This window comes from Serratia sp. CY71090 (assembly GCF_052166845.1).
Lineage (GTDB): Bacteria > Pseudomonadota > Gammaproteobacteria > Enterobacterales > Enterobacteriaceae > Serratia > Serratia nematodiphila.
Genome location: NZ_JBJNOA010000007.1, coordinates 113311 through 170850, shown reverse-complemented (window position 1 = coordinate 170850; position 57540 = coordinate 113311). Strand labels below are relative to the sequence as shown.

The 57540-nt window shown below is 56.8% G+C and carries 51 protein-coding genes, 1 tRNA gene, 1 other RNA gene and 1 pseudogene (2 of these 54 cut by a window edge); 16 read left to right on the top strand and 38 right to left on the bottom strand.

All coding sequences use genetic code 11. From position 1 onward, the window contains the following. Nucleotides 1–794: the final stretch of a cellulose biosynthesis protein BcsG gene (gene bcsG / locus ACJ8OK_RS14900; protein ID WP_135637701.1), read on the top strand. It extends 862 nt beyond the left edge of the window; the window shows 794 of its 1656 coding nt (coding positions 863–1656); the start codon falls outside the window, past its left edge; it ends in the stop codon at nt 792–794. A 295-nt stretch (nt 795–1089) separates the two neighbouring features. On the opposite strand, the gene dppF is transcribed toward bcsG, so the two are convergent. From dppF to ACJ8OK_RS14830, 14 genes are all read right to left on the bottom strand, one after another. Continuing rightward, nucleotides 1090–2079, bottom strand: coding sequence for a dipeptide ABC transporter ATP-binding subunit DppF (gene dppF / locus ACJ8OK_RS14895; RefSeq protein WP_033631460.1), 990 nt, complete (start codon nt 2077–2079; stop codon nt 1090–1092). Further along, entirely contained in the window at nt 2076–3056 is a 981-nt protein-coding gene (dppD, locus tag ACJ8OK_RS14890) for a dipeptide ABC transporter ATP-binding protein (protein WP_082997375.1), read from the bottom strand. Before dppD ends, dppF begins: the two co-directional genes overlap by 4 nt. A gap of 15 nt (nt 3057–3071) precedes the next feature. Further along, entirely contained in the window at nt 3072–3974 is a 903-nt protein-coding gene (gene dppC / locus ACJ8OK_RS14885) for a dipeptide ABC transporter permease DppC (protein ID WP_004934130.1), read from the bottom strand. An 11-nt stretch (nt 3975–3985) separates the two neighbouring features. After that, nucleotides 3986–5005: a dipeptide ABC transporter permease DppB gene (dppB, locus tag ACJ8OK_RS14880; RefSeq protein ID WP_004934128.1), complete on the bottom strand. Its 1020-nt coding sequence runs from the start codon at nt 5003–5005 to the stop codon at nt 3986–3988. Nucleotides 5006–5175: 170 nt separating this feature from the next. Then, nucleotides 5176–6783, bottom strand: coding sequence for a dipeptide ABC transporter periplasmic-binding protein DppA (dppA, locus tag ACJ8OK_RS14875; RefSeq protein WP_004934126.1), 1608 nt, complete (start codon nt 6781–6783; stop codon nt 5176–5178). Between the two features lie 601 nt (nt 6784–7384). Next, on the bottom strand, nt 7385–9076 hold the full coding sequence (locus ACJ8OK_RS14870) for a glycosyl hydrolase family 18 protein (protein ID WP_437211146.1): 1692 nt from the start codon (nt 9074–9076) through the stop codon (nt 7385–7387). A gap of 424 nt (nt 9077–9500) precedes the next feature. Then, a non-coding RNA gene (locus tag ACJ8OK_RS14865) (RtT sRNA) lies at nt 9501–9629 on the bottom strand. Nucleotides 9630–9665: 36 nt separating this feature from the next. Next, nucleotides 9666–9742: transfer RNA gene (locus tag ACJ8OK_RS14860), tRNA-Pro, on the bottom strand. A gap of 120 nt (nt 9743–9862) precedes the next feature. Continuing rightward, nucleotides 9863–11194 (bottom strand): MFS transporter, encoded by a 1332-nt coding sequence (locus ACJ8OK_RS14855; RefSeq protein WP_004934121.1) that lies wholly within the window; start codon nt 11192–11194, stop codon nt 9863–9865. 96 nt (nt 11195–11290) lie between these two features. Further along, complete coding sequence (gene uhpB, locus ACJ8OK_RS14850; protein ID WP_442530660.1) at nt 11291–12835, bottom strand: signal transduction histidine-protein kinase/phosphatase UhpB; 1545 nt, start codon at nt 12833–12835, stop codon at nt 11291–11293. Then, nucleotides 12832–13422, bottom strand: a complete 591-nt coding sequence (uhpA, locus tag ACJ8OK_RS14845; protein ID WP_004934117.1) for a transcriptional regulator UhpA — start codon at nt 13420–13422, stop codon at nt 12832–12834. The genes uhpB and uhpA overlap by 4 nt, the downstream gene beginning before the upstream one ends. Nucleotides 13423–13545: 123 nt before the next feature. Continuing rightward, nucleotides 13546–15240 (bottom strand): kdo(2)-lipid A phosphoethanolamine 7''-transferase, encoded by a 1695-nt coding sequence (gene eptB / locus ACJ8OK_RS14840; RefSeq protein WP_033631458.1) that lies wholly within the window; start codon nt 15238–15240, stop codon nt 13546–13548. 225 nt (nt 15241–15465) lie between these two features. Then, nucleotides 15466–15891 (bottom strand): organic hydroperoxide resistance protein, encoded by a 426-nt coding sequence (locus ACJ8OK_RS14835; RefSeq protein ID WP_004934114.1) that lies wholly within the window; start codon nt 15889–15891, stop codon nt 15466–15468. Nucleotides 15892–16051: 160 nt separating this feature from the next. Next, the gene (locus tag ACJ8OK_RS14830; protein ID WP_135637700.1) at nt 16052–16516 is read right to left on the bottom strand and encodes a MarR family winged helix-turn-helix transcriptional regulator; all 465 of its coding nucleotides are present in this window, start codon (nt 16514–16516) and stop codon (nt 16052–16054) included. A gap of 97 nt (nt 16517–16613) precedes the next feature. On the opposite strand from ACJ8OK_RS14830, the gene ACJ8OK_RS14825 reads away from it, so the two are divergent. Further along, complete coding sequence (locus tag ACJ8OK_RS14825) at nt 16614–17213, top strand: HD domain-containing protein (protein ID WP_015376230.1); 600 nt, start codon at nt 16614–16616, stop codon at nt 17211–17213. Here ACJ8OK_RS14825 and ACJ8OK_RS14820 read toward each other — a convergent pair whose 3' ends face one another. From ACJ8OK_RS14820 to bglF, 3 genes are all read right to left on the bottom strand, one after another. Next, nucleotides 17214–18584 (bottom strand): carbohydrate porin, encoded by a 1371-nt coding sequence (locus tag ACJ8OK_RS14820; RefSeq protein WP_369803993.1) that lies wholly within the window; start codon nt 18582–18584, stop codon nt 17214–17216. Between the two features lie 151 nt (nt 18585–18735). Further along, nucleotides 18736–20139 (bottom strand): glycoside hydrolase family 1 protein, encoded by a 1404-nt coding sequence (locus ACJ8OK_RS14815; protein ID WP_033631456.1) that lies wholly within the window; start codon nt 20137–20139, stop codon nt 18736–18738. A 14-nt stretch (nt 20140–20153) separates the two neighbouring features. Further along, nucleotides 20154–22019: a PTS beta-glucoside transporter subunit IIABC gene (gene bglF / locus ACJ8OK_RS14810; RefSeq protein WP_442530659.1), complete on the bottom strand. Its 1866-nt coding sequence runs from the start codon at nt 22017–22019 to the stop codon at nt 20154–20156. A 663-nt stretch (nt 22020–22682) separates the two neighbouring features. Here bglF and ACJ8OK_RS14805 point away from each other — a divergent pair. Next, on the top strand, nt 22683–23432 hold the full coding sequence (locus tag ACJ8OK_RS14805; protein ID WP_135637698.1) for an NAD-dependent epimerase/dehydratase family protein: 750 nt from the start codon (nt 22683–22685) through the stop codon (nt 23430–23432). 34 nt (nt 23433–23466) lie between these two features. On the opposite strand, the gene ACJ8OK_RS14800 is transcribed toward ACJ8OK_RS14805, so the two are convergent. Next, nucleotides 23467–24633 carry an MFS transporter gene (locus ACJ8OK_RS14800; protein ID WP_033645072.1) on the bottom strand — a complete coding sequence of 389 codons (1167 nt, stop codon included), beginning with the start codon at nt 24631–24633 and terminating at the stop codon, nt 23467–23469. A 364-nt stretch (nt 24634–24997) separates the two neighbouring features. Between ACJ8OK_RS14800 and ACJ8OK_RS14795 the strand changes: the two genes are divergently transcribed. Then, nucleotides 24998–26098, top strand: a complete 1101-nt coding sequence (locus ACJ8OK_RS14795) for an alkene reductase (protein ID WP_004934091.1) — start codon at nt 24998–25000, stop codon at nt 26096–26098. Nucleotides 26099–26129: 31 nt separating this feature from the next. Here ACJ8OK_RS14795 and ACJ8OK_RS14790 read toward each other — a convergent pair whose 3' ends face one another. The 7 genes from ACJ8OK_RS14790 to ACJ8OK_RS14760 all read right to left on the bottom strand — a co-directional run bounded on the left by ACJ8OK_RS14790 (nt 26130) and on the right by ACJ8OK_RS14760 (nt 32740). Continuing rightward, nucleotides 26130–26873: a nucleotidyltransferase domain-containing protein gene (locus tag ACJ8OK_RS14790; protein WP_235363069.1), complete on the bottom strand. Its 744-nt coding sequence runs from the start codon at nt 26871–26873 to the stop codon at nt 26130–26132. A 1-nt stretch (nt 26874) separates the two neighbouring features. Beyond that, on the bottom strand, nt 26875–27387 hold the full coding sequence (locus tag ACJ8OK_RS14785; RefSeq protein ID WP_033631450.1) for an Mpo1 family 2-hydroxy fatty acid dioxygenase: 513 nt from the start codon (nt 27385–27387) through the stop codon (nt 26875–26877). Nucleotides 27388–27458: 71 nt separating this feature from the next. After that, complete coding sequence (locus ACJ8OK_RS14780) at nt 27459–27902, bottom strand: universal stress protein (protein ID WP_015376224.1); 444 nt, start codon at nt 27900–27902, stop codon at nt 27459–27461. Nucleotides 27903–27923: 21 nt separating this feature from the next. Beyond that, nucleotides 27924–28697, bottom strand: coding sequence for a siderophore-interacting protein (locus ACJ8OK_RS14775; RefSeq protein ID WP_004934080.1), 774 nt, complete (start codon nt 28695–28697; stop codon nt 27924–27926). Beyond that, nucleotides 28678–30123, bottom strand: a complete 1446-nt coding sequence (locus ACJ8OK_RS14770) for an efflux transporter outer membrane subunit (protein ID WP_442530658.1) — start codon at nt 30121–30123, stop codon at nt 28678–28680. The genes ACJ8OK_RS14775 and ACJ8OK_RS14770 overlap by 20 nt, the downstream gene beginning before the upstream one ends. Continuing rightward, the gene (locus ACJ8OK_RS14765) at nt 30120–31163 is read right to left on the bottom strand and encodes an HlyD family secretion protein (RefSeq protein WP_135637694.1); all 1044 of its coding nucleotides are present in this window, start codon (nt 31161–31163) and stop codon (nt 30120–30122) included. Before ACJ8OK_RS14765 ends, ACJ8OK_RS14770 begins: the two co-directional genes overlap by 4 nt. 41 nt (nt 31164–31204) lie before the next feature. Beyond that, a complete protein-coding gene (locus tag ACJ8OK_RS14760; RefSeq protein WP_135637693.1) occupies nt 31205–32740 on the bottom strand; it encodes an MFS transporter in 1536 nt (511 codons plus the stop codon). 140 nt (nt 32741–32880) lie between these two features. Here ACJ8OK_RS14760 and ACJ8OK_RS14755 point away from each other — a divergent pair, with 140 nt between their 5' ends. After that, on the top strand, nt 32881–33783 hold the full coding sequence (locus ACJ8OK_RS14755; protein WP_031299766.1) for a LysR family transcriptional regulator: 903 nt from the start codon (nt 32881–32883) through the stop codon (nt 33781–33783). A gap of 60 nt (nt 33784–33843) precedes the next feature. On the opposite strand, the gene ACJ8OK_RS14750 is transcribed toward ACJ8OK_RS14755, so the two are convergent. Beyond that, the gene (locus ACJ8OK_RS14750) at nt 33844–35031 is read right to left on the bottom strand and encodes a sensor histidine kinase (protein ID WP_411750433.1); all 1188 of its coding nucleotides are present in this window, start codon (nt 35029–35031) and stop codon (nt 33844–33846) included. After that, nucleotides 35028–35726, bottom strand: coding sequence for a response regulator (locus ACJ8OK_RS14745; protein WP_317522370.1), 699 nt, complete (start codon nt 35724–35726; stop codon nt 35028–35030). Before ACJ8OK_RS14745 ends, ACJ8OK_RS14750 begins: the two co-directional genes overlap by 4 nt. Nucleotides 35727–35856: 130 nt before the next feature. Between ACJ8OK_RS14745 and ACJ8OK_RS14740 the strand changes: the two genes are divergently transcribed. Further along, nucleotides 35857–36645, top strand: coding sequence for a MipA/OmpV family protein (locus ACJ8OK_RS14740; RefSeq protein WP_213929472.1), 789 nt, complete (start codon nt 35857–35859; stop codon nt 36643–36645). A 1359-nt stretch (nt 36646–38004) separates the two neighbouring features. Here ACJ8OK_RS14740 and ACJ8OK_RS14735 read toward each other — a convergent pair. The 11 genes and pseudogenes from ACJ8OK_RS14735 to ACJ8OK_RS14685 form a co-directional block, all read right to left on the bottom strand. Next, a protein-coding gene (locus ACJ8OK_RS14735) for an IS3 family transposase (RefSeq protein ID WP_176326444.1) occupies nt 38005–39116 on the bottom strand; the annotation gives its coding sequence in 2 pieces (ribosomal slippage) (nt 38005–38855 and nt 38855–39116; 1113 coding nt in all). A gap of 91 nt (nt 39117–39207) precedes the next feature. Continuing rightward, nucleotides 39208–40293 (bottom strand): annotated as a pseudogene (locus tag ACJ8OK_RS14730) (DDE-type integrase/transposase/recombinase). A 1054-nt stretch (nt 40294–41347) separates the two neighbouring features. Further along, nucleotides 41348–42295, bottom strand: a complete 948-nt coding sequence (locus tag ACJ8OK_RS14725) for a reverse transcriptase domain-containing protein (protein WP_255201735.1) — start codon at nt 42293–42295, stop codon at nt 41348–41350. A gap of 7 nt (nt 42296–42302) precedes the next feature. Then, on the bottom strand, nt 42303–42836 hold the full coding sequence (locus ACJ8OK_RS14720; protein ID WP_176326446.1) for a fimbrial protein: 534 nt from the start codon (nt 42834–42836) through the stop codon (nt 42303–42305). Further along, on the bottom strand, nt 42833–43318 hold the full coding sequence (locus tag ACJ8OK_RS14715) for a fimbrial protein (RefSeq protein ID WP_176326447.1): 486 nt from the start codon (nt 43316–43318) through the stop codon (nt 42833–42835). The genes ACJ8OK_RS14720 and ACJ8OK_RS14715 overlap by 4 nt, the downstream gene beginning before the upstream one ends. Continuing rightward, on the bottom strand, nt 43315–43830 hold the full coding sequence (locus ACJ8OK_RS14710; RefSeq protein WP_255201736.1) for a fimbrial protein: 516 nt from the start codon (nt 43828–43830) through the stop codon (nt 43315–43317). Before ACJ8OK_RS14710 ends, ACJ8OK_RS14715 begins: the two co-directional genes overlap by 4 nt. Nucleotides 43831–43840: 10 nt before the next feature. After that, complete coding sequence (locus tag ACJ8OK_RS14705) at nt 43841–44491, bottom strand: fimbrial protein (RefSeq protein ID WP_411292231.1); 651 nt, start codon at nt 44489–44491, stop codon at nt 43841–43843. A gap of 27 nt (nt 44492–44518) precedes the next feature. After that, nucleotides 44519–45262, bottom strand: coding sequence for a fimbria/pilus periplasmic chaperone (locus ACJ8OK_RS14700; protein WP_276529439.1), 744 nt, complete (start codon nt 45260–45262; stop codon nt 44519–44521). 106 nt (nt 45263–45368) lie between these two features. Next, on the bottom strand, nt 45369–47900 hold the full coding sequence (locus tag ACJ8OK_RS14695; protein WP_217904332.1) for an outer membrane usher protein: 2532 nt from the start codon (nt 47898–47900) through the stop codon (nt 45369–45371). A 137-nt stretch (nt 47901–48037) separates the two neighbouring features. Further along, nucleotides 48038–48571 carry a fimbrial protein gene (locus ACJ8OK_RS14690; protein WP_147827628.1) on the bottom strand — a complete coding sequence of 178 codons (534 nt, stop codon included), beginning with the start codon at nt 48569–48571 and terminating at the stop codon, nt 48038–48040. Between the two features lie 85 nt (nt 48572–48656). Further along, nucleotides 48657–49184 (bottom strand): fimbrial protein, encoded by a 528-nt coding sequence (locus ACJ8OK_RS14685; protein ID WP_164096045.1) that lies wholly within the window; start codon nt 49182–49184, stop codon nt 48657–48659. 438 nt (nt 49185–49622) lie between these two features. On the opposite strand from ACJ8OK_RS14685, the gene ACJ8OK_RS14680 reads away from it, so the two are divergent. From ACJ8OK_RS14680 to ACJ8OK_RS14635, 10 genes are all read left to right on the top strand, one after another. Beyond that, nucleotides 49623–50420, top strand: coding sequence for a winged helix-turn-helix domain-containing protein (locus ACJ8OK_RS14680; RefSeq protein WP_147827629.1), 798 nt, complete (start codon nt 49623–49625; stop codon nt 50418–50420). Nucleotides 50421–50426: 6 nt separating this feature from the next. Next, nucleotides 50427–50912: a hypothetical protein gene (locus tag ACJ8OK_RS14675; RefSeq protein WP_147827630.1), complete on the top strand. Its 486-nt coding sequence runs from the start codon at nt 50427–50429 to the stop codon at nt 50910–50912. Between the two features lie 330 nt (nt 50913–51242). Continuing rightward, nucleotides 51243–51878: a helix-turn-helix transcriptional regulator gene (locus ACJ8OK_RS14670; RefSeq protein WP_176326449.1), complete on the top strand. Its 636-nt coding sequence runs from the start codon at nt 51243–51245 to the stop codon at nt 51876–51878. Between the two features lie 2 nt (nt 51879–51880). Next, on the top strand, nt 51881–52273 hold the full coding sequence (locus ACJ8OK_RS14665) for a hypothetical protein (protein ID WP_147827632.1): 393 nt from the start codon (nt 51881–51883) through the stop codon (nt 52271–52273). Next, on the top strand, nt 52270–53652 hold the full coding sequence (locus tag ACJ8OK_RS14660) for an FKBP-type peptidyl-prolyl cis-trans isomerase N-terminal domain-containing protein (RefSeq protein WP_442530657.1): 1383 nt from the start codon (nt 52270–52272) through the stop codon (nt 53650–53652). Before ACJ8OK_RS14665 ends, ACJ8OK_RS14660 begins: the two co-directional genes overlap by 4 nt. A 450-nt stretch (nt 53653–54102) precedes the next feature. Then, on the top strand, nt 54103–54387 hold the full coding sequence (locus ACJ8OK_RS14655) for a DUF3892 domain-containing protein (protein ID WP_442530656.1): 285 nt from the start codon (nt 54103–54105) through the stop codon (nt 54385–54387). A gap of 133 nt (nt 54388–54520) precedes the next feature. Continuing rightward, the gene (locus tag ACJ8OK_RS14650; RefSeq protein ID WP_289528288.1) at nt 54521–55744 is read left to right on the top strand and encodes a nucleotidyltransferase domain-containing protein; all 1224 of its coding nucleotides are present in this window, start codon (nt 54521–54523) and stop codon (nt 55742–55744) included. 1 nt (nt 55745) lies between these two features. Further along, nucleotides 55746–56225, top strand: coding sequence for a hypothetical protein (locus ACJ8OK_RS14645; RefSeq protein WP_289528286.1), 480 nt, complete (start codon nt 55746–55748; stop codon nt 56223–56225). After that, complete coding sequence (locus tag ACJ8OK_RS14640; RefSeq protein WP_289528284.1) at nt 56215–56769, top strand: 3'-5' exonuclease; 555 nt, start codon at nt 56215–56217, stop codon at nt 56767–56769. Before ACJ8OK_RS14645 ends, ACJ8OK_RS14640 begins: the two co-directional genes overlap by 11 nt. 1 nt (nt 56770) lies before the next feature. Further along, on the top strand, nt 56771–57540 hold the 5' portion of the coding sequence (locus tag ACJ8OK_RS14635) for an SAVED domain-containing protein (RefSeq protein ID WP_289528283.1). Its footprint extends 337 nt past the window's final position; the window shows 770 of its 1107 coding nt (coding positions 1–770); it begins with the start codon at nt 56771–56773; the stop codon falls past the right edge of the window.

Sequence of the window (57540 nt, the reverse complement as noted above, 5' to 3'; positions counted from 1 at the left end):
ACGATCTGTATCAGCCGGTGAACCAGCAGTGTTACCTGTTCGACAACCTGGCGAAGCTCGGCTTCAAGGAACAGCTGATGCTCGATCACTCCGGGGTGTTCGGCAACTTCCTGAAAGAACTGCGTGAACAGGGCGGCATGCAGGCGCCGCTGATGTCGCAGGCCGGCGTCGGCAACGAGCTGACGTCGTTCGACGGTGAGCCGATTTATAACGATCTGGAATTGCTGACCCGCTGGCTGGATCAGCAGCAAAAAGGCGGTGACGGCCGCACCGCCACCTTCTTCAACGTCATCCCGCTGCACGACGGCAACCGCTTCGTCGGCTCCAACAAAAGCGCCGACTACCAGCCGCGCGCGCAGAAGCTGTTCGATCAGTTGAACACCTTCCTCGATCAGCTGGAGAAATCCGGCCGCAAAGTGGTGGTGGTGATCGTGCCGGAACACGGCGCGGCGTTGGTGGGCGACAAGATGCAGATGTCCGGCCTGCGCGATATTCCCAGCCCGAACATCACCCATACGCCGGTCGGCATCAAACTGGTGGGCATGAAGGCGCCGCATCAGGGCAGCCCGCTGCAGATCAAAACGCCGAGCAGCTATCTGGCGCTGTCTGAACTGGTGTCGCGCCTGGTGGACGGCAAGGTCTTCAGCGAATCCAGCGTCGACTGGCAGGCGCTGACCCAGGGGCTGCCGCAGACCCCGGTCATCTCCGAAAACGACAACGCCATCGTGATGCAATATCAGGGGAAACCTTACATTCGCCTGAACGGCGGCGACTGGGTGCCTTATCCGCAATAAGCGCGGCCTCATCAACCTAAAGCGCGCCGCCGGCGCGTTTTTTTTGGGCTTTTATAATAAAAATGGTGAAGCCGATAGGCCGATATAATGTTGTTAACAACAACCCGTTGAATTCTATAATTCGGTCATTATTCTCGTACGAAGATTCTTAGAAAAATAACTCTTATCAGAATTTAATTAGGGAGATAATTAAAAGGGCGGACTGTGGTAGTTTTCTACTTATTAACCCTTTTATTGAGTAATAAAAAACGCCGGCGTGATGCCGGCGTGAATTTAAGCGATGGCGTTCGACGCTTTACGCCCCCGGATGTTCGTCCTGATCGACCGCAAAGCAGGCCACCATCTGCTCACCGTACTGTTTGAGCTGCGGCTGCAGCTGCACGCAGGTGCCGAAAGCGCGGCGGCAGCGGGCATTGAACGCACAGCCCGGCGGCGGATTCATCGGGCTGGGCAGTTCGCCGGTCAGCTTGATGCGCTCGCGGCGCATATCCGGGTTCAACCGTGGCGTCGCCGACAGCAGCGCCTGGGTGTACGGATGGCGCGGGTTGTTGAAGATCGCCTCTTTGCTGCCCTTTTCCACGCAGCGGCCGAGGTACATCACCATCACCTCGTCGGCGATATGTTCCACCACCGACAGATCGTGCGAGATGAACACATAGGACAGCCCCAGCTCCTGCTGCAGATCCATCATCAGATTCAGCACCTGCGCGCGCACCGACACGTCCAATGCCGACACCGGTTCATCGGCAATCACCACGTCCGGATTCAACATCAGCCCGCGGGCGATAGCGATACGCTGGCGCTGACCGCCGGAGAACATGTGCGGGTAGCGGTCGTAATGCTCGGTCTTCAGGCCGACCTTCGCCATCATCTCCAGCGCTTTTTCCCGCCGTTCGGCGGCGCTGAGCGACGTGTTGATCAACAGCGGCTCCTCAAGGATCTGCCCGACCTTCTTGCGCGGGTTGAGCGATCCGTAAGGATTCTGGAACACGATTTGGATCTTCTGGCGCCGCAGTTTCTCGGCCGAGACGTCCGGCTTCAGCAGATCCTGCCCCTGGTAATACAGCTCGCCGCCGGTCGGCACTTCAATCATCGTCAGCAGGCGGCCGAGCGTTGATTTGCCGCAGCCCGACTCACCGACCACCGCCAGCGTTTTACCGCGCTCCAGGATGAACGACACGCCGTCGAGCGCCTTGACCAGCCGCTCCGGCGCGAACAGGCCCTTTTTCACCGGGTAATGCTTCTTCAGGTCAATCGCCTGCAGTAAAGGTTGATTCTGGCTCATACGGTCGGCCTCCCCGCATCATCCAGCGGTGTGTGACATTTAACCTGACGGCCGGGAATGCTGCGCAGTTCCGGCTCCTCGTTACGGCAGCGTTCGTTGGCGTACGGACAACGCGGGTTGAGCAGGCAACCGGTCGGGCGATCGTATTTGCCCGGCACCACGCCCGGCAGCGAAGCCAGCCGCGCCTTGTCGGCGGCGAACTCCGGCAGCGCGCGCAGCAGCGCCTGGGTGTACGGGTGGCGCGGCGCGCGGAAAATCTCCGCCGCCTTGCCGGATTCCACCACCTGGCCGGCGTACATCACGATGATGTGATGCGCCGCTTCCGCCACCAGCGCCAGATCGTGAGTGATCAGCAGCAGCGCCATGTTTTCGCGCTGCTGCAGGTCCAGCAACAGTTCGATGATCTGCGCCTGGATAGTCACATCGAGGGCGGTCGTCGGCTCGTCGGCGATCAGCAGCTTCGGCCGACAGGCGATGGCCATGGCGATCATCACGCGCTGGCTCATGCCGCCGGAAAGCTGGTGCGGGTATACGTCCAGCCGCGAGGCCGGATCGGGAATGCCCACCTGCGTCAGCAGGTCGATAGCGCGCTGGCGGCGGGTGCGGCGGTTACCGCCCTGATGCACCTTCAGCGCCTCCATGATCTGGTAACCGACGGTATAGCACGGGTTCAGGCTGGTCATCGGATCCTGGAAGATCATCGCCACTTCGGAGCCCACCAGCTGGCGGCGCTCTTTTTCGGAGATCTTGCGCAGATCCTGGCCGTTGAACTCCAGCTTGTCGGCCATCACCTTGCCGGGGAAATCGATCAGGCCCATGATCGCCAGCGAGCTGACGGATTTTCCGGAGCCGGATTCACCGACGATGCCGACCACCTGACCTTGCTCCACGCTGTAACTGATGCGATCTACCGCGCGGAATGGGGTGCCTTCGTCACCGAAGTGCACCGAAAGCTTGTCTACTTTCAATAACGCCATCTCTCTCGTCCTCTGTTACTGCTTGAGTTTGGGGTCGAGAGCGTCACGCAAACCGTCCCCCATCAGGTTAAATGCCAGCACCGTCAGCAGGATCGCCAGGCCGGGGAAGGTCACCACCCACCAGGCGCTTTGCGCGAACTGCAGCACGTCGGAGAGCATGGTGCCCCACTCCGGCGTCGGCGGTTGCGCGCCCATGCCCAGAAAGCCGAGAGCGGCCATGTCCAGAATGGCGTTCGAGAAACCGAGAGAAGCCTGCACGATCAAAGGCGCCAGGCAGTTAGGCAGAATATTGACGAACATCTGGCGCAGCGCGCCGGCGCCCGCCACCCGCGAAGCGGTGACGTAGTCGCGGTTGACCTCCACCAGCACCGCCGCGCGCGTCAGACGCACATAGTGCGGCAGGGCGACGAAGGTCAGCGCCAGCGAGGCGTTGACGATCGACGGCCCGAATACCGCCACCAGCACCAGCGCCAGCAACAGGCTCGGCAGAGCCAGCATGATGTCGACGATGCGCATGATAATCGCGTCCACCACGCCGCCGAAGTAACCGGCCAGCAGGCCGAATATCACGCCCATGATCAGCGACAGCACCACCACCAGACAGCCGACCAACAGCGACAGCCGTGCACCGTACATCAGGCGCGACAGCACGTCGCGGCCCACGTCGTCGGTGCCGAGGATATATTGCCAGCTGCCGCCTTCTTGCCACACCGGCGGCTTGAGCAGCGCGTCGCGGAACTGGTCCGCCGGCGCATGCGGCGCCAGCACGCCGGCGCCGAGCGCGATCACCAGCATCAGAACGATATACACCAGGCCGACCACGGCCCCTTTATTGCGCTTGAAATAGTGCCAAAACTCCTGAAACGGGGTCATCGGCTTCGGCGCACCTTTAACTGCAGACTCAGTGATTTGAGACATGAGAGCGCCCCTTATTTCTTGTGGCGAATACGCGGGTTGACCACGCCGTAGAGCACGTCTACCAGCAGGTTAACCAGAATGATCATACAGGCGACCAGCAATACCCCGCCCTGCACCACCGGGTAATCGCGGCGCTGCAGCGCGTCGATCAGCCAGCGGCCCAGCCCCGGCCAGGAGAAGATGGTTTCCGTCAGAATAGCGCCGGCCAGCATGGTGCCGACCTGCAGCCCGATCACCGTCACCACCGGCAGCAGCGCGTTGCGCAGCGCGTGGACGACGATAACTCGCATGCGGCTCACGCCCTTGGCGCGCGCGGTGCGGATATAGTCTTCGCCCAACACTTCCAGCATCGAGGAACGGGTCATGCGCACGATCACCGCCAGCGGGATGGTGCCCAGTACGATGGCCGGCAGGATCATGTGCATCACCGCGTCGACGAAGTCGCCAGGCTCGCCCCAGATCAGGGTGTCTATCAGCATGAAGCCGGTCAGCGGCTGGCTGTCGTCGAGGAATACCGTGTCGCTGATGCGCCCCGACACCGGCGTCAGGTTAAGCTGCACCGACACCAGCATGATCAGCATCATGCCCCACCAGAAAATCGGCATCGAATAGCCGGTCAGCGAGATGCCCACCGCGGTGTGATCGAAGACCGAACCGCGTTTGACCGCCGCCAGCACCCCGACCGGGATGCCCACCAGCACCGCGAACAGCATCGCGCAGAAACCCAGCTCCAGCGTGGCCTGGAAGCGCGGAACGAACTCGCTCCAGACGGAGATGCGGCTTTTGAGTGAGGTGCCCAGATCGCCGTGCAGCACGTTGGACACGTAGGAGAAATATTGTTGATAGAGCGGCTTGTCCAGCCCCATTTCCGCCATCAGCTGCGCGTGGCGCTCGGCGGAGATACCGCGTTCCCCGGCCATGATGGTCACCGGGTCGCCGGGGATCATATGGACGAATGCAAAAGTCAGCAACGTAATGCCGATAAACGTTGGGATAACTAACCCCAAACGTCGGAGTATGAACTGCAACATATCCCGAACTCTCTGTATCAATGCCCGGCAGCTCATCGTCCGCCAGGCTTATTAACGCTCACATGCCTTTGAACGATTCGACGGCCATACGCCGGAGACTGGTCAGCAGAGGCGCAAACCTGTTGCGCCCCTGCAAGTCCATTCGTGCGTCTCCGGTAAAGCGGTCGAAATCAGTCTACAGAGACATTCTCGAAGTGATGCTTACCGAGCGGATCCACGACGTAGCCTTTCACTTCCTTACGCACAGGCTCATACACGGTGGAGTGTGCGACAATCAGCGCCGGAGCCTGATCGTGCATCACCACCTGCGCCTGTTTGTACAGTTCGATACGCTTGTCGTGGTTGGATTCGGCGCGCGCCGGTTGAATCAGATCTTCAAACGGCTTGTAGCACCAGCGGGAGTAGTTGGAGCCGTCTTTCGCCGCCGCGCAGCTGAACAGCGTGGCGAAGAAGTTGTCCGGATCCCCGTTGTCGCCGGTCCAGCCCATCATCACCGTCTGGTGCTCGCCCGCTTTGGCGCGCTTGAGGTATTCACCCCACTCATAGGTCACGATTTTGGCTTTCACGCCGATCTTGGCCCAGTCGGCCTGGATCATTTCCGCCATGCGGCGCGCGTTCGGGTTGTAAGGACGCTGTACCGGCATCGCCCACAGATCGATGCTGAAACCGTCGGCCATGCCCGCTTCTTTCAGCAGCTCTTTCGCCTTGGCCGGATCGTAAGCGTAATCCTGCACCGCGTCGTTATAGCCCCACATGGTCGGCGGGATCAGGTTCTTGGCCGCCTGGCCCGCGCCCTGATAGACCGCGTCGATGATCGCCTGCTTGTTGACCGCCATGGTCAACGCCTGACGCACCTTCAGGTTATCCAGCGGCTTTTTCTCGACGTTGAACGACAGATAGCCCACGTTCAGGCCCGGCTGTTCCATCAGGTTGATGGACTTGTCCTGCTTCATGCGGGCGATATCGGCCGGGTTCGGATACGGCATCACCTGGCATTCGTTTTTCTGCAGTTTGGCGTAGCGCACGGAGGCGTCAGGCGTGATGGAAAACACCAGGCGATCGATCTTCGGCTTGGTGCCCCAGAAACCGTCGAACGCCTTGTACAGGATCTTGGAGTCTTTCTGGTATTGCAGCAGCTGGAATGGGCCGGTGCCGATCGGGTTCAGATCGACTTTCTCCGGCGTGCCGGCTTTCATCATCACGTCAGCGTATTCGGCGGACAGAATGGATGCGAAGTCCATGCCCAGGTCAGCCAGGAACGGCGCCTCCGGGCGGTTCAGCACGAAGCGCACGGTGTTGTCGTCCACTTTTTCGATCTTGGCGATCAGCTTCGGCATGTCCATGCCTTCAAAGTATTCGTAACTGCCGCCGGACACTTTGTGATAAGCGTTGTTCGCATCCAACTGGCGTTCAAAGGAGAACACCACGTCGTCGGCGTTGAAATCGCGCGTCGGTTTGAAGTCTTTGCTGCTCTGCCACTTCACGCCTTTGCGCAGGTGGAAGGTGTAGGTTTTGCCGTCTTCGCTGACGTCCCACTTCTCAGCCAGCCCCGGCTGCAGCTCGGTGGTGCCGGTCTTGAATTCGACCAGCCGGTTGTAGATTGGTACCGAGCTGGCGTCATAGGTGGTGCCGGAGGTAAACAGCTGCGGGTTGAACCCTTCCGGGGAACCTTCAGAACAGTAAACCAACGTCTTGGCCTGTACGCTGGCCGCCACGGTCAGCGCGATCAGCCCAATACCGAATTTCAGAATCCCCGATTTACCCAAGGAACGTGTCATCGTTAGTGCTCCATTGTGTGATGTGATGTGTGTAATTGCCGCCAGACCTGTATTTTTTATTGCGTGGCCTGTGCGATCGGCGCCCGAAGGCAGAAGGCGTACGAGGAGAGAATGCCGGATGGAACGCATCGCGGCGGGGACGTCTGAGCGCGTGGAATTCACTCAAACAACTCTCGCTCTTACCCCTGAGGCTATCAAGTTGCCAACTGTTTGGGGTGTCGTCAATATAACCAGTGGGGATTTACGCAGACTGTGAGAAACAGCAAACAAACATAAAAAAAACCTTTTGTTAACAGTTCCAGCATGAAAATTTATGCTAAGCGGCCATTTTTAGCGCATTGGTCTGACCCTCACAAACTTACTGGTTTTTAACTCCGTTAAAAAACGCCAAAACTTTGTTGCTGAATGATGAATATCTGAACGGTTATTTTTGTGATCGCCGTTAAAGACAGGAGGAAATGCTGAAGGATTACCCAAAAGGGTGAGTCCGATGAGCGCGTTTTGCACCGGGCAGGCCCACAATCTGTGCGGCGTAAAAAAACTTTCGGCGGCGAAAAAGCCGGGGGCGAAAGGATATCCCCCGGCAACGCACTGCAACCGATTATTGAACGCCGGCGCTGTTGCCCAGGCTGGCGTTCATGCTGTTGAGAATATCGCCGTTGTCCGCGTCGATCTCCCAAGAGAACAGGCCGCCCAGCTGCTTATCCAGCACGTACTTGCCTTTGGCCTGCACCGAGCGGGCATCGTCGAAGGTGATCAGATCGCCGGTGGAAGGCTTGAACACGTATGGCGCTTCTGCCGTGGCGTCGTAGGTGTACTGCCACTCGCCGCTCATGAACTGGCCGGCGATTTGGCGGTAGTCCACGATGCCGTTCTCCCAGGTGCCTTTAACCGGCCCGGTGGCGGTACCGGTGAACGGAATGTTGTTCTGGTAGCCGTTCACCCCGGTCCAGCCGCGGCCATACATGGCGGTGCCGACGACGATTTTGCCCGGCTTGACGCCCTGCGCCAGCAGCGCATTGACGCCGTTCACCGTGGTGTAAGCGGTGTCCGGCTTCCAGGCCGGCGCATTCAGCGCGGTCTGATGCCCCAGGTTCTTCAGATCGAAGGCGCCATAGAAGTCGTAGCTCATCAGGAAAATGTGATCCATCGAGTTCTGCGCGACGTTGTAAGCCACCTTGTCGATCTTGTCCTTGCCGGCGCTGATGGCGGAGGTCAGTTCATATTTGCGGCCGGTTTCCGCCGACAGCTGATCCAGCATCGCCCGCAGCTCCTTCATCAGCAGCACATAGGTTTCCCCGTCCTGCGGGCTGCCCAGGTTCGGGTTGGCGCCTTTGCCGCCCGGGAACTCCCAGTCGATATCCACGCCATCGAAGAACTTCCAGGTCTGCAGGAACTCTTTCACCGAACCGACGAAGCGATCGCGCTTCACCTTATCGCCCATGAAGAAGAACGGGTCGGACAGCGTCCAGCCGCCGATCGACGGCAGAATTTTCAGGTCAGGATGCGCCTGTTTCAGCGCCATCAGCTGGCCGAAGTTGCCCTTGTAGGGGTCATCCCAGGCGGTAACGCCCTTCTGCGCTTTTTGCAGCGCGGCGAACGGATCGTGGATCGAGACTTTGAAGTCCTCGCGGCCCTGGCAGGAGCGCTGCAGCGCCTGGAAGCTGCCTTCGATCTCTTTCAGGCTGTCGTTGATGCCGTTGCCGCCGCAGATCGGGATAAAGCCGTACAGCAGGTGGGTCAGGTTCTGCGCCGGGATCTTGTCGACGGTGAAATTGCGCCCGTAAACGCCCCACTCGACGAAATAAGAACCCACCACTTTGCCGGAGTTCTGTTTATACGGTTTATTCTTTTCCAGCAGCGGCTCTTTCAACGGCGCCAAATGGCTGCCGTCGGTGTCGGCCACCACAATTTCGGTGGCGTCGCTGGCGCTGCAGCCGTCGGCATTGCACAATGCCACCTGCATTTGATAACGGCCGCCTTTATTGACTTTAAAATTCGCCGTACCGGAAGAACCGGTTGACGGGCCGTTCCACGCCTCTTTGCCATTTAATAAAACTTTTGCCGTCGTACCGGTGTCGCCATTCCATAAATTCCAGGAGACCGAAACATCGGCGGCATTTTTTACCTTCACCAAATTATTATAAGCGGTAGCCGCCTGGTCAACTTCAACGATGGCGAACTTGGTGTTGCCCCAGGCGATGGTCGGTTTGCCCGGCGCGGCGGCCTGCGCCGCGGAACACAGCGTGCTGCCGATCAACAGCGCCAACAGCGGTTTATTAAATTTGCGCATAACTGATTCCTTTATTCCGAGAGGATAAACATAAAAGAGTTAATCGTCGCGATGCATTGCCGAAGCGAAAAATCCCGCAATAATCCTCGAAGATTAACGTTAATAAATAATCACGATATTTTCCACGCAGCGGGAATAACATATCCCGCGTTGTCCATTCAGACTATAGGTAAAAAAAATGTGAAAACAAGAGCGCTATAAACCGGGTTTTATTCGGCAAGCATGAATTTATTTAAATATGAAAAAAAGAGCCCAATGGGAATAAGGAGTGTGAATTAATTAAGCGTAAAGGATAAATATATTTCACGAGGACGGTGGATTGACGCACGCCATAAAGCGAAGCCGACCGTATCGGAGGGGGGGCTCATCCTCATAAACGACAGACGAAAAAAAACCTGCTTTAAAAAGCAGGTTTTTCGAATGGTGGTCAGCGAGAGAGGATTACGCGCATCGTTGATGCGCGCCCTGCGGGCCGTTGCTAAAGCAACGTTGTCTCGCTTCGCGAGGCTCGAACCTCCTGCGGAGGTACTCATCCTCATAAACTGCAGACAAAAAAAAACCTGCTTTAAAAAGCAGGTTTTTCGAATGGTGGTCGGCGAGAGAGGATTCGAACCTCCGACCCACTGGTCCCAAACCAGTTGCGCTACCAAGCTGCGCTACTCGCCGATGCGGGGCGCATCTTACTGCTGGCGGTTATAGGCGTCAATCACTTTTTTGCCCCTGCATTTCAAGTGGTGATAAAAGCGCCATAATACGCTGCGCCGGGGGTTGCGCAGCGTATTTTACTCAGGCGTTGGCCGGTTTCAGCGCCGGCGTCTGCGCGCGCAGGAATGGCAGCAGGAACAGCGCCGACAGGCAGGCGGCGATGGAAATCACCACGAAGAAGCCGTTCCAGTGCCAGATCTCCATCACCCGCGCGATCGGGTAGCCGGACAGCGCCGCGCCCAGGTAGGCGAACAGGCCGACGAAACCGGTCGCGGCGCCCGCCGCATCCTTGTGCGAGCACTCCGCCGCCGCCATGCCGATCAGCATCTGCGGACCGAAGATAAAGAAGCCGATGGCGAAGAAACAGCAGGCCTGCAGCAGGTAAGTCACGCCCGGCATCAGCCACAGCGCGGCTACCGACAGGAAGATACCGATAGCGAAGATCAGGTTCATCGGGCCACGGTTGCCGCGGAACAGCTTGTCGGAACCCCAACCGGCCACCAGCGAACCGATAAAGCCACCCACTTCAAACAGCGAGATGGCCGAGTTGGCGGTCATCAGCGAATAGCCCTTTTCCTGCGTCAGGTAGAGGTTGCCCCAGTCGTTGATCGCGGTACGCACGATATACACCAGCACGTAAGAGACCGCCAGCAGCCAGATGTACTTGTTGGTCAGCACGTAGCGCTTGATGATCTCGCGGTTGCTCAGCCCCTGGCCTTCCGATTCCTGCACCAGTTCCATGGCGTCGTTGCGCCATTTGCCGACGCTCGGCAGCCCCAGGGTGGATGGCTTGTCACGCAGGCGCCAGCACATCAGCAGGCCGAGCACCACGCCGATGATGCCGGGAATGATCATGCCGTAACGCCAGCTGAAGTGCAGCGAGATAAAGCCGACCAACAGCGGGATCAGCGCGCCGCCGACGTTGTGCGAGGTGTTCCAGATCGCCCACCAGCTGCCGCGCTCGGAGCGCGAATACCAGCTGGTGAGGATTTTGGAGCACGGCGGCCAACCCCAGCCCTGGAAGAAGGCGTTGAGGATCCACAGCGTGCCCAGCATCAGCAACGATGAGCTGAGACCGAAGAAGATATTCAGCACCCCGGTCATGATCAGGCCCAGCCCCATAAAGTAACGCGGGTTGGAGCGATCGCTGATCATGCCGGAAATGAATTTCGAGCAGCCGTAGGTGATGTAGAACAGCGTGCCGAGGATGCCGACGTCGGACATCGTCAGGCCCAGATCGCTCAGCATCGCCGGCATGATGAAGTTGAAGCTTTTGCGCGTGAAGTAAAACGCGGCATAACCGATGTACATGGTGCACATCAGCTGAATGCGCCAGTATTTGTAGCTGGCGTCGATCTGCCGTTGATCGGTGACCTGCGGCGCATCCGGGCGGCTTTTAAGGAAAGACCACATGTGGAACCTCAGAGGATTGAATTAAAGTGCCGCTATGATGCTCCTCGCGCGCGCAGGGGGCTTACGCCGGATTCTCGAGGCGGTTAGGAGTTTTTCCTAGTTTTGCGTTTGCGCCGGTGAAACTGTGGGCAAGATCACACTCAAACAGGCGCCCCGCTCAGCGGTGAACCGCAGGCTGCCGCCGAGGGCGCTGATGCGCTCCTGCATGCCGCGCAGGCCGTACCCCGGCTGATGGTTTTCCGCATCGAAGCCCACGCCGTTGTCGCGGATGGTCAGGGCGATCTGCGGCGCGGCGCCTTTGCGCGGCTGCAGGCGCGCATCCAGCTCCAGGCGGCTGGCGCCGGCGTGGCGGCACACATTGGTCACCCCTTCCTGACACACCCGATACAGCGTGATTTTCAGCGTTTCATCCAGCAGCTCGTCGGGCACCTGCCACTGCATGCTGCTCACCAGCGACGCGTCCTGCGGCAGCGACTCCCGCAGCATCGCCGCCACCGCCGCCGACAGCGGCAGGTTGTTCAGCGCCGCCGGCCACAGCTGGGTCAGCACATCGTGCACCCCGTCGTAGACCCGCAGCGCCAGCGCATCGATGGTGTCGGCGCAGCCGATCACCGCCGGTTCCGGCGCCAGACGTTTGACGATGCTGGCCTGAGTGCGGATCACGGTGATGGTCTGCCCCACTTCATCGTGCAGCTCGCGCGCCACCTCGCGCCGGGTTTGCTCCTCCGCCGTCACCAGCGCCCGCGCCAGCTGCCGATTCTCCGCCAGCCGCAGCCGCAGTTGCTGATTCAGTTCGCGCTGGCGCTGAATGCCGGCGCCCAGCAGCAGCCCGGTCAGGCTTTGGGCCAGCAGCGACAGCAGCAGATCGCGGTGCGACTCCGGCTGCGGCGGCTCGTTGACCATCAGCGCCACGCCGTTGAGCAGCGTCGCCAACAGCGCGCCCTGCCAGCCATAGCGATAAGACATGAACACGATGGGGATCGCCAGGCAGAACGGTGCGAAACGGCGCAGCTCGGCGGCGTTAACCTGCTGCTGCAGCCAGATGCTGAACGCAAACAGCAACAGATAGCTGGCCAGGTGGCCCAGACGCAGCTCCACCGGCTTGTGGACCAACCCCGGCTCCAGCGGCACCCAGATTTGGCGCGCCAGATAGTGCCACAACAGCAGGCAGGTTGGCGCGATGGTGAAACCGCCGGTCAGGCCGAGCAGCAGCGCGCGGGCGCCTTCGCCGCTCACCAGCTGCCAGACCAACGCCTGCAGCAAGGCGGCGATGGCGACCACCGCGCCCTGCAACAGCGGCCAGCGCCATTCGCTGTCGCTCTGCTGATGGCGCAACAGCCACGGCGAGGCCAGCAGACTGAGCAGCACCGTCAACACCAGCACCGCCACCGACGCCCACAGCGCCGGGCCGTAGCCGAACTGATCCGCCAGCAACGCCATCAGCAGCAGGTCAGCCAGCAGGATCCCCGGCCAGAAACGGTACGGGCTCTGCAGCAAAATGCCCATGCGCAGGCCGAACGGAAACAGCAGCAGCGCCTGCCAGGGGGGGTCGATCAGCGCGGTGCCGATGCCCCACAGGCAAAACGCGCTGGCGGCGTAGATGAAAAACAGCGCCAGCTGGGTGATCAGGCGCTGCGTCACAGGTTCAGCATCCGTCTGGCCAGTTCGACGTTGTTGTTGATGCCCAGCTTGGCGAACAGGTTGGCGCGGTGCACATGCACCGTTTTCGGCGACAGCCCCAAGGCGGCGGCGATCTCACGCACCTCCTGGCCCTGCGCCAGCAATAGCGCGATCTCGCGCTCGCGGCGGGTCAACGGATCGACCCTCACCCGCGCCAGCTGCTGCGCGATTTCCGGCATCAGGTAGACGCCGCCGCCGGCGACGGTGCGCACCGCGGTGATCAGATCTTCCGGCTTGCAGCGCTTGGAGAGAAAGCCGCTGGCGCCGCGTTCCAGCGCCATTTCCACCAGCGCCGGGTTATCGTGCATCGACAGCATCACCACGCGAATGCCGGAGGGAATGTCCGCCAGCAGATCCAGCCCGCTGCCGTCCGGCATCGAAATGTCGCAAATGCAGATTTCCGCCTCCAGCCCCGGCAGGCCGGCGCGCGCCTGCGCCGCGCTGCTGAACTCGCCCACCACCTGGATATCGGCCTCCAGCGACAGCAGTTGCACAAAGCCCGAACGCACAATGTCATGATCGTCGATAAACGCCACGCGCAGGGTCATGGAAATCTCCGGTTAGCAGGGGAAGTGCGCAAGTATACCGTATGCGCACACCGGAATAATTGATGAAGAGAATGTATTGGATGAAATTACCGGGTGCGCAAGGCAGGCACCCGGCGAGAGGGATCACAGGCGGGCAGGCGCCGTTTTATCCTGCGGCAGATGGCACCAGTTGTTTTTATCCACGATGCCGCCATCAGGAGAGGTGTAGCCGAGGCAGCCGAGGATGGTGTCAAACAGCTCGACGTGGCGATGCGTTTTGCCGATGCGCTGCTGCGCCTGCAGCTGCTCAAAGGCGCTGAGGTGCTGCGGGTTTTCGAGGAACTTGTCCGACGCCCACACGATCATCGGCACGCGGAATTGCTCCGGCGGCGCCATTTCGCGCGGCGTGCCATGCAGGTGCGTATTCTCGCCGATCGATTCGCCGTGATCGGCGGCATAGAACACGATAGCTTTCTTGTCGCGCACCTGGTCTATCACATTAGCGATAAAGCTGTCGGTATACAGCACCGTATTGTCGAACGCATTGATCAGTTGCGCCTTGGTGCAGGAATCGTCCACCCCCATGCACTCCGGCTGATAACGCGCATAGCTGCGCGGATAACGCTGCGAGTACAGGTAGTGCGAGCCTTTGGTATGCAGGATCACCAGGTGCTTGCCCTTCGGATAGCGCGCCAGCGACTCCTTCATTTCGTCCACCAGCAGCATATCGTCGACCGCCTTGCCGTCGTTGCGCTTCTCGGACGCGATCATCTCGCGGAACGAATAGTTGTTCACCTCGGTGTTGTTGTAGAACCACACCTCGCTCTGCATGGCGAACAGCTCGGAAGAGAAGCCCAGATCCTTCAGCACCGCGAACACGTTCTGCTCTTTCAGCGTGCGCTGCGGATTGTCTTCGGTGCCGCCTTCACGCACGAACATGCAGCGCAGCGACAGCTTGGTGGCGGTATCGCACGACTCGCCGCGGAACGCCACCAGATTCTTCTCTTTAGACAGCCGCGGCGTGGTATCGCGCTCGTAGCCCAGCATGCCCATGTGATCCCAGCGCGTGGTCTCGCCGATGATGAACACCACGTAGGTGTCGTCGATGTCCGCCGGCGGTACGTAGGTGAAGTGTTTGCCCGGATCGAACATCGTGCTCTGATCCTGGCTTTCGTCATAGCGGGTGTAAGCAAACAGCCCCAGCGCCGACAGCCAGTTGGACGGCAGATACGAGTGCGCCACCACGCCGCCGTAGCTCGGCAAATCGACGTTGGAAAGCTTCTCTTGCACGCTCTGCTCGTCGTCCAGCATGCGCAGCGGCAGCCAGACCAGCGCCACCACCGCCAGCAATACCAGCAGCGGCTTGATGCGATGACCAGGGGTTTTCAGCTGTTCTATCAGGGTATAGCGCAGGTTGTTTTTCCAGATCAACAGCAGCGGCAAGGCGCTGAGCGCCACCATCCACAGCACGAAGTGCAGGCCAACCACCTCTTTCGACAGATCGATATCGGTGGTCATCACCGACACCACGATGCCGTAGCCGATCACCACGTTGAAAAACGTCATGTAGTAGCTGGCGGCAACCGAAATCAACACCAGCAGCGAGGCGACGATGCGATAAAACAGCCGGCCGCCGAGCGATACCAGCCGCATAATGAAGAACGTAAACAGGACGATAGCGATGACTTCCGTCACCGCCGAGATAAGCTTAATTCCCTGAATGCCGTGCGCCAGCGAATCAAAACGGCGATAGAAAACGGACAGGTTTAGAAAGATGCCGATATAGATCGCTAACAATAACGATAAATTCTGCTGTGATAGCGATTTAACTTTGTTCATGTAACGCGGTGGCTCCGGGGACGGTGTAGCGGTTCTGACTCAGTCAGACACTGATTGCGGCTTCTGGTTCAGCCAACCGGCAATAAGCGTTATTTTGCGGGTAATAATCAAGAGAATTCTCACAAAACGGACAAAATTTACCGTTTTTTTGAGCGGTTTTCAGACAGGGCACGCAAGAAAATGGAGGGATAAACCCTCCATTTTTTCCAGATATCGGCAAAAATCTTACTTAACGTTCAGAGTTACATCGATATTTCCACGGGTGGCGTTGGAGTATGGGCACACCACATGCGCCTTTTTCACCAGATCTTCCGCCACGCTGCGCTCGATGCCCGGCAGCGAGATATCCAGCTGCACTTCGATGCCGAAGCCATTCGGAATTTCACCGATGCCGACGGTGCCGTCGATCTTGGCTTCAGCCGGGATTTTGACCTTTTCTTTCGCCGCGACAAACTTCAACGCGCCGAGGAAGCAGGCCGAGTAACCGGCGGCGAACAGCTGTTCGGGGTTGGTGACTTCGCCGCCGGCGCCGCCCATCTCTTTCGGCACGCCCAGTTTCACGTCCAACACGCCGTCGGAGGAGGTCGCACGGCCGTCGCGGCCGCCGGTTGCGGTGGCGTGAGCGCGGTAAACCACTTTCTCAATAGACATCGTTCATTCCTTCTTGCTGGTTGGCGAGATGACTACGGCTTCCACGAGGTAAAGCCGGTCACATATTTATCTTTTGCGATTAAATCGCGCACTACTTATTTTTGACACTTATTAACCAGTGTAGACCACCCCTGCCGTTCTTGCGTCCGGCGCTGGAGGATCAAATCTGATCGATCAGGCTGCCGCGCAGCTTTTCCAACTGCTGTTTGAGCGAGACGATCTCGTCCAGGCTGCAGTCGGTGGCGCACATCACCGCCTCGGGCACCGATTGCGCCCGCTCACGCAGCGCGCGGCCGGCTTCGGTGAGGGCAATGATCACCTGCCGCTCGTCGGTGGTGGCGCGATAGCGCACCAGCAAACCGGCGGTTTCCAGCCGCTTCAGCAGCGGCGTCAGCGTGGCGGAATCGAGGAACAGCCGCTCGCCGATATCCGATACCGTCACCCGATCGCGCTCCCACAGCACCATCATCACCAGGTATTGCGGGTAGGTGAGTTCGAGCTGACTCAACAGCTTGCGGTAGACTTTGTGCAGCGCCAGGTTGGCGGAGTACAGCGCGAAACAGAGCTGCTGATCGAGCTGCAGCAGGTTCTTCGCGTTGGGTTGTGCGGTATCGGTGCTTTTCATGCTTGTGAATATAGATAGTGCACGATGTAATCGCAAGCTATTTCTTGTGAGATATGCTACCTTTTTTTCATGCAGAGGATGCTCGGAGGGAAAGGAAATGACGAATACGCTTGCAGAACGCGCGCGCCGCTACGCCACCAAGGCGCATGCGGCCATCGATCAGCGCCGCAAATATACCGACGATCCGTACATCGTCCACCCACAGGCGGTGATGGAGCTGGTGCGCAGCGTGCCGCACACCGAAGAGATGCTGGCGGCCGCCTGGCTGCATGACACGGTGGAAGATACGCCCACCACCCTCGGCGATATCGAAAGCCACTTTGGGCCAAAAGTGGCGGAACTGGTGCGGATGTTGACCAACGTCAGCCGCGCCGAGGACGGCAACCGCTTCGAGCGTAAAAACCGCGATCGGCGCCACAGCGCCGGCGCGTCGCCGCAGGCCAAAACCATCAAGCTGGCGGATCTGATCGACAACACCCGCTCGCTGCTGGACTACGACAGCCACTTCGCCCAAACCTATCTGATCGAGAAACAGCGCCTGCTGGAAGTGCTGACCGAAGGCGACCCGACGCTGTGGCGCCAGGCCAGCCATATCGTCGAACAGGGGCTGCTCAGATTGCAGCAGCCGCCGCACAACGTGCCGGCCAGCTGGTTTGAGCACGCCCGCCGGCGCTACCGCGAGAGCGACGCGGCCTGATCAGAAGGTCACCACCGTTTTCAACGCCGTCACCCAGGCGTCCTGCGTCTCGCTGACGCCCGCCGGGTGATGCCAGTATTGCAGGCCCGGCTGCAGCTGCAGCCACGGCGTGACGTTAACGCGATAATAGAGCTCCGCCGTCACCGAGTGGCCCGGCACCGGCCGATAGTTCGGATCGTGATAATCGCTGATGCCGCTCATCTGGTTGAGATAACGCTGATTGTCTTTGTAGCGGTCACTCAGCTTCACCACCGAGACGCCGAGCCCCAGCCAGTCGTCCGGCCGCGCATCGAACAGCCCGCGATAGCGGATGCCGGTCGAGGTAGACCAATGCAGGTAGTTGCTGCGCTGATCTCCCAGCCCCAGGCTGTAAAACACGCTCAGACCGCGGTTGACGTCGTCCGCATGGCGCGTCACCTGCTGGTTGAAACCGGTATACAGGAACCAGGTGCGATCGTGGCTGCGATAGCCCTGCGGATCGCTGGCGCCCGGCCCGCCGGACACCCCTTCATAAAGATCGCTCTGGCGCGCGTTGGTGAACAGCACGCCCAGGTTATACACCCCCGGCAGCTGGTTGACGGCGTGGGTTTTCAGCTCCAGTTCCATCGGCAGCAGAAAGCCTTTGCTGCCCTTGGTGGACCAGCTCCAGGCGTGGCTGCGGCTGGGGGCGCTCGGGTTCTGCTCCATCACGCCGCCCTTGAGCGTCAGGCCGTCGGTCAGTTTGTATTGCAGCGTGGTGCCCCAGTAATGCACGTTCCAGTTGTACCAGGTCAACGAGTTGGCGGACTTGCCGCCGCACAGCGTCAGCGTCTGAAAATCGCAGGGGATGATCTGATCGAAATCCTGCACCTTGTTCATCATGCCGATACGCCATTGCAGCCGGCGATCGAGGAAGGAACGGCTGAAGGTCAACCAGCCCAGCCGGGTGATCGACTGCCCGCCAAAGCTCTCCTGCGACAGATCGGTCAGGCCGACGCGCGGATCCTGCAGCCGATCGCGGGTCAGGTTGTTGTCATGGTTGCGGTTGACGATATTGCCTTCGATCGCCGCGTCCGGAATGCCGGTCAGCGCCTGCAGATCCTGGCTGAAGGTCAGCGAAAATTGGTCGATATACGACGCCTGTTTATCGTGGTTGTAGCCGCCGCCGGCGTTATACGACAGCTGGCTGAGGTAGCCGAGATTATAGTGGAAGCCGTGATCCTCCAGGATCGGCCTGATCCCCAGCATATCCCCCAACAGCCCGGGCTGCGGCGGTTCAAAGCCGAGCGCCACCCCTTCCCATTTGGCGGTGGGGGCTTCGACGTCCTTGCCGGTTTGCAGCGTTTCCGCCTGCGCCTGGCTACAGAGCAGCGCCAGCGCCGCCAGGGTCATGGAACGAGGTAATAAGCTTTTCATCATTATTATATTTCTCCGCATAACGGCTGACTGCGGGCAACAGCATTCCCTGGGAGAGAATTTCCCATCATGAACAGCAGCGAATAACGTTAGGTTAACGCCCGGCGCTTGCCGCCGGGCTGAAGGGTTAGCGTCGGTCTTTCAGGCTGGCGCCGTTGCTGTGGATCACATCGCGGTACCAGTAGAAACTCTTCTTGCGGCGGCGCTCGAGGCTGCCGTTGCCGGCATCGTCCCTGTCGACGTGAATGAAGCCGTAGCGCTTCGACATTTCGGCCTTCGAAGCGCTGACCAGATCGATCGGCCCCCAGCTGGTGTAGCCCATCACCTCGACGCCGTCGTCGATCGCTTCCGCCACCTGCACCAGATGATCATTGAGGTAGTTGATGCGGTAATCGTCGTTGATGCTGCCGTCGGCCTCGACGCGGTCTTTGGCGCCCAATCCATTTTCGACGATGAACAGCGGTTTCTGATAGCGGTCGTACAACACGTTGAGCAGGTAGCGCAGCCCGATCGGGTCGATTTGCCATCCCCACTCCGAGCTGGCCAGATGCGGGTTCGGCACCATATCGAGAATGTTGCCGCGCGCCGTCTCATACTGCTCCGGGTCGGCGGTGACACAGCCGCTCATATAATAGCTGAACGAGATGAAATCGATGGTTTCACGCAGCGTTCGCCGATCTTCCTCGGTGATCGCCACCTCAATGCCGTTTTCACGGAAGAAGCGTTGCATATAGGCCGGGTAATAGCCGCGCGCCTGCACGTCGCCGAAGAACAGCCAGTCGCGGTTTTGCCGCTGGGTTTCCAGCAGATCTTCCGGCTTGCAGCTCAGCGGATACAGAATGCCGCCCAGCAGCATGTTGCCGATTTTGCCCTCCGGCACGATCTCGTGACAGGCCTTCACCGCTTTGGCGCTGGCCACCAGCTGATGGTGGATCGCCTGATAGATGGCGCTCTTGTCGCTCTCCGGCGGCAGACCGACGCCGGTGAAAGGCGCGTGCAGCGACATGTTGATCTCGTTGAAGGTCAGCCAGTGTTTGACCTTGTGCTTGTAACGTTCGAACACCGTGCGCGCGTAGCGCTCGAAGAAGTCGATGGTGCGCCGATCGCCCCAGCCGCCGTAGCGTTTCACCAGGCCGTAAGGCATTTCATAGTGCGACAGCGTGATCAGCGGCTGAATGTCGTACTTCGCCATCTCGTCGAACAGCCGATCGTAAAACGCCAGCCCGGCTTCGTTCGGCGTCTCTTCGTCGCCCTGCGGGAAAATGCGCGTCCAGGCGATCGAGGTGCGCAGGCATTTGAAGCCCATCTCGGCGAACAGCGCGATGTCTTCCGGATAGCGATGATAGAAATCGATCGCCACGTCCTTGATGCCGCTGTCGCCCGCCGTACGCGGCGTGATGGCGCCGAAGATGCCCTGCGGCTGCAGATCGGAAGTCGACAGCCCCTTGCCGTCGGCCTGATACGCGCCTTCAACCTGGTTCGCCGCTACCGCGCCGCCCCACAGAAAATGTTGCGGAAACTTGCCGTTCATCGCTTGCTCCTCAATTAGCGTAATAAAGTCAGCAGCGGCGCCTGTTCCTGCACCGGAGACAGGCCGCTGGTCAACACGTCCACGTAATCATCGCTGTTGCTGATGATGATCGGCGTGGTGGTGTCATAGCCGGCGGCTTGGATCGCCGCCTGGTCGAACTCGATCAGCAGATCGCCCGGGGCGACCCGCTCGCCTTCCCGCACGTGGGCGGTGAAATGCGCCCCGTCCAGCTTCACGGTATCGATGCCGACGTGAATAAGAATCTCCGCGCCGTCGTCCGATTCGATGCCGATGGCGTGTTTGGTTTTGAACAGCGACGCCACGCTGCCGCTCACCGGCGCCACCACGCGCCCCTGCTGCGGCGCGATCGCCACGCCTTTCCCCAGCAGACCGCTGGCGAAGGTCGCGTCGTTCACCTGATCCAGCGGCACGATGTCGCCGGCGATCGGGCTGAGGATCGCCTGTTTGCGGTTGAGCGGCGCGGCGGCTTCAGGCTGTGCGGCGGCCTCTTCCGCCGGCGCGACGCCGAACAGATAGCTGGCCAGCGCGGCGAACACGAACGACAGCAGGGTGCCGCCGATCGCGCCCCATACCGTGGCGTCGATGCCGCCGCCGGGGATGATCTGCGCGAAGGTGAACACGCTCACCAAGCCGAACGAGTAGACCGAGGTATGGAAGTAGCCGATCACCGCGCCGCCCAGCGCGCCGCCGATGCAGCCGAAGATGAATGGGCGTTTGTTCGGCAGCGTGACGCCATACACCGCCGGCTCGGTGATGCCGAAAATGCCGGCGCCGATGGCTGAAGCGGACAGCGCCCGCAGTTTGGCGTCGCGAGTGCGCAGCATCACGCCCAGCGTGGCGCCGACCTGCCCCATCACCGCCGGCAACAGCAGCGGCACCATGGTGTCGCGCCCCAGCACGCTCAGGTTGTTGATCATCAACGGCACCAATCCCCAATGCAGGCCGAAGATCACGCACACCTGCCACATCGCCCCCATAAAGGCGCCGGCGATGATCGGGTTAAAGGCGTAAATGCTCTGATAGCCGTTGGCCAGCAGGTGGCTGAGCCAGGTTGCCGCCGGGCCGATCAGCAGGAAGGTCAACGGCACAGTGATCGCCAGGCACAGCAGCGGCGTGATGAAATTGCGCAGCGCACTGTGGATCACCCGGTTACACAGCGGCTCCAGGCGGCAGGACACCCAGGCCGCGAAGATGATCGGGATCACCGACGAGCTGTAGTTGATGAAGGTCAGCGGAATGCCGAAGAAATACTCGCGCACCGCGCCCGGCTGCTGCGCCGCTTCGAAGGCCGCTATCATCAGCGGGTGCGTCAACGCGCCGCCGATCGCCATGGTGACGAACGGGTTGCCGCCGAATTTTTTCCCGGCGGTGTAGCCGAGCATGATCGGGAAGAAGTAGAACAGCGCGTCGCTGGCGGCGAACAGCATTTTGAAGGTGCCGCCGCTCTCCAGCAGCCAGCCGCAGGCCAGGCTCAGCGCCAGGAAGCCTTTCAGGATCCCCGAAGCGGCCATCACCCCGAGCAGCGGGGTAAAAATGCCGGACACCAGATCGATGAAGCGGCTGAGCAGGTTGTCTTTTTTGCCGCCCGCGTCGTCGCTCGGCGCGCCTTCGGCCAACCCGCCGACCCGATTGACCGCGTCGAACACCTCCGCCACGTGGTTGCCCACCACCACCTGGAACTGACCGCCGCTCTCCACCACCATGATAACGCCCGGATTTTTCTTCAGCGCTGCCGCGTTGGCGCGACTGTCGTCGCGCAGCTTGAAACGCAGGCGGGTAGCGCAATGCACCAGGCTTTTCACATTGTCGCGGCCACCGACGCCGGCCAAAATCTCACTGGCTAATGTGTCATATTTCATACTGTTATCCTTAGACTTCGCGTTCTGCCGCTCCCCGCCCCGCACTGGCCTGGCGCTGAGGCGAAATTCGGCGCAAAAAAAAACCTAAACCTCGCGGCCTCTGCCCCATCGGGGAACAGAAACGCGAGGTTTAGGTTTTGCCTGCCTTAGCAGTAACAACCCTAAATCGGTTGAGTTATGACGTTAACACCGCGGATTTTGCCGGGGCAAGCCTTTGCGTCGGCAAATTGCCGAACTGTGATCGGGCGGGCAAAACCGACCTGAGGTATCAAATAAGGCCTGTCGCCCTCTATCGGCTTCAGCACAGCAGTGATATATCGCGCAGGCGGAATAGAGAGGGGGCGGAATATCGCCCGCCTCAGGCCCAAAAAACATAAGATTAACTAACCAAATAATTCACTATCAAGCGAAAGCAAAGCGCTCGTCCATCCACTGTCAATCCCCGCTTTTTTAGTCACAATCGGCAATCAATAAGGCAAATAGATCGCCAAGCTTGATTGCACATCGTTAACATTCCACGATATTCACCTGCGCAAAAATCACCATGCGCAATTGATAATGGTGAAAGAAACATCAGAATGACTAATTAAAACGACTGGACAAAAGTCACGCGGGCGATTATTACTGGTCAACACGTAATCGATTGTAAGGATGACAGCGACCATGACGTTGCGGACTGAGTTGGGACGGATTCTGATCACCGGCGCCGGCGGCCGGGTAGCCACGGCGTTTCGCCAGGCGATGGGCAATCGCTACGCGCTGCGGTTGGCGGAAAGGGATGTCAGCCTGCTGCACGATCTGCAGCCCGGCGACGAAGTCATCAGCTTCAACATCGCCGATCTCGACGCCTGCCGCGCGGCCTGCGCCAATATCGACACCGTGTTGCACCTGGCGGCCGATCCCTCCCCCGATGCCGACTTTTGCGGTTCGTTGATGGACAACAACATTCTCGGCACTTTCAATATCTTCCGCGCGGCGAAAGACGCCGGCTGCCGCCGGGTGGTGTTCGCCAGCAGCGCGCAGGCGGTGGAAGGCTATCCGCTCGATTACCAAATCCGCCCGGATGACGCGCCGAAACCGAAAAACCTGTACGGCGCCAGCAAGGCGTTCGGCGAAGGCATCGCCGCCTACTTCGCCCATCAGGAAGGGCTTTCCGCCCTGTCGGTGCGCATCGCCAACTTCACCACCCTCAGCCCAGGCGATCGGCTCAGCGCCCGCGACATGAGCGCGTTTCTCAGCCATCGCGACGCCGCCGATCTGCTGGAGCGCTGCATTCGTGTCGAAGGGGTGCAATATGCGGTGGTGCACGGGGTTTCCAATAACCGCTACACGCGTTTATCGCTGGAAGAGACCCGTCACCTGCTCGGCTACGCCCCGCAGGACGATGCGTTCAGCCTGCTCGGCTTTGAGTGAGCGCGGCGGGGAATCCCGCCGCACGCTGTCGTTTTTAACCGTTGGCGTAGGCCACTTTTTCGGCCTGACGGTGGGTGAACAGCACCAGCAACAGCGCCAATCCGGCAATAATCGCCCCCATCACCGGCACGAAGCTGTATCCCAGCCCGGCGGAGACTACCGCGCCACCGGCGGCGGCGCCCAGCGCATTGCCCAGGTTAAAGGCGCCGATGTTGACCGAAGACGACAGCCCCGGCGCTTCACTGGCGACACGCATCACGCGCATCTGCAGCGGCGGCACCACGGCAAAGGTCGCCGCGCCCCAAATCACCATGCTGACTGCGGCGCCGATTTCACTGCGCGCCAGGAACGGGATCACCAGCATAATGACCACCAGCAGCAGCAAGAAACCCTTCAGCGTCGCGCTCTCGGAGCGGTCGGCGAATTTACCGCCCAGGTAGTTGCCGATGGAGAAACCGACGCCGATCAACACCAGCATGACCGTCACGAACAGCGGCGTCGCATCGGTGATGTGCTGCAACACCGGCGAGATATAGGTATAGAGCGTGAACATCGCGCCCGCGCCCAGCACGGTCGTCAGCAAGGCGGACAGCACCTGCGGGCGCACCAACACCGACAGCTCGCGTTTCACATCAGGGCGTGCGCCGGCGCTGCCTTTCGGCAACGAGAACCACAGCCCCAGCATGGCGATCACGCCCAGCCCGGCCGTCGCCAGGAACGACATGCGCCAGCCGATGGTTTCACCCAGCCAGGTCGCGGCCGGCACCCCGCCGATATTGGCGATGGTCAGGCCCATAAACATGGTCGCCACGGCGCTGGCCTGTTTCTCTTTCGGCACCACGCTGGCGGCCACCACTGAACCGAGGCCAAAGAACGCGCCGTGGTTCAGGCTGGTGATGATGCGCGACAGCATCAGGGTGGTGTAGTCAGGCGCAACCGCCGACAGCACGTTACCCAGGGTAAAGATCGCCATCAGGAAGATCAGCGCGCTTCTGCGCGCCCGGTGAGAAAGCAGCAACGTCATCAGCGGTGCGCCGACCATCACGCCAACGGCGTAGGCGCTGATCAACATGCCGGCCATCGGGATGGAGACGTCCACCCCTTTGGCGATGGTCGGCAGCAACCCCATCGGGGAAAACTCGGTCGTGCCGATGCCGAACGCCCCCACCGCCAGGGCTAATAAGGGAAAGTTAATTTTCATTCAACAACTCCGGTTAACCGCTGCCGAAGCGCGGGAAAGTTAAGATGCCAAAAGTATGACATTGATCACACCAAAGATAAGCAGGCGGGAGGCTAAAAGACTTTTGCGATTTTGTTAAAAATCGTGGGGAAAAACAGCAGCCGACTCTATCTCAACCACGCGCCGACAGGCAATAGCCGCCGTCGCCCGAGCGCACATCGGGTTCATTCCCGCCGCCTGCGGCAAGCCGGCGACTTCCGTAACTATTGAACACAGAGCAAAAGTGTTTTGTTATTGTGCGCGTTTTTAGAATTAAACGACGAAATATAATGGCCTCAGTAAAACATCAATACCCTACGGCCCCATTCACACAGAGGGAAGCGCCATGCTTTTTGACTCGTATTCTTTAAACGGTTTATCGCTGAACAATCGCATCGTCATGCCGCCCATGACCCGCTCTCGGGCCGGCGCCGGCGACGTCGCCACCGACATGATGGCTGAATATTATGCCCAGCGCGCCAGCGCCGGGCTGATCGTCAGCGAAGGCACGCAGATTAGCCAGCAAGGCCAGGGTTATGCCTGGACGCCCGGCATTTACACCCCGGAACACATCGCCGGTTGGAAAAAAGTCACCGACGCCGTACATCAGGCCGGCGGCAAGATCTTCGCGCAGCTTTGGCACGTCGGCCGCGTGTCGCATACCATTCTACAGCCTGGCCACGCCGCGCCGGTCTCCTCCTCCGCCATCCAGGCCGATGGGGTCAAGGTATTTGTGGATGTCGAAGGCCGCGGGCCGGAACATGGCGTGGGTGAAATGGTGCAACACTCCGCACCGCGCGCCTTAACGCGGGAAGAAATTCCGGCGATCGTCAACGACTACGCCCAGGCGGCCCGCAACGCCATCGCCGCCGGTTTCGACGGCGTAGAGCTGCACGGCGCGAATGGCTATCTGATCAATCAGTTTATCGACTCGCGGGAAAACCAGCGCGACGACGAATACGGCGGTTCACTGCAAAATCGCCTGCGTTTCCTGCGGGAAGTGGCGCAGGCGGTAGCGGACGCCATCGGCAAAGAGAAACTGGGCGTGCGCCTGGCGCCGCTGACCACCCTGATGGGCTCGCAGGACGATACCCCGGAAGCCACCTATCTGGCGGCGGCCAGCGTACTGAACGATATCGGCGCCGCTTACATTCACATCGCCGAAGCGGACTGGGATGACGCCCCGGTGATGCCGGCGGCGTTCAAAGAATCACTGCGCCTGATTTTCCGCGGCACGCTGATTTACTCGGGCAAATACACGCGTGAACGCGCTGAAGAAGCGCTGGCCAAAGGCTGGGCGGATCTGATCGGCTTCGGCCGCCCGTTCATCGCCAACCCGGATCTGCCTCACCGCCTGCAACACGGGCTGGCGCTGAATGCGCCCATTAAAGAGAAATTTTTCGGCGGCAGCCGTGAAGGCTACACCGATTACCCGGCGATCGGGTAACGATCGCCGACAACGCCGGCTCAAGCCGGCGTTATTTTTTCTGTGCTTCGATCCAGTCAAGAAATTGCATCATTCTGTCGCTAAAATCCGCGTCATTCGCCTCCGCTGCCGCGTGCGCTAACCAATAGTCCATTTCATCGCGCTGCTCTGCATAAAGCGCCAACAGCTGATCGGCATAGTCGGTTAGCGTTATCGGCCAGAACGGGCTCCCCTCGGCGCGCAACATATTGGTGGCGCGGATCAGCTTTCTGGCCGCTTCGCGCTTTAAGCGCCTCTCATCCGATACCGTCCTTGCCTGCAGCAGTTGCTCCCGATAACGCGCCAACGCGGGCCGTAAATCAGCATTGACCGCCAGCGCGATGCGCCGATCGGGACGAAACAGCGAAAAAGCGGCGGACACGTCTTCGCCCCACAGGCATCGGCAGTGATGCTTCAGCCAAAATCCCCAGGAATCGTGATGCTCCGGCGCCAACGCTTCATCAACGCTGCCGATGTCAAAGTCGACCTTGCTCACGATCCGCTGCTCCAGCTGAAAGGCTTGCCGCCACGCCTCAAGGCGCTGCAACGCCCCGCTATCGGCCGGCTTGATGAGCAACAGCGTGATGTCCAGATCGGACACGCCGGGAAGGGCTTCGCCGCGCGCGACGCTGCCGTAGAGGTAAATGCTGTGGATGAGCGCCGGGAATTGGCGCGGCAGCCCCGCCGTCAGCGCCTCCAGCAGCGGGATAAAGGCCTGCTGCAGCGGAAATGCCGTCACCGTGGGAATCAACGCCACCTCATCCCCTCCCGCTGCGCACTTTGCCCGCGCGCAGTTCGATGTTCCGCTGCAGTTCGCGCAGCCCGCCGGCCAGGAAGCAGGCTTCCGCCAGCACGAACAGCGGGCCGATGATAAGGCCCGTCACGTCGTCCATAAACGCCGGTTTTCGCCCCTCCCAGAAATGCCCGACAAACTGAAACAGCCAGCCGATGACGAAGCCGCCGATGCCGATGCTCAACCACGCCGCCGTCGACAGCGACGCCACCCAGGCGCCGAACACGAGGCACAGCAGCAGCAACGCCAGCATCATGATGCCAAGGCGCAGGTTCAGCCGCAGGTAATAGAGCGCCGAGACGATAACCGCCGCGCAGGCCGGCGAAAATGGCAGCCCTCCCGCGCCCCACGCCGGCCGGGAGAGCAGCGCCAGCAGGCTGATGACGATCAGGGGGATACCGATAAAATGCGTGGCGATATTGCGCGCATCGCGGTGATAGGCGGCATAAGCGGCAAGGTGATCTTCCAGACTTCGCATGTTGACCTCCGGTATGTGCGGCCTTCGTCGCCGAACGCGCGCAGCCGCATGCGGCTGCCCTTACCCATAGCTTAGCGCGGGATCACCAATACCGGTTGACCGATCTCATCCAGCAGGCCACGCGTGACGGAAGCGTTCAGCCAGCGCCCCAACGAAGACAGGTGGCGGTGCGAGATGATCAACAGATCGCAGTTGAACAGCGCCATCTGTTCCGGGATCACCTCGATGGGCGACCCCGCGGCCAGCAAGCCCTGGGCATTGAAGCCCTGCTGTTTCAGCGCCCGCGTCACCTGCCCGACCTGCTTTTCCGCCAGCGCTTCTTCCCGTTGGGCGGCGGGATACTCCTCGCGCTCATCGCTGTCGAAACGCAGGCCGCTGCGGCTGAGCGTGAAGGCATTGTCCACCACCGTCAGCACAATTACGCCGCCGATGCTGCCTTGCAGGCGCGCCATAAATTCCAGGGCGTTGCCGCTGTGTTCAAAGCAGTCCACCGCCAATAACACTCTCTCAATCATAACCATCCTCACTCGCCCGAGTTAAATCGCGCCCTTGAAATTGGCTTCGCCCTTTTTCCAATAACCTTTGGCAAACAAGGCGGCGCGGGAAATGCCCATTTCGTTGATAAAACGCGCCTTCAGATAGGCGGCGACCTGGTGCTCGCAGGCCAACCACACCTGTCCTTCGCCGGCCGGCAGCTCGCAATGGCTGACGGCCTGCACCAGCGGGCTGTTCATCACGCTGTCGAAATGTCGGGTGCGGATTTGCCAGCTGTTCACCTGCAAAAAGGAGCAATCGACGTCCTGGATCTCCTGCGCATCGCCCACCTCGGCGAACCACAGCACCGGCAACGGGGCGGAGAGCGAGGCGAGAATAGTGCGCATGGCGGGCAGCGCGGTCTCATCACCCAGCAACAGCAGCCAGCGAGTTTGCGGCAACAGCCGAAAGCCGCCGGAGCAAGGGCCGGCGAACCCCAGCTTGTCGCCCGGCATCGCGTCGCGCGCCCAGTTCGACGCCGGACCTTCGCCGTGCAGCACCATGTCGATATCGAAGGTGCGAGCGAGTTTGTCGATGCCGCTCAGGGTGTAGGCCCGCCCGGCCAGCGTATCGCGCCACGGGAAGAACACCTTGACCCAGCTGGCCGGCTCCTGCGCGCGCGGATCGGCGATAAACTTATCCACATCGTCGCCGCTCAACGTGATGCGCCTGATCCGAGCGGTGACTTGCCGCACGGCGCTCACCCGGGCCTCCCGTTTGCGGCGGGTGTCCCTTTCCAGCATCTCGTCGACAATCTTATTCAGCGTGTTGTGCATCAGCCTTCTCCTGTGGCGCCGCAGACGGGTAGGTGAGTTCCCAGCCGCCGCCCAGCGCTCGATAGATATTCACCACGGCGATCGCCGTCTCCTCCTCTGAAACAATTTGTGCGGACTGCAGATCCAGCAGCGCGCGCTGCGTGCTCAGAACGTGGATAAAATCGCTGGCGCCGTTCAGATAGCTGTCGCGCGCCAGCGCAAACGCGTGCCGGTTGGCGGCCAGCGCCTCGGCCAGGTGCGTCTGGCGGCGCTGTTGGGCGCGATAGCCGGAAAGCGCGTCGTCGATCTCGTGCCAGGCGCGCAGCACCGTTTGCTGGTAGGCGATGGCCATTTCCTGCTGGCGATATTCGCTCAGGCGCACCCGCTGGGTGATTTTCCCTCCGTCGAACAGCGGCAGATACAAAACGGGGCCGATGGCGAAGGTATGCGTGGACCAGCTGCCCATATCCGACAAGGCCAATGCCTGGTAGCCCGCGTTGCCGGTCAGCGTGATGCGCGGGTAGTAGTCGGCGGTGGCGACGCCGATCTCGGCGGTCGCCTGATGCAAACGCGCCGCCGCTTCGCGAATATCCGGCCTGCGCAGCGCCAGATCCGACGGCACCCCCATCGGCACCGCGCGCGCCAGCGTCGGCAGCGGCCCCGGCGGCGACAGCATCGCGTTCAGCGCGCCCGGCCGCTCGCCCAACAACAGGCCGATGGCGTTAATCAGCCGTTCTTGCCGGTCGGCCAACGTCGGCAGCAGGGCATCCACCTGCGCCAACTGCACCTGCGCCTGATCGATATCCAGTTCGTTGCCCGCGCCGCTTTGATAGCGGCTTTGCGTCAGCTGCAGCGTGCGCAGCGCCGTGGCGCGGTTTTCCTGCGCCACCGCCAGCTGCTGCTGCGTGGCGCGCAGGCGCAGATAGTTGCTCGCCATCTCCGCCGTCACCGACGTCAGCAGCGCGCGTCGATTCTCCTGCGAAGCGGCAAAGCCGGCGCGCGCGTTTTCCGAGGCGCGGCGCAGCTTGCCCCACATGTCCAGCTCCCAGGCGGCGCTGAAACCGCCGCGCCAGAGGTTGTAATCCGCCTCTCCGCCGTTGCCGGACGGATCCATGCTGCCCACCGAGGTGGCGCGCTGGCGCTGATAGGCGCCGTCCAGGCTCAGATCCGGCATCAGCGCCGCCTCTGTCGCGCCCAGCAGGGCGCGGCTCTGCTGCAGGCGCGCCGTGGCGAGCTGCAGATCCAGGTTGCCGGCCGCCACGCGCTGCACCAGCTGCGACAGCGGCGCATCGTTGAATATCGACCACCAGGCCACCGGCAGCGCCCCGCCGCCGGCCTGCTCACCCCAGCTCTCGGGCAGCGCGCTCTGCGGCCGAGCGTAGTCCGGCCCTACCGCCCGGCAGCCGCTCAGCGCCATCAACAGCAGCGGGATCACGGCTCTGTTCATTGCAGGCCTCCGTCAAGCGTATTGATGCTGACGTCCGCAGACATGCCAACGCGCAGGGCGCTCAACAAGGCGGCATGCTCTTTGTTGATATCAAATACAATTTTCACCGGGATGCGCTGCACGATCTTGGTGAAGTTGCCGGTGGCGTTCTCCGGCGCCACGGCCGCGAAGCTGACGCCGGAAGCCGGCGCGATGCTGTCCACCTGCCCTTTCAGCGTTTGGCCGGGAAAGGTATCGATATGGATGTCTACCGACTGCCCGTGCGCAATGTTTTCCAGCTGGGTTTCCTGGTAGTTGGCGATGATGTACAGCTTGTCCTGCGGCACGATGGCCAGCAGCGCATCGCCCGGTTTGACGAACTCCCCGACCCGCAGGCTTTTCTTGCCAATCACGCCGCCGATCGGTGCGGTGATGCGGGTGTAAGACAGGTTCAGTTCGGCCATCGCTTTCTTGGCCTGCGCCAGCATCAGCTCGGCATCGCTGTCCGCCAGCTTGGCCTGCAGCACCTGCTCCATGTTTCGCGCCGCTTTGAGCGTCGCCTCCGCCTGCGCCACGTTGGCGGAAAGCGTGTGCACGCGCGTTGTCGCCTGCTGCGCCGCCTGCTGCGACCCCGCGCCGCTGCTGGCCATTCTCTGGTAGCGGTTCTGCTCCTGGCGCGCAAACGCCAGCTCCGCCTGCGCCGCCTGCCGCTCCGCCAGCGCGGCGGCGATCAGCGCGCTCTGCCGGGTGAGGTTGGCCCTGGCGTCGTCCTGCCGGGCGCGGGCGGATTGTTCCTGCGCCGTCGCCTGCGCAAGGGCAACGTTGAATTCACGCGGGTCGATCACCGCCAGCAACTCCCCCTGTTTAACCCACTGGTTGTCCCTGACCAACACCTGCGCAATTTCACCGGCAATCTGCGGAGAAATACGCGAGATATCGGCGCGAATATAGGCGTCGTTGGTATTCTGCTGTGTCTCTTTAATAAAAAACTTATTCATTAATAACCCCAGCGTAATGGCGGTAACCGCCAATACGGCAATGGCGACTTTCTTGTTAGCCATAAAAGTGACTCCACTTAATATTTATTTCTGATGATAAAATGTCAGGCGGCGACCGAACGCGGCGGATAAATACGGGTCGGCATAAATAAAATCAGCGTGGTCAGTAATAACGCCAGGCCGGCAACCAACAGATAAAGATCGGCGCTGGCCAGAACGTGGCCCTGCCGGGCGGCAAGCTGCGCCAGCTGCTCCGCCGACCCCGATGCGCTGCTGTAGGCCGAGCCAAAACCGTCGGCGATCGTGCCGGCGTGATAGTCTCCGCGCTGTCGGCTGAGCAGCGCGATGGCGCCGCCGGCCGCGGTGGCGGCGAAGCCCTTCACCGCGTTAAACCAGGCCGCCGCAAACGGCCCGTCGGTCGGCAACAGCCCACCGGTCGCCTGCATCAGCAGGGGGATGATCGCCATCGGTTGCGCGACCGCCTGCAACAGCGCGATAACGCGAAACGTGTCGCCGTTCCATTCCGGCGTCAGCTGGGCGGCCAGCACGCAAGCGGTGGCCATCAACAGCAGGCTGATCGCCAGCACCCAGCGGCAATCCACCCGCGGCGTATTGCAAATAATGGCGACAATCGGCAGCGTAATTAATTGCGGCAACGCCACCCACAGCATTAAGTCGGAAGTTTGTTCCTGACGGTAGCCCTGAATCGCGGATAAATATCCCGACGTAATATTGACCAGCGACACCATAATTAACAGCACGCCACCCAGCGTAATTAAGGAGAAGGACAAATTCCTTTTGCTTAATAGCTGCAAATTGAAAAAAGGCAGCGGGTGATACCATTCGTTAATCAGAAATAACGCCAATAATCCGCCGCCGCCCAACAATAAAACGTAGATCAGTGGCGAGTTCAGCCAGTCGAGCCGCTCCCCCTGTGAGATGCCCACCGTCAGCATGCCGAGCGCCATGCCGCCGAGCAGCAGGCCGCGCCAGTTGAACTGCCGCAGGCGCTCCAGCCGCAGCGGATCCTGCGGCAGACCGTAGCCGATACATACAGCGGCAATCGCCATCAGCGGCAGGTTCCAGTAGAAGTACCCGCTCCAACCCCAGTGAAAGGCGAAAGCGGCGGCGGTGGCGCCCAGCGTAGCGCTCCAGGCCGAGACCCAGCCGTAGGCGCCCAGCCCCAACACCTTGATCAGCGGCGGCATAAAACGCAGCACCACCGTCATCAGCATCGGCGGCAACGCGCCGCCGGCGAAGCCCTGCAGGCTGCGCACCGCCAGCAGCACGCCATACGGTTCTCCCAACCAGGGCGTCAGCAGCCCGCCGGCCAGGTAAATGCCGCACATCGTCAACGCCACCCGGCGCAGCGAAAAGGTCGGCCAAAAACAGGGTGTGAACCCGGAACCGATCACAAAGCCGGTAACGTAACAGGTGGTCAGCCAACTGCCGGCATCGAAACTCAGCAGCATGCCGCCCTGTATATCCGCCAGCGCGAACTTGCTGGCGTTTTCCCCCACGCCGCTGGCCATCACCGCCAAAAACACGCCGAACAACCCCAGCCAGGTGCGGCCGTTGATTTCGCCGGCGCTGGCGAGCCACCGATTTTTGTGGTGCGGCGTAACAGACACCTCAACCATTCCCCACTCCTGCTGTTTCAGCCTCAATCTTTGTTGTCGTGGGCAGTATCCGGACTTATTTCGATTGTTTAAAATGAAATGATGTAATTAACTAGTTGCACAAAACGCAATCCATTGAGCGCACCACCACCGGAGAGGCCATGCCGCAAAAAATTGATTTCAACCTGATCTATGCGCTGAATCTGCTGCTGGAAGAAGGGAGCGTGAGCGGCGCCGCCGAGAAGATGAATCTGAGCGCGCCGGCGATGAGCCGCATTCTGGGGCGCATCCGCCGGCAGTTCGACGACCCGATCATGGTCAGAGCCGGCAAGCATCTGGTGCCGACGCCGCGCGCGCTGGAGTTGAAACGCCAGCTCGGCGAGATCATCGAGCAGGCCGCCGCGCTGATCGCGCCGAATGATGCGTTCGAACCCGGCAAGCTGACCAGAACCTTCACCATTCGCGCCAACGACATTTTTATCGGCGCGCTGGCGGGCGGCTTGCTGGAGACGCTGCGGGACATGGCGCCGTTAAGCGGCCTGAAGTTTATCGCTGAAAGCGACGGCGAAGATGACGCGCTGCGCAGCGGCAAGGTGGATCTGGTGATCGGTTCCTCGCGCGACTGGCACCCGGAAATCAAGACGCAGAGCCTGTTCACCAGCACCTTTCAGGCGCTGGTGCGCCCTGGGCACCCAATTATCGGCCGGGTAACGCCCGAAACCCTGACTCATTACCCGCATATCAGCGTCTCCCGCCGCGGGCGCACGCAGGGGCCGATCGACGACGCGCTGCGCGATCTCGGCCTGCAGCGCAACGTCGCCCTGACCCTGCCGGGCTTCCATTCGGCGATGATGCTGACCATGAAATCGGACTTTATCCTGCCGCTGCCGCGCCACGTGCTGCAAGGGGTGAGCAACATCCACCTGCCGTTGGCGGAGATCGAGCTGCCGCTCGAGCTGGAGTCGGTGTTTATCGTGCAGGCCTGGCACCCGCGCCTGGATCGCGATCCGGCGCATCGCTGGCTGCGGCAGACCATCAAGCAGTTCTTTTTGCAGCGGGAGTGAGGGGCTTCGCCGCCCATAATGCCCCTTCAGCGCATTGCGGCACTGCCGCCAGAAGCCTCGCTAGCGGTGAGCCGCGCCCTGCGCTGGCAGGGGTAAGTTTATGGTGATTAACAGCCCTTTGCCGGCCGGCAGACTGGCTGTTATCGTTCCGTGATGGGCAACGCAAATCGCCTTCGCAATGGAGAGCCCGAGGCCGCTGCCGCCGGAATCGCGCGCGCGGGACGTTTCACCACGAGTGAAACGCTCAAATATTTGCGGCAAATAATCCTGTGCAACGCCAGGCCCCGTATCTTGAAAAGCCAACACGATTTCCTGCGTTGTCTGTTCGAGACGAATGCACATTCGATCGCCCTGGCTACAATAACGAAGCATATTTTCGATAAGTATGCTGAATACCTGACCTACCCTGAATTCATCCCCAACAAAATCAAACTGCCCGCTCTCCTTGATGGAGATGGACATGCCCGCAGCCTCCAATTGAGGCTTGAGCCATGCCACTCTTTCCTTTAACACGTTATTGATAGTGAAAACGTTTTTACTCAACTTCAGTTGGCCCGCACTGGCCAGGGAGAGGAAATACAGATCTTCGGTAAGGTAACTCAGATTTTTTAATTGCGTCATCACCATATTCAGCTGTGCCTGACTCGCAGGAAAAACGTTGTCTATCATGCCCTGAAGACGGCCCATAGCCCCGGTCAACGGTGAACGCAGCTCATGCGCCAAAGCGACATGCGACGCCTTTATCTCACGTTCGTACAAAGCGAGCTTGTTAACCATCTCATTGAAATTTATTGAGAATTTTATAATGTCATCAGGACACGCCTGAACCAACTCGGCTTGTTGCTTAAAATTCCCCTGAGCCACGATTTCCGCAACGTCGGTGAGATTGCGAAATTGGGCGGTAAGAGGACGTGCGATGCGCACGCACATCAACGTTATCAATGGAACGACAACGATCAGAAAAATAAGTAGCCACCCCCAATTTAAAGAAGTCAGCGAAGGCGTGCTGTAATCCAGTCCCCAATACGTATCGACGATCTCATGGAACGCCTCTATGTCCAGGCTGGGGTTCTCTCGCAGCATCAAGAATCTTTCGTAAACCGATGCCGGCATTTCATGAATAACATAAAAGTACTGGGCAGCAAAAATCCCCCACATCGCCAGAAGAATGGTAAAAAGCGTCACGATGGCGACAATGACGATGCGAACAGACACCCAAAACAAAAGAGACTTATTTTTGCTCTTCATGATTTGCAAAACCTATAGCCAACGCCGCGCACGTTAAAGATCACGTTATCAACGCCTGCCGCTTCAAGCTTCCGTCTTAGATTATAAACGTGCGTATCCACCACTCTTTCGAGCGCATCACTCTCTGGTAAACATTTTTCAAGCAAAAGCTGGCGGCTTAGCGGCCTCGTTGAAGCTTTCATCAATGTGCTGAGAATGGAAAACTCAGTTAATGTTAAATCCAGAGTGAAAGCGCCGCTCTCGATTGTTAACACTCTCGCCACCATATTGGCGACATCTAATTCTAGCTTTTCCCAGCGCAATATTTCATCACAAGCAATTTGATGCCCGCTGCTTCGCCTTAATACCGCCTGTACGCGAGCCATTACCTCACCAGGGTTATAAGGTTTAACGATATAATCATCCGCACCATAGCGAAGCGCGCCAATTTTATCATGAGGCTCCCCCATCGCCGTGATCATGATAACCGGCGTATTCACCTTTCGTCTGAGAGCTGCCAAAATTTCCGTTCCATTCATATCAGGCAACATCACATCCAGTAATATAATATCGGGCTTCCAGGTCAAAGCCGTATTCAAACCAATCAGCCCGTTCCCCACCACAGCGACATTATAGCCTTCACGTCTAAGATAAGCCTCCAGTACATTTGCCGCATCGATGTCATCTTCAATGACTAAAACTCGTTTATTTTGCATATCATCCCACCCCTGAAGGTTCTTGGCTATTTATTGATTATTAATTGACGGTTAATTGACAAATCATCGGCATACTCCGCCTTGCGTGAACAGTCTTATCATACCGATACACATAATAAAGAGGCTCATAATGTTAGAAAGTAAAATGCTTAAAAATACGTTGGCTCTGCTGATAATATCCAGTATTTCCCCCAGCTATGCAAGTGATAACGAGAAAAGTGGAACGGCATTTACCGTAAGTTTTGGTGCGGTATCATCGCCAAAATACAGTGGTTCAAATGAACAAACCTGGGGAGCCATGCCGCTATTTCATTACCAACAGGATAATTTCTTTGTCGATTCAATGAATGGCGCAGGTTTTCGTTTTCAAAGCGAAAACGGTTTATATTTCATTCCAACGATAGGCTATGATTCTGGGCGAACCGATGAAGATTCAGCTTGGCGTAAAGGCTCAGACGCGCTGAAGGGCATGGGAGATGTCTCGGCAACTGTTAATACGGGCCTAACCTTAGGATGGGCTGTAACACCCTGGCTGGTCTTTGAAGGAAAGGCCACGCTACCGCTGAGTGATGGCCAGGGAATATCTTATGCCACCTCCGTGGACGTCATTCCTGTTAAGGATGACGTGGATGCCATCACGTTAAAATTCAGCGCATTATTTGCAGATTCTCGCTATATGAATACGTGGTATGGGGTCAACAGTACGCAAAGTGCAAACTCGGGTTACTCCCGTTATAACAGCACTGGTGGCTATTACGGCACCGACGTAAGCCTGATCTGGGTGCATCAGTTTAACGAAAACTGGGGCGGGTGGTTTGGCATCAACCATACATGGCTCGGGGATAACGCCGCCAATAGCCCTATCGTTAAACAAAAGGAGGGAACAAGCGGCGCCGTGGCAATAAGTTATACGTTCTAAGTAAGCACGGACCCAATGTGCAAAACTCCCTGAAGCTGCAACGTGAAATTCAGAAGAGTAATGGGACTTTAAAAGGACGCCTCACTCATAACCTTGCCACAATTAAAGTTTCATTACTCTTCAACCAGCGACTCAGTAAAATTTGACTGATGAAGTCAAAAGTTAGGATTTTAACGCTGTTTTCAAACGTTTTAGTAACGGTCTGAATATAAATATTTTAGGAGTGCTAACGCATTGAAGAACATTGTGAAAAGAGCAAGAATTTAAATCACAGGTTATTACACTCGATTCGTTTCCGAGTATGGCAACACCACTGTGAATACCGGAGCATTGCCTTTCATGGCCATGAATCGCGGTGATGAATATTGATGCCAAGAAAGAAATTAACAAAATTGTTTTCACGATGGCCTTCCTCATTACAGCTTAACAAACTTGAATGGTTTATTAACCAAAAGGAAAGCATGCCAAAAAATCATCAACCCACTGTCAATCCACTGCAAAGAAATACTCAACATGGCGCCAAAGTGAAAACACCCCGGTCTTTCATACCCTGATAGCCGGATTAAATATACAGTTACTTATTTTTTGCAAAATGCATAAAACGCTATCAAACCAAGAGTCGATACCGCAAAAACAGGATGAATTTATGTTTCTAAAGATTGCCTATTACCTTTTAACCCTATCATCAACGCTTGCGTTATCCGGCTGCGTTTCGCTTTTCTAATCGTCAGAGGCCTGAATGAAGTCACTCATTTACATTTCTATTCTGTCATCCATTTTCTTACTCAGCGGCTGTTTATCCATCGGCACACACCTGTTCAATAAGTAGTCGCATAATCCCCGCACAGCCAGACAATCCCATTGTCTGGCTGCAAGATCTCATATTCACATAGAAAGACTGTCATTCATGCTGCAAAGCTCGAATAACACAGAAGAGCAAGAGAGACATTGATTGGCGGAAGATCACAGGAGGGATAGTTAAAACCCATCACATTGATATAAAAGGCATTTATAAAAGTTAATTTCTGTATTATACAAATCCTTATACCACCATATTTTAAATGGTCAATTTTCAATCGAATCAAACAAACAGGTACTGATCAAAAAAGATTAATGACAAAACAGGTCACAGGGATCACACCTTTCAATTTTTAACAAAAAATCAATACATTCACCGGTGATTACTTATCAAAAACTCGGCTAAAACCAGTCACTTCAGTGCGTACACTACCACTTCGAACTCCTACAAGAGTGTTACTCTAAATTAAGGATATTCGTGTTCGGCGCTTTACCTAATGGGTTTAACGTAAGTGTCGCATTTGAACCAACAGTCAGGAGTGAACTGTAAGCATCCCGGCTTTAGTTCCATGCACTTTTTGAGATATCCGGTGTTTCAGCCATCAGCCGGTACTCTGCCGGCGTCAGGTTGTTCAGGGATTCATGAGGCCGCTCGTTGTTATATTCCTTCAGCCAGCGCTCTGTAATTTCCCGCGCTTCATTCAGTGTTCTGAACAGATAAAAATCCAGGATTTCTGTTCGGTATGTCCGGTTGAACCGTTCGATAAAAGCATTTTGTGTAGGCTTACCCGGCTTGATAAATTCGAGCTGCACACCATGTTCTTCGGCCCATTGGGCCAGCGCCAGTGAGACCAGTTCGGGCCCGTTGTCCATCCGCATCTTCAGTGGGTAACCACGGTTTGCCACGATCCTGTCCAGCACCCGGACGACTCGCTGAGCAGGGATATTCAGGTCGATTTCTATCGCCAGTGCTTCACGGTTAAAATCATCTACCACGTTGAAGGTCCGGAAGCGCCTGCCGCAGACCAGCGCATCGTGCATAAAATCAATGGACCAGCTCTGGTTCAGCGATCCCGTTGTGGCCAGCGAGGCCGGATTACGCACTGGCAGACGTTGCTTTCCTTTGCGACGAAAATTCAGTTTCAGCAGGCAATAAATCCGGTGAACACGTTTATGGTTCCAGGTGTTGCCCTGTCTGCGCAGTAGTTGGAACAGCTTTTTAAAACCGTATCGTGGATAGCGTTCTGCCAGTTCAGTCAAAGCCCGGATCACCGGTTCATCACGCCGGGTATCGGGCTGATAAAAATACACCGTCCTGCTCAGCGATAATGTCCTGCATGCCTGGCGGATACTCATGGCAAACTGTGCCGCCAGATAACTGACGAGCTCCCGCTTTATCGCTCGCTTTAAAGCTTTTTTTCGATAACGTCTTTCAGGGCCAGACATTCAAGGCTGAGATCAGCAAACATCTGTTTGAGCTGCCGGTTTTCGTCCTCCAGATCCTTCATCTTTTTGATATCAGAAGCTTCCATCCCGCCATACTTTGCTTTCCAGTTGTAATAGGAAGCTTCGGATATTCCCGCTTCGCGGCAAACATCCTTAACGGTACGTCCGGCTTCGACAGACTTCAGAACGGTAATGATCTGGTGCTCGGTGAATCGGGCTTTACGCATGACGATCTCCTCAGGGGACATAATCAGTATGTCGGAAGATCTCTAAAAGTGAATGGTCCGTTTTACCGGGATGCTTACATAATAAGTAGAATCAGGCCATTCGCTGAAGATGCTTCATCGGTGTGTAACCATTCAACGCCATATTGGGTCGTTCGTGATTATAAAAAACCTTGCCACCCGGTGGCTTAGTTTTGTAATTCATCCTGTGATGTAAACAGATGCGGCCCCAGCCAGTCATAACACACAGTCCGTTTGTAACGATCAAAATAAGCATTTCTCCGCGGATTACCCGGCTGAACGAAATCAGTCCTGACTCCTACATAATTATCCATAATATCAAGGTATTACTGGTATATTCTGGACCGGTATCACAGCGGATTGCTTTGGGTTTTCCTTTCCATTCAATGAGTTGTTCCAGTACTCTGACAACCCGAATGGCGGGCTAGAAAAATCGACCTCAATGGTCAGCGCGTCACGGGATAGCCGGAAATGACATTCAGCAGACGGACTGAAAGTCCAGCCGCTCACCGCTCGCGTAGGAAGTCCATCGACCAGTATCCATTGCTGCATTCAGGTACGGCAAGCGGTTAAGGCTTATCCCTTTTCAGCAGTTTTTTGGGGTTTATTCGCATGTTCAGCGATAACTCGCAGTAAATCCGGTACACTGTTTTGTGGTTGAACTTAAAGCTTTTCACGTTACGAGGATACAAAAAACACAGACCAAACCCCCAGTTGTGCTGCCTGTCAGTGATACGAATCATCAAATCGGCAATAACGACATGTTCTTCATTCAACTCAGGTTGGTAGCGATAGCAGCTTTTTCTGTCAGAACCAACAGGCAGGCAAAATGTATGTTGATGCGTCGGCTTCGGACCTCGGTCCAAGTACCAGCTGCTTTCACTGGGAGGGCTGCACCACGTTTTTGCCATGGCCCCCATAATAATACCCGATTTAAGCCGCTCTTCGGCATACATCAGTTTGAGACAACGGTTTTCGTGTTCCAGCTCCTCCAGGGCGGGCGATCATGGAGGCATCCATCCCGCCAAACGGTGAACGCCTCCCATAGAACTGGCATTGTTCATTCCATGCTCGCGGCACAGTACAGCCACAGGCATTCCGATTCGTCTTGCTTCTGGATGACCGAGTTCTATCTGTCTGTAAAACGTGACTTTTTCATAAACATTCGACGGTCCAGTCCACGAGACATTCTTCCTATGCACATACCGGTTTTTCGGGGGGGACTGTCATCACTTCATTTCACCAGATCTACCGTTACCCACATTCCCAATTCAGAACCCACTAAGCTGTCTAGCTAATCCCACGTGGCAGTCACCACAACCGATCCGTTATACGTCCCTGCAAATCTAACATCTGTGTCCACTACACTTATTACGTCCACAGATCCATGGGGAGCCGCGGTAACCGTCGCGGAATAAACTCCATCTCGATTTAAATAAATACCGGATTCGATTTGTTTATTCTCGGTTCGAAGTACCGCGGGGTTGCGGGGTACATCCAGGACCACAGACGCAGTACCATCACATTCCACCCCAAGAGAAACCTTATTCCGACGATAGACCGTACCAACAGAGGCAGTCTGGTGGACGATTTCACCACGCCCTACGATCGAGCATAAAACGGGTTTGGGCACGGCACGCAATGTACAATGATCAGGCCATCCAGGGAGGGTGAATCCATGCTTTCTAAAATGAAACCTCTGCATCTGAGGCCATGTAGTTATACCGACGACAGCAGCATATAAACAAAGAGATTCGTTATCGTCAACATAACTACCAGGAGTCCCTGCTTGCGAGTACGGCACCCTCATACCCGCCTTCATACGTTCGAACACGAGCTCGGCAGTTTCCCGTGGGTCCCCTACACCCTTCCCGGCTATCTGCACCCCCATGCAATAACTTTTCCCGGATAAATCCGATTCTCCGAAGTCCTTACGATATAATGCAGACCGTCTACCAGACCCTGGCTTATCCCATACCTGGCCCATCACCCCGCAGCTCCCCGGTAAACCGTTAACAGCCCCTAATACTGTCGGCCCCCCAATGTATACGGTCACGTATGGAAGAGGTGGTACCTCGTAACCACCTTCCACCACACCCTCACATGTAGCGTCGAACGCCGCGATGGCCGACATCACCACCACGACCCTGATGTCTAGTATTTTTCTCACAGTAGTCCCTGCCTTTGCCAGCTATCGTTTTGAGAGCAATCATTCATCGTCGGAGCATTCCATCTGCCCATATGTTCCAGCGTTTTTCATACGCCTGCACCCGTGCGTCGGATTCTGCCACTGACAGTCCCCGCCCCCGGGCCTGCTCGTAAAGCCGCAGGCGTTGAGTACGGTAATTTTCTAACGCGCGCGGCGCGATGGTGGTGCCCTCAGGGGTAAACCACACGCCCAGCCAGTCAAAACCATGTTCAATTCTCCCCAGTCGAGTTTTGTCGGGGTGGGTTTCAAATCCACCCAAATTAAAAAATCCGTGCAGGCGTTTCACGCAGCGCTTCAGGTGCCAGCGTGTACGGGTAAACAGCAAAAAATCATCCATATAGCGCGAATAAAAGGTTCCTTCCTGCGCGGAAAAATAACTGTCGACATGATGCAATAGACTGGCGCCGATCAGCGGGCTAAGCGCACAACCGCGACAAATGCCGTACCGCGGGGTAAAAATCTCGCCCCCGTCCTCGACGCTGTAATACAAATACTGCTCAATCAGATCGATAAGCACCGGATCATCAATATGCTGCTGCACCAGGCTCAGTACTTGCGCCTTGCGGATATGCCGGTAATAACCGCGGATATCCGTTCGATAAACAAAGGCGTAATCACCGCAGGTGAGTTCACGCCATACATTCTCGACCGACAGTTTACCCCCACCACGCCCTTTGAGGTGAACGCAGCGTTCATGGGTGGGCAGGTCATTTTCCACCCGCAAGCAGACCCATTTCAGCACCAGCGCATCTTGCGCGCTCCATTGCACCCAACTGCGATCGCGATAGCGGTAAAGCTGCATCGGCAGCAAACGGTAATCGCCGTTGCGCACTCGCCGATAAATGGCGGCTCTACGCTCGGCCCAGTGGAAACGCAAATGCCAAATATCCGCATTGGGCGGCGCATGTCGCCGTCGACTCTTCACCCAGCGATAGGCCTCGAGCCAGTCCATATCCGCCTTATTCATATTCCAAGCGGAAGGTGGCAATCGCGCTGAACGGGCCGTGCTCTATGGTGCGGCGAGCGATAGCCTCCGGCTCACCCTGCACATAGGCCAGCACCGTCAGGGTATTATTGCCAGCAACCAGCCGGTATCCCTCACCGGCCTTGTTCAGCGGGAGAGGTTGGCCGCCCTGCGTTTCCATACCGATCGCGATGCCAGACGCCTGGCTGCCCCCCTCAATCGCCAGCAACCCCTTAAGACTCTGGTTTTCCGTTCCGCTGAAGGTCACCTTGACCGTTTTCCCCAGGCTCAAATCGCACTCCCCCAAGCGAATATCGAACGCCTGCCCGTGGGTACGTTCATTGGCGTACAAGTATTTGTCGATCACCGTGCCAAAATCGAGCCTCACATTTTCGTCCCCTGGCGCGATCACACAGGGCTCTGCCACCAATGCGCCATGCAAACGTACATTGTCGGCCAGTGCGGCACAGCTCAGCGCCAATAGCCCGGCAATCAGCGCCGTATTGAGAAACCGCGGATACCCGTTCATTGGTAAACCGCCTTTAGGGTAGCCGTAGCCTCAAATGGCCCTTCTTTTAGCGTCGCGCCCTGGCGTTTTACCGGCACAGCCTCCAAGTGGGGCAGGTTCGTCAGTTGGATGGGTATCGGCTTATTAAGCTCAAACGGGACACCGTTCTGTTTAATCTGAATGGCCAGATCCTTGACACCAGTCACCACCGCCGCCCGATCGTAATCCGCCGAGACGCCAACGATTTCCAGCGTTATTGCCCAAGCCTGCGCGTTGGGATCACAATTGACCTGGTAGTTCATTGGCTGCAAATAATTCACCCCATCGACCTTTTTTATCCCCACGCGATTGCCGAAATCGACGTCCACCAGTCCGCCGTTATTAATCGTGCAGGCAGGGGGTTCGACCAGGGTGCCGAAAAACGTCATGTTCTCCGCCGCCATTCCCGCTCTGCTCAGTGTGCAGCAGGCGAACAACAAGGCAACACCTGAATAAAGTTTCATCGATATTCCACCATCATCGTCGCACCGGCGGAAAAAACTCCGCCGCTGAGTTTGGCGCCAACCCGTTTTACCGGCACAGCCTCAAGCACGGGTAATGCGGGATAATTGAAGTTCAACCATCTATTAATTGGCAGCCGCTTGCCGCTATTAACGTTGAGCAGCTCGATGCCTAAATCTGTTCTATTGGTCTTTAATACCTCGGAATCAAACGTGGCGCCGTTACCTTCAATACGCATCCGTGCAGCGCCGGCCGCGCCTCCCTGGCACTGCACCGCATAGACGATCGGCATTTTTTTATATTCGCCGTCAACGCGGGTGGTCATCACGTCATTACCGAAATTCACTTCAATCAAGTTGTTGTTGTTGATGTCGCACGGCGGCTCCACTACCGTAATCTTGACGGTTACCGTCGCCGTAGCGGTTTTTGCCAGCACCGGTGCGGTTGCCCACCAGCTCGCAAGCGCCAAGCATGCCATAACCAGCGGCAATCGATATACGCGTTCAGCAGCCATCTCTTTCGCCCTAATCATAGTTAAGCCTGAAGTCGATATGGGCCAAATAAGCACCTGCCCGCAACGGAGCCCGCGTCCGTTCCGGCATCAGGCTATAGGTCAGGCTATCTTGCCCCGCCGCCAGCACCAGCGGCGCCCCACGGCTCCCCAGACGAATGTCCCGTCCCTGTGCATCAAGCATCCGTAACCCGATGCCGGAAGCCCCACGCACCCCGATCAATTGCGGATTATCCGTATCCGCCGGTGCAACGAAGCTAACGGAAACCGCAGGTTGATTCAGGTTCCACAGCAGGTTGCCGCTGCGCTGATCGCGACTGTTTGCCGGGCTGCGTAAACAATCCCGCAAACGCAACTGCACCGCCACCGGCGTACCCTGCGCTCCTACCTGCGCCAACCGGGCGGTACCAGTTTCCCCCAGCCACACATCCTGATAAGCCGAGGCCATTTCCAGGCGACAGGCGCTTTCGGTCAAGGCACCACGCACATGCAACACCCCATTGGCACCGTCAACGTTCCCGTTATCTGCCGCGCTGGCCGCGGGCATCAGCGCCAGCATGCTGCCGATCACCACCGGCACCATCATCACCGCAGCCACTCGGGCCAACAGGTATTGCCGTTCAGGGCAAGACAGGAAGCCGCTCCTCTGTTTTCTCTGTTGCATGTTCAGTTCCCTCTTTACGCCCGCTTATCAGCTTGGCTTGACTGGTTTAGCCTTGCACTCGGCCCCGCTACAGCTGAACTGCAACTGTGGGCGGCCGCCGTAATCATTGACGTAGGTCAGTACCGGCGCATTGCCCAGCGCAGACGCCCCCAGATTCAACGTCTCTTTGCTTTTTGGCGCCACCATCAGCGGTTCAAAGCCCTTAGCCCCCACCGCCCCTGGTTTGCTGCTGGCATCCACAATGGTGACGTAATACGGCGTTGGGTTGTTCACCTGAAATTTGTCGCCAAATTTGGTTAGCGTCAGCTGTTCCTGCCAGGGTGCCGCGCTTTCGGCACTGATTAGCGCTTTTGGCCGATAAAACAGTTTGATCCGCGTTTGCAGTGCCAGTTGCAGTGTGTTGGGTTTTTCGCTCTTTGGCGGGATCTCGCGCAGGTTGAAGTAGAACAGCGTCTCACGATCTTGCGCCAACAGGTTGGCAGCCGGTAAAGCCTGTACCTTCATCTGGCTTTTTGCCCCCGGCTCCAGGCGCTGCAATGGTGGCAGTACCGTCAACGGAGTGGTTATTTTATTGCCCTGGGCGTCTTCCACCCAACCTTGCGCCAGGTAAGGCAGTTGTTTGTTCTCGTTGCTAACGCTCAGGCTGGTCGATTTCTCGCTGCCGTTGAACACCACGCGGGTGCGATCCAGCGCTATCGCCGCCTGAGCCTGCTGCAGGCCCAACACACCGGCTAGCAGACCGCTCATCAGCGGAAAAAAGGATTGTTTCATTAGGTTCATCGTTAATTACTCACTTCTTTAAATTCAATAAAATGGCCAGTGGTAGAAAAGCAGCCCCGGCCTGTCTCTGTGGCTAAATAGGTTTTCGTTTCCGTCGTTATTCCGCCGCCGCCTCCGGCAACAGGCGGCACGGCAACAACAGCTTGGCCACATCGCCTGGCGGTATTTGCGCCGGTAATGTCAGCGCGCACTGCGCCCGCCCATCCCATCGCACGGTCATTTCCTCGTTCGGGTTAATGCCGCTCAGGTACACATTGCCGTCGTCGTTAACGATGCCCACATCCTGCTTTTTGTGGTTTTGCACCGTGGCACCAAACGGCGGCGTGGAGCCGTCCGCTAGGCGGATCACCGCCATCGCTTTCTCACCGGCGATCACTTCAAATCGGCGGTAACCAATCGCCCCTTCGGTCAGGGTGGCCTGCACCACTGATCGTGTCGCTTCGGCATTCTCTGGCAACTTGTTTACATCGATGCTGACCCGATTGCGGTAATAACTACCGACATCCGTCACCACCGCCTTGCCGAAGCGGTTGGTACGCGTCACCACGCCATAACCGCCGATCGGAATATCCGCAACGCCGCCGGTGTCCAGCATCATGCGGGTACCGCCAATCATCCCCGATCTGTGCAGCGCCGCGCCTTTCAGGGTGGCGGTGGCGCCCCCTTCCAGCGACAGGCCAGCGGATGAATAGCGCCCTTCCTGATAGCTGGCGTTGGCGTTAACCTGCGCTATATCGCCCTGATGGGTGTAATAACCGCTCGCCGTTGCGCCGTTGCGGGTGATGCCGCTGCTCAACTGATAGCTGTCGCCGTTGTCCAGCCGATCGTAATACCCCACCTGGTGGGTGTTGTCGTTGCGGTCGAAACTGCCGCTGTAACTGAGCGACCCACTGCCGCCCCACGGCATCGACAGCGAGAGATACATGCCGTCATCGTTGACGCCGTTATACTTATTGCGGTACCCCGTCAGCGACAGACTCAGGTTCCTGAACTGGCCAACATCAAAATTGCGCGACAGCGTCAGGGTGTAACGATCGTTCGCCGTACTGTTCCAGTAAGTCTGATGGTTGTAGTTCAGGTAGGCACTTAACCCAAGATCGCGGAAGTGCTGGCTGAAGCTGATGGTGTACATCTCTTTACTGTTCTGGTTACGCGTGCCGTAGGTACGCGCATCCAGATATTCGCTCATCGACATATAGTTCCGTTCCGAGAAGCGGTAACCGGCGAAGGTGACCTGGCTGTCGTACTCGTCGAAGTTTTTCGAGTAGCTCAGCCGGTAGGAGCCGCCGGTCAGGGTGCCGTCCTCCAGTTGTGGCAAGCGTGCCCGCGACTGAGTCACGTCGAACGACAGTGCGCCGAACATCATCAGATCCCGCCCGATACCGACCGCCAGTGCGTTGTAATCACCGCCCGCTACACCGCCACCGTACAGCGACCAGCCGTTGCTGACTCCCCAGGAAAATTCACCGGTCGCAAACAGCGGGCCGTTGGTACTGTGCTTCCAGTCCGAAGGGCGGCCGCTGGCCACTTTGTAGCGCACCGTCCCCGGTCGGGTCAGATACGGGATGCTGGCGGTATCGATACGGAATTCCTGCACGCTGCCGTCCTGTTCTTCCACCCGCACATCCAACTGCCCCGAAACCGCATCGTTGATGTCCTGAATACGGAACGGACCGGATGCGACCTGGGTTTCATACAGCACCCGCCCCTGCTGGCTGATCACCACCTTGGCGTTGGTGCGCGCCACCCCGGTGACCTCCGGCGCATAGCCGCGCAGGTTCGGCGGCAACATGCTGTCGTCGCTGATCAGGCTGGCACCGGTAAAGCGGAAGCTATCGAAGATGTCGGAATACAGGTAGTTCTCACCAACCGACAGCTTTGCCCCCAAATGCGGTATTGCGCGATAGGCGTAATAACGGCTCCAGTCCCAATTTTGGCGTGTGCCCTCACCGCTGCCGGTTTGATGATCCAGCCGTGTCTGCCAGTCCGCCCGTAACCGCCATGCCCCGAGGTTTGCGCCCAGCGTACCGTTGCCGCTGAGGTTATACCCCTGCTGCCCGCGTTGCTGTTGCCGCTGGGTCTGCGCGTTGAGGTAATAATCCAACAGCAAGCCCGGCACGCCCTCATCCCAACGCGACGGCGGATCCCAGTTATCGGCGGCATATTCCAGGTAGGCCTGCGGCACGCTCAGGGTCAGGCTGGCGGTACCTAAATCGCCGCGCACCGCGGTGCCCGGCAGGCTCTCCAACGATAAGCACTCGCCCTGATGCCACCAGGTCAGCTTTTCTTTCATGTCTGGTTTTAAGCCAAATTGTTCCACCATTGCCGTGCTGATACATGCAGCGCTATCGTTCGCGTCCTGTTCCGCCGGGTAAAAAATAACACTTTGCTCAGGCAACTCCTGCTTATTAACACGCACTAGCATCATGTAATCGCCCGGCATGATATAACCGCCACGCGAGAACTGGCCCAGGTCAATATTATCGCGATCTTTAACATCCAGAACGTCAGTATTGAACTGCACCTCTTCCGCACTGGCGTAATACCCAAACAAACCCAATGCGCAGGCAATATAAATACCCACAGCACGCGGGCGGAAGGGCAATAAAGTCCAGCTCGGCATCATCATGCTTATCAATCCCTTTTATTCTTATTTTTACGCCAAGGCTATCAATGCAAACCCTCTTTATTTCCACGAAAAGGAAATAAGTAAAAGGCACACCCTGTGAATTAAAATTTAATGTTTAACGCATCGCTAGAATCTATTCAGTAATAATCCATTTTAAATTTAATACTCGAAGTGTATTCCCCACTGCGTAATAACTGTTGATTACTGACCAGTCGCAGCGAATAATTTAATTCTCTGTTCCCTTCGGTAATGTCCAGCAACGGCGTTGGGTTGCCTGGCGAAACGATATTGCCTTCGCTGTCGGCAAGTTGTAGCGCAACCCCGCGCGCTTGCCCATCGACACCGAATAATCCATTATCCTCCCGACCATCAAATGTCACCTGAAATCGTTGCCACTTCGGTAAATTTTCATCTATGCGATCCAAAACACAATTAACCAGGCGAATACTGAAGGGTCGGGTAGCACCTTTCCCATCACGCATTATTTGGCTCAACGGCACCGTGGACATATCAATAGTCTGATCTCGGCTGTCGGTATCAATGGCGCAGGCCGTTTCTATTACGGCACCTTGCATGTTAACCCGCCCCCAACCTGCCGCAGCCAGGCTGCTCTCCATAGGTAACAGCATTAACAGGCAAAACGCCGAATAACGCATTTTTAGCCTTTTCATCTCATTATTCTCCTGCACGCCACCCTGACAAGAATGCATGCGGGCCTCTGCCCGCATGCATGATTAATCCAGTCAATAAATCAAATTATTTGTAGTTCAGGATGAAGTTAGCCACGCTCTGGAATTTACCCGGAACGATAGATTTATCATCGCCGCCGTCGCCTTTCAGATAAGCGCTGAAGGCCAGAGTTGCTTCTGTGGCACCCGCGCTGATCAGTTGGCCCGTGGTAGGTTTGCCCAGTTCAATGACATTATTGCTACCATCGGTAATCGCAATGCTGGCGCCTTTGGCATCGCCCGTCATACCCAGCAGGCCATTTTTGCCAGCCGCACCGTCAAAGGTGGTGGTCACGGTTTTAGCGGTGTCCAGGCTGCATTTTTCCAGATGGATTTCAAACGGTTTCGGGTCAGAGTTACCACCATTAAGCAGGGAAACGTTAGACACTGAGCCCAGATCTACAGTCTGATCAATAGACTTAGGGTCAATTGAGCAAGGTGCATCAATAATGGAGCCGGTGAAGGTCACTTTACCGTGTCCTTGATCAGCAGCCTGTGCGCCAGAAATAGTGCCGAATGCCAATACTGCTGCCATCATAATTTTATTCAATTTCATTTCTACTTTATCCTTAATTAAGGTCATTTCCCATTTGTGTGAAGTCGCCATGTATTCAGATTCACACAACCGGCCCATGGAATAGGAAACTTACGCCTCCGTTCTCAAGGCCGTGTTATCACTACCGGCAACTGGAAATCATGATATCGACAAAAAAACACAATAGCTAAATAATCTAATTAATTGCAATTAATTAGATTAAAACTCCAAAATCACAAAAAATTAAAATAAAATTAAGAATATAAAACCAATGATTTGAATTAATTAAAAAATAACACTCCTTTAAATTCAATGTCATTTCAGGTGGTGAATAATTTTTCTAAAGGGTGTTGACTACAAGTGTTAACCTCCCTTAGATTCCCCCTCACTACCCAAGCAAGACTATTCTTATCATTGACTAATTTTATGCTTACGCACCAGAATTAAACAGGTATCCAAATGAAATATATAATAAATCTCACCCTGATTTTCGATCCGGACAGTCAATTGTTGATGCTTAAGAACGATAACTTACTAACGGTAGGGTTATCTAATCCGGCTACACGGTTATTAAGCGAGCTGATAAGGAATAATAAAATTGAATTAACGCGTGAAGCGCTGATCAAGCACGTCTGGGAGGATTATGGGTTTTCTCCGTCCAGCGCCACATTGAGCAACCATATCAGTGAGCTGAGAAAAGCCTTTGAAGCACTTGGGCTAAGCAAAGACATACTGATCACCGTGCCGCGGATAGGCTTTAAAATGGATGCGGAAATCCACCCGGAGACCAAGCCGCCAAAGGAATCGCTATCGGCTGAACAGATGGATCTTCTGCCGCCGATAAGTCAGCAGGCGACAGAGGTAAACATCGTCGCGGGCGATGTGGCCGTAAGTTCGAAAAAACCATCACGCAAAATGAAAATGGCGGCATTGTCTCTCCTTCTTGCCCTGGGCGTCACCGCGGCGGCGACGACGTGGTTAACCCTGAGCAAAAATGAACAACCCGCACTCATCGGGACTCAGGATAAATGTCGGATCTTTACTCTGGGTGAAGGGAAACCTGAGCCCGATCAAGCAGGTCGAGTGAAAAAGATGCTGGCTGATGAAGAGGTCGATTGCACGCAGACCGATCGGGACATTTACTATATGGAAGCGCGCCCTGCCAACAACTTGCTTAAGGTGTCTTTTATGGCCGCTTGCGCCAAAAACAGCGATATGAGCTATACAAACTGTAACAACTTCAAACAGGTTGAGTAGGTTTACATGAAAAAGATTGTGATCGTTTTATCGAGCGTCATCATCGTTGTCTTGAGTGGCGCTTTTGTTTATCGCCACCACGAGAGCTGGAAACCTTTTCGCTGTAACACGCATTTGAGTTCGCACATCGTTTCAAAAGAGGGTAAAACGCTTGAACTTAATCTGGATATCAGCGTCGTCACCGCCCATAAAGGCAGCAGTGAATTGCTCGCGGTGGGCTCCCTCAAAGATCCTGATAATAGTTATGTTATTTCCAGGCGTCTTTTCATGGTCATTAAGCAATCTGATTTTAAAGGCTACTCGAAAACCATGATCACCCGGGAAGAGCACCACCCCATAGATAGCCTACCAGACCACCTCTGGCAACAGTATGTATTGCCAGAAGCACCCGGCATCGCTTTCTATATGGAAACCAAGAGATTAAATGATGAAGCCTATTTTATTAAAGGACTAACCAACCCCCATTTTGTTTGCGTGAAAACACCAGATTAACTTCATAAACAGGCTTAATCACCTGTCATTAATTGATTAAGCCACTTTAGAGCCTCACGCCCCCTGCAGCCCAACTATCTAATACCCCCCCCACACAACCAAATTCACAGAGAAAAAATCTAATAAAAACTAGATTATAAAAAACTATCACCAATCATGACCATTAAACATCGTTAACTTGAACAGAACACTTCTCGTTGGTTAGTCTATGGCTGATTCTGATTAGTCGATAAGTACATACCAAACTAAGTACATACATAACAATGATAATCGGAATCTAAAAATAAATTAATGACCAGGGCAAAAAACGAAAACCAGAGCGCAGAGCACATGACCGGTACGAAAAATGGCACCATAAAGACAACATTGGCCATCCGCATAATCGACGATGATAGCTTTTACACCATAGGGCTCATTAAGGCACTATCCAACCATTTAAAACATAGAAACATTCGTTTTTACACTGGTACCTGTGCGGGAATAGCTGCTGATATTGTCTTTCAGGCCATTCGCTGCGGTACATTAATCTCACCTGGCAATCGACCAGGGGGCCACAGTGCAACACTTTATTTTGCCATCGCGGAAAGAAAAGATGCTCACCTGCAGCATCTCTATCGTGGCCTGGCCAAGTCCAATATCTTATACCGGCATCAATCGGTGAACAGCGTGTTGCAGCTTATTGGGAACACCCTACTTGCCCCGCAACCTTCGCCCGAAAGAACGCGACAAGGCAGCAAAGTTTGCCACCACGAATCACTCACACCGCGTGAGCAAGAAGTTCTGTATCAACTCCAGCAGGGAAAAACACATGCCGGCGTTGCCAGCCTCTTGGGCATTAAGGAGAAGACCATAAGCTCGCACAAACGCGCAGCGATGAAAAAATTGAATTTTAAGCGAACTAACGAACTGTTCCATTGGATGCTACAAGGCGGTTTAACCAGCCATCAACAACGAAAAGGAAATTGAACATGAGCCATTCGTCTCTACCCATCACGGCAGTATTGATGGGCGTACTGTTGGTAAGCGGTTGCCAGTCCACCAAAACGCCTCAGATAAAAACCGCCTCGGCCAGCACGTTGCAGGATGAAAAGGTCAAGCGTGAAACCCAGGATTTAAAGCAGTGCCAACAGAATTTAAACGCACTGGGGACGCTGAAAACGGCGGATTACCCGACTAAAAAACAGGTGTTCGACAACCTGATGTCCGGCGCTTCGCAATATGCCGGTGTGCGCCCCCAGGTCAACGAGCGCACGCAAGAGACCGTTGATGCCCTCTATCGTTATCAGGTGAGCTATCAATGCGCCGAGATTAATCAGGCATTGCTTACCGAACTGGCGAAACGCGGCGGTGCGATAAAATGATCGTCTGGAAACGGCTGACCTACCGTTTTTTGGCCTGCCTGGCTGGGGGGATGCTGCTGCCCGCGGCTTCATCGGCGCCAAGCAAGGGTAATGCCGATATTCCGGCCTTGCTGCAGTTTGCCGAGCAATACAGCGACAAAGGCTACCCGGCAGAAAAAGCCCCTGCCGCGCGGGATCGCCCTCGCACCGAAAAACACCCAACCCCAAGCCCCGAGAAAGGTAAGCCCGACAACAAACCGCCAGTACAGCGCGAATCCTGGCGAATGAAGGATAAGGCTATCGAGCAACAGCGCACGGAAATAGCCCAGCTAAAATTACAGATAACCCGTCTGCGACAAAACGCCGTAACGGCAACGCCGGATTGGGCCGCGCTATCCCAACTGGCGCAAAGCTTGCGCCAGGCGTTGGGGGTGACACCGACAGAGCGTCAGGCAAAAGCCAACCTGGTACAGATACAGCAGCGGTGGGATCAGGATCGGGCGGTATTGCAGCAACAGTTGTCCAAAGCAAAAGCAGAAAACCAGGCCTTATCAGCGGCAGCCAACCAGCAAAAAAATTGGCTGCTGGAAGCAGAAAAGCGCGACGTGGTGCTGCGGGAACAGCAAGCTGAATGGCGGTCACAGCGTCAACTGATGCAAACCGAACTGGATGAAACCGTTAAGAAACTGGCAGATACGCGAGCCGACATGGCTTCTTTGCAAGCGCGAAGCCCCCTTCTGGTGACGGCCGATGCGCTCAAAGGCGCACAACCGCGTGAGGATTACGCCGCAGGCGTTTCACTGGGAGAGGAAATTCTGCAAATGCAGGAAGAACGGCAGCGTTGGGGAGTGAGATCGGAGAAGGGAATGCTCTTGGCTGGCATTGCAGATGCCTTTGCGGGCAAGCGGATGTTGCCGGATGATGAACTCAATAACATCCTGGCCACCGCCGAGGAAAAGGTGGTATCCGCAAGAGAAAAAATCAGCGCAACCCAACGGCAAAAAGGCGCGGCCTATCTAGGGGAGTTCAAGAAAGATAAGCGCGTTCACCGGGCATCGTCCGGGTTCTGGTACCGTATCGACTATGCGGGCGATGCGAAGATCCCCGCTACCGCCTCGGTGGATATGGTGGTAAAAGAAACGCTGGTCGACGGCACCGTGGTGCAAGATATGGAAGCAACTGGCGCCACGCTGTCGCAGCCGGTGGCGGATTTCCCACCGTTGTTTAAAGAGGCCATTTCGCTGCTGCAAAACCACGGTACGATGACCCTGGTGGTTCCTCCTGAACAGGCTTACGGGGAGAAAGGCTACCCACCGAAAGTTCCCCCCAACGCCACCATGATCTACACCTTGCGCATAGCGGAGGTATACCCACCCGCTCAAGCTAAAACACGGCCCTAGCCCTGATATCTCTCGTGAATTTAATAGGGCTATCAGGCTGATGCGCAACCTATCAATGACAGATAAAACCTAGTATTGCGATTAAATTAAATTAAATTAAATTAAATTACAAAAATAAACGCCTTCAGAATCGAGCTGCCATCAATACATTGTTAAAATAAATATTAATTATAAAAATTATTTCCTCAAATTATAAAAATTACATAATAACAAATCAAAAAAACCATCCTATTGATGTTGACTTTAATGAGGACAAAAAACATGATTAACGCCACAGACAATTAGAAGCTTCAGCACCCGTAATAGGCTAGCTATTGAATGCACCACCATTAGCCGGCTATACATTTATGGCAGTGATTTCAACCCAGGTTACGTAGAGGGCTATCCGGCCCATTATTTTTATTTTCCCTTACGCCTATGCGTAAATATGCCCCTAACCGAGGAGTTGTTATGTCGGACCATCAAGTCACCTGTATCAGAAAATCCGATCGCCAAAACGCGCATGAGCGCATTCAGGCTATCGGCGGCGTCAATGCTGATGGCATCCGTTGGTCTCTGTCCCAAGCAGACGCCATTGCCGGTATCGAGGCGGGCACCTGGCGCTTTTGGGTCACCGCGAATGGCCATTCCGTCTGGGTGATTGTCTCAATCAGCGCGGCGGGGAATAAATACCTCAAAACGCAAAATGACGGCGAACACCCCAATAACCTGCTCAGCCTGCCGGAATGCCCCTGACGTCACCCGAGTGTCATGACTGATACGGTGTGTGGGCCTGCTTGCGGCCCATCGCTTCCCCCCTTTTTATTATTGGCCGCTGTGGCGTTCTCACGCCCGCAGTACAGCGGCCCCCATAGCATAAGGAAATACTATGTACGGTTCCGCTACCGCCAGAAGCCTGCCGGCAGGAAAAAAGCAGCGTATCGCCGATTTATTATCGCAAATTATTGAAACGCTGGATCTCACCAAAACCCAATACGCCAACATCAAAAGCGCCTATAACGGGGTCGGCACCTTCCTGTCTGAAGGCGACGATCCGCTATTGCAAGATGCCGTTATTTACCCGCAGGGCAGCGTGCGGCTCAACACCACCGTTAAGCCCAAAAATGAAGAGCAATACGATATTGACCTGATTTGTTATCTGCCCCATGCCACCCAGGCGGATTATACCGGCGTAATATCGGCCATTCGCCGGCGACTGGAGTCGCATAACACTTATAAAGATCTATTAAGCGATTTACCCCGTGGATTCCGTATCAACTATGCCGGAGATTATCATCTGGATATCACGCCGGGCCGCGATCACACCGGCGCACAACATCCGGGCCAGCCGCTGTGGGTCGTAGATGCGCAAACCGCCTGGAAGGAGTCCAACCCCAGCGGCTACGCCGAGTGGTTCGATAGCAGCGCCAGCGTGCAGCCCCTCCGCACCATTCTGGTCATGGATTCCGCCAGCCGCGTGGGCACCGAGGCGCTGCTCCCGCTGCCGGACAGCACCGACAAAAAATTGCTTAATCGCATCGTACAAATTCTCAAACGCCACCGTGACGAATGGGCCGTCGAGCAGGATGACCTCCAGCAGCGCTGCCGCCCAATTTCGGTCATCATCACCACGCTGGCTTGCCATGCCTACAACCACATCATTGCGGCCAGGCGCGCCTACGACAACGACCTGGATATTCTGTTAGACGTACTGGAACTGATGCCGGATTTCATCGTGTCGACGCAGGGAGAGTTCCAGGTCAGCAACCCGCACATGCCGGAGGAAAACTTCGCCGAGAAGTGGAACCGCTCAGAGCAGGATGAGGGCCCTCAGCGCAGTGAAACCTTTTACCAGTGGCATGCCGCGGCCCAGGCGACGTTTAACACCATCGCCGCCAGCGTGGGGGAAGATAACCTGTTCCTGAGCCTCGAAGACAGCTTCGGCAAAACGCCGGTCGATGTCGTCAGGCAACGACTGATGGAGCATATGCAGTCGGCCAGAGAACAAGGCAGCCTGCATCTTGATAAGAAAACCGGCGGGCTGATCGCCACCGGCCTCGCCAGTACGGCAGCCCATGCCAGCGTGCCTAAAAACACCTTCTACGGTGAATAACGTGGTTATCAAGCATCACTGCAAACCGCTGCCCCTCGCCCAGCAATATCACGCGTTGAAAGCCGGCAGCCCGTATGAACGGCTGCGCATTATCCATCACGATCGCACCCTGCTATGGGAAGGATGGCTGCAACCCTCGCTGTTCAGCCGCCGCTACAAGGTCGCGATCCGATATAGCCTGCTCACCCCACCGATTTGCGTGGTGACAGAACCGGATCTCTTCGCGTTGGCCGGTACGCGGGCTATTCCGCACCTGTATCCCGCCGATAAGCATATTCCCGGCGCCAGGCTGTGCCTGTTTTTGCCTGGCTCACAGGCCGACGATGGGCTCAGCGAATGGCGTGCCCAGTTAAAAATCAGCGACACGATCATTCCCTGGGCGTCGCTCTGGCTGTTTTATTTTGAACAGTGGCTGCGCACCCGCGACTGGGAAGGCGGCGGCAAGCACCCACGCACCAGCGAGGTTAAAAATGAGCGTTGAACATGAAGGCTTTATCTCGGTCGATATTGAAACTGCCGGGCCCATACCCGGCGTGTGCAGCCTGCTCTCTATTGGCGCCTGCGTCATCGACCGCCCGGCGGAACGCTTTTACATTGAAGTGCAACCACTGAATCTGCATTACGATCCTGAAGCGCTGGCCGTCACCGGTTTCAATCTGCAGACCCAAATAACACGCGGCATCGCTCCGAAAGCGGCCATGCAGCAATTTGCCCACTGGGTAATGTCCGTCACCGACGCCACGAGTAAACCGATTTTCGTCGGTTTCAATGCGGCTTTCGACTGGTCATTCATCAATTACTACTTTCACGTTTATCTCGGCCATAATCCGTTTGGCTTTGCGGCCCTCGATATCAAAGCCCTGTACATGGGCGCCACCGGCAGCCGCTGGCAAGACACCCGCTCCAGCCGTATCGACTCCCAATTTAATCTCAAAAACCACGGCAGCCACAACGCGCTGGATGACGCGCTGTATCAGGCCGAAATGTTTTTGAAGATAAAAGCACACATGATGGAAAAGCACTGACATGGAAACGATAAAATATATTCTGATAAAGCTGGTCGACTGGAAAACGCGCCAGCGGAAAATTCAATACCTCATCATGCTGCTCGGCGCCGGGATCCTGAGTGTGAACAACTCACTGGGGAAGGCGTTAACGCTGGAGAAAGGCGATGCCCGCTTCTCGCTGGCCGTCTCCGAGGGGAATGTCATCACGGACTATTTCGTCAATTTCGTGGCGGCATTGATCATCCTGGGGGGATTTGTCTGGCTGCTGGTCGACGCCTACCGGGAGGCTAAAATCACGGTGCGCAAAAAGGGGGTGGTTATAGAAGGGAGAGCACTGCGGAAAGTCGCGACAACGCCGCTGCATAAAACGGTCTCTCGTCATTTCAAGGGTAAGATAGACGCATTAACCCTCGATATGACGCAGCGGATACGGGATGGTGCAATCAGTCACCCGGAAGAGGCCTTTGACGACAATATCAGCACGCTGGCCAGCAATATCGCCACCCGCATTGACGGTATCGACCATCAGGATTTGACGCTGGTGTATGGCGGGCAATTGCCGGTTCCGTTCACCTTCTTCATTGGCGCCATTCTCGATGACAATGGCCCGGTCTGCGTCTATGACTGGGACCGAGCGCAAGAGGCCTGGCGGCTGATTGACAACAACGCCGCCGACGACGGCGCCGATTTTACCCTGATGGAAAGCCTCATCACCTCAGCGGCCAAAGATGTGGTGCTGGCGGTCTCGGTGTCCTACCAGGCCGACATTGCCGCCATACGGCAAACCTT

Bases quoted from the DNA above. Each gene is read 5' to 3' on its own strand.
- dppF (WP_033631460.1), bottom strand. From the start codon at position 2,079: ATGAGCCAGAATCAACCTTTACTGCAGGCGATTGACCTGAAGAAGCAT.
- dppD (WP_082997375.1), bottom strand. From the start codon at position 3,056: ATGGCGTTATTGAAAGTAGACAAGCTTTCGGTGCACTTCGGTGACGAA.
- dppC (WP_004934130.1), bottom strand. From the start codon at position 3,974: ATGTCTCAAATCACTGAGTCTGCAGTTAAAGGTGCGCCGAAGCCGATG.
- dppB (WP_004934128.1), bottom strand. From the start codon at position 5,005: ATGTTGCAGTTCATACTCCGACGTTTGGGGTTAGTTATCCCAACGTTT.
- dppA (WP_004934126.1), bottom strand. From the start codon at position 6,783: ATGACACGTTCCTTGGGTAAATCGGGGATTCTGAAATTCGGTATTGGG.
- ACJ8OK_RS14870 (WP_437211146.1), bottom strand. From the start codon at position 9,076: ATGCGCAAATTTAATAAACCGCTGTTGGCGCTGTTGATCGGCAGCACG.
- ACJ8OK_RS14855 (WP_004934121.1), bottom strand. From the start codon at position 11,194: ATGTGGTCTTTCCTTAAAAGCCGCCCGGATGCGCCGCAGGTCACCGAT.
- uhpA (WP_004934117.1), bottom strand. From the start codon at position 13,422: ATGACCCTGCGCGTGGCGTTTATCGACGATCATGACATTGTGCGTTCG.
- eptB (WP_033631458.1), bottom strand. From the start codon at position 15,240: ATGAACAAAGTTAAATCGCTATCACAGCAGAATTTATCGTTATTGTTA.
- ACJ8OK_RS14835 (WP_004934114.1), bottom strand. From the start codon at position 15,891: ATGTCTATTGAGAAAGTGGTTTACCGCGCTCACGCCACCGCAACCGGC.
- ACJ8OK_RS14830 (WP_135637700.1), bottom strand. From the start codon at position 16,516: ATGAAAAGCACCGATACCGCACAACCCAACGCGAAGAACCTGCTGCAG.
- ACJ8OK_RS14825 (WP_015376230.1), top strand. From the start codon at position 16,614: ATGACGAATACGCTTGCAGAACGCGCGCGCCGCTACGCCACCAAGGCG.
- ACJ8OK_RS14820 (WP_369803993.1), bottom strand. From the start codon at position 18,584: ATGACCCTGGCGGCGCTGGCGCTGCTCTGTAGCCAGGCGCAGGCGGAA.
- ACJ8OK_RS14815 (WP_033631456.1), bottom strand. From the start codon at position 20,139: ATGAACGGCAAGTTTCCGCAACATTTTCTGTGGGGCGGCGCGGTAGCG.
- bglF (WP_442530659.1), bottom strand. From the start codon at position 22,019: ATGAAATATGACACATTAGCCAGTGAGATTTTGGCCGGCGTCGGTGGC.
- ACJ8OK_RS14805 (WP_135637698.1), top strand. From the start codon at position 22,683: ATGACGTTGCGGACTGAGTTGGGACGGATTCTGATCACCGGCGCCGGC.
- ACJ8OK_RS14800 (WP_033645072.1), bottom strand. From the start codon at position 24,633: ATGAAAATTAACTTTCCCTTATTAGCCCTGGCGGTGGGGGCGTTCGGC.
- ACJ8OK_RS14795 (WP_004934091.1), top strand. From the start codon at position 24,998: ATGCTTTTTGACTCGTATTCTTTAAACGGTTTATCGCTGAACAATCGC.
- ACJ8OK_RS14785 (WP_033631450.1), bottom strand. From the start codon at position 27,387: ATGCGAAGTCTGGAAGATCACCTTGCCGCTTATGCCGCCTATCACCGC.
- ACJ8OK_RS14780 (WP_015376224.1), bottom strand. From the start codon at position 27,902: ATGATTGAGAGAGTGTTATTGGCGGTGGACTGCTTTGAACACAGCGGC.
- ACJ8OK_RS14775 (WP_004934080.1), bottom strand. From the start codon at position 28,697: ATGCACAACACGCTGAATAAGATTGTCGACGAGATGCTGGAAAGGGAC.
- ACJ8OK_RS14770 (WP_442530658.1), bottom strand. From the start codon at position 30,123: ATGAACAGAGCCGTGATCCCGCTGCTGTTGATGGCGCTGAGCGGCTGC.
- ACJ8OK_RS14765 (WP_135637694.1), bottom strand. From the start codon at position 31,163: ATGGCTAACAAGAAAGTCGCCATTGCCGTATTGGCGGTTACCGCCATT.
- ACJ8OK_RS14760 (WP_135637693.1), bottom strand. From the start codon at position 32,740: ATGGTTGAGGTGTCTGTTACGCCGCACCACAAAAATCGGTGGCTCGCC.
- ACJ8OK_RS14755 (WP_031299766.1), top strand. From the start codon at position 32,881: ATGCCGCAAAAAATTGATTTCAACCTGATCTATGCGCTGAATCTGCTG.
- ACJ8OK_RS14750 (WP_411750433.1), bottom strand. From the start codon at position 35,031: ATGAAGAGCAAAAATAAGTCTCTTTTGTTTTGGGTGTCTGTTCGCATC.
- ACJ8OK_RS14745 (WP_317522370.1), bottom strand. From the start codon at position 35,726: ATGCAAAATAAACGAGTTTTAGTCATTGAAGATGACATCGATGCGGCA.
- ACJ8OK_RS14740 (WP_213929472.1), top strand. From the start codon at position 35,857: ATGTTAGAAAGTAAAATGCTTAAAAATACGTTGGCTCTGCTGATAATA.
- ACJ8OK_RS14725 (WP_255201735.1), bottom strand. From the start codon at position 42,295: ATGGACTGGCTCGAGGCCTATCGCTGGGTGAAGAGTCGACGGCGACAT.
- ACJ8OK_RS14720 (WP_176326446.1), bottom strand. From the start codon at position 42,836: ATGAACGGGTATCCGCGGTTTCTCAATACGGCGCTGATTGCCGGGCTA.
- ACJ8OK_RS14715 (WP_176326447.1), bottom strand. From the start codon at position 43,318: ATGAAACTTTATTCAGGTGTTGCCTTGTTGTTCGCCTGCTGCACACTG.
- ACJ8OK_RS14710 (WP_255201736.1), bottom strand. From the start codon at position 43,830: ATGGCTGCTGAACGCGTATATCGATTGCCGCTGGTTATGGCATGCTTG.
- ACJ8OK_RS14705 (WP_411292231.1), bottom strand. From the start codon at position 44,491: ATGCAACAGAGAAAACAGAGGAGCGGCTTCCTGTCTTGCCCTGAACGG.
- ACJ8OK_RS14700 (WP_276529439.1), bottom strand. From the start codon at position 45,262: ATGAAACAATCCTTTTTTCCGCTGATGAGCGGTCTGCTAGCCGGTGTG.
- ACJ8OK_RS14695 (WP_217904332.1), bottom strand. From the start codon at position 47,900: ATGATGATGCCGAGCTGGACTTTATTGCCCTTCCGCCCGCGTGCTGTG.
- ACJ8OK_RS14690 (WP_147827628.1), bottom strand. From the start codon at position 48,571: ATGAAAAGGCTAAAAATGCGTTATTCGGCGTTTTGCCTGTTAATGCTG.
- ACJ8OK_RS14685 (WP_164096045.1), bottom strand. From the start codon at position 49,184: ATGAAATTGAATAAAATTATGATGGCAGCAGTATTGGCATTCGGCACT.
- ACJ8OK_RS14680 (WP_147827629.1), top strand. From the start codon at position 49,623: ATGAAATATATAATAAATCTCACCCTGATTTTCGATCCGGACAGTCAA.
- ACJ8OK_RS14675 (WP_147827630.1), top strand. From the start codon at position 50,427: ATGAAAAAGATTGTGATCGTTTTATCGAGCGTCATCATCGTTGTCTTG.
- ACJ8OK_RS14670 (WP_176326449.1), top strand. From the start codon at position 51,243: ATGACCGGTACGAAAAATGGCACCATAAAGACAACATTGGCCATCCGC.
- ACJ8OK_RS14665 (WP_147827632.1), top strand. From the start codon at position 51,881: ATGAGCCATTCGTCTCTACCCATCACGGCAGTATTGATGGGCGTACTG.
- ACJ8OK_RS14660 (WP_442530657.1), top strand. From the start codon at position 52,270: ATGATCGTCTGGAAACGGCTGACCTACCGTTTTTTGGCCTGCCTGGCT.
- ACJ8OK_RS14655 (WP_442530656.1), top strand. From the start codon at position 54,103: ATGTCGGACCATCAAGTCACCTGTATCAGAAAATCCGATCGCCAAAAC.
- ACJ8OK_RS14650 (WP_289528288.1), top strand. From the start codon at position 54,521: ATGTACGGTTCCGCTACCGCCAGAAGCCTGCCGGCAGGAAAAAAGCAG.
- ACJ8OK_RS14640 (WP_289528284.1), top strand. From the start codon at position 56,215: ATGAGCGTTGAACATGAAGGCTTTATCTCGGTCGATATTGAAACTGCC.